A 57,671-nucleotide genomic window follows, 5' to 3' on the forward strand; every position below is an offset into this window, starting at 1 on the left:
TGTCAACATGATCATTAAAGACAACGAGAGGGTGCTTGTATGACGAAAAAAAGCATCCAAACGTTTGCAGCAGGTATAATTCTTGCAACTGGGGTTCTTGCGATTGTCTTTTTCCTCACTGGGAAAGACGAGGCAGCAGCTGATACAACAACAAAAGAAACCCTCGCACAGAAAGTAACAGACACTGACGTGAAAAACTATTTAGACTCCAAAAAAGAAGTCACTGTCAGCCGTGAAACGTACCAGCAGCTTCTTGACTATAAGGAAAAAGCGCTGAAGGCAAATGAAGACGGCGATTCTAATAGTGATCAACAAAAAGAGGACAAGCCTAAAGGCAAATCGATCAAATTCGTGATTAAAAACGGTATGAGTACAAGTGATGTTTCAGACATGCTTGAAAAAGACGGCATCATCAACTCGTCTAAAGACTTTAATGATTACGTAATTGACGCTGGCTACCATAAAGAAATTCGTGCAGGCAAATTCAATTTAAAAACAGGAATGACGTTCAAACAGATTGTCAAAGCCTTAACAAAATAACAAGAAAAACCCCCTGGCGGCACTGACCTCCAGGGGGTTTTTCTTATCCAAATCGACCAGATATATAATCATTCGTTCTTTGATCGTTTGGCTCAGAAAACATCACATTTGTATCATTGACTTCAACAAGCTCTCCCATTAAGAAGAATGCCGTTCGGTCTGATACCCGAGCCGCTTGCTGCATGTTATGCGTCACAATGGCAATTGTATATTTCTCTTTCAATTTCATAATCAATTCTTCAATCTTTAATGTGGAGACAGGATCAAGCGCTGATGTTGGCTCATCCATTAATAAGATGTCTGGGCTTGTGGCAATGGCTCTTGCGATACAAAGACGCTGCTGCTGACCGCCAGAAAGACCTAGAGCGGGGGCACTTAATCGATCTTTCACTTCATCCCATAGGGCAACATCTCGAAGCGCTTTTTCCGCGATTTCTTTCAATTGCTGCTTGCTCTTTACTCCATGAATTCTTGGTCCGTATACGACATTATCAAAGATTGACTGAGGAAATGGATTCCCTTTTTGAAACACCATGCCGACATTTTTACGCAGCTCGACTAAATCGACACGACCTTTTAAAATGTTGTCATCTTTATACATCATATCCCCGGTGATTTTCACACCTGGCACTGTTTTGACCATAAGATTTAACGTTTTAATAAACGTTGACTTTCCGCAGCCGGACGGGCCGATAATCGCTGTGACTTCATGCTCTCTAATCGCTAAGTCAATATGCTTCAATGCATGATGCTGTCCATACCAAAGATTCATATCATTCACACGAAACACTTCTTTTTTTGCTGTTTCAGTTGCTACTGCATTCATCAACTCCACCCGCCTTATCCAAATCGACCATTGATATAGTCTTCTGTTTTTTGCTGCGCAGGACGTGTAAAGATACGTTCTGTGGCATCATATTCTACTAGATCTCCGTTTAAGAAAAAGGCCGTACGATCTGATACACGGAGCGCTTGCTGCATGTTGTGTGTCACAATGACGATTGAATAATCATTTTTCAATTCGCCTAATAGCTCTTCAATTTTCGCATTTGAGATAGGGTCTAAGGCAGAAGCCGGTTCATCTAATAGCAAGACACTAGGTTTCATCGCAAGTGTACGTGCAATACAAAGACGCTGCTGCTGACCACCTGACAATGACAAAGCGGATCGGTGCAAACGATCTTTGACCTCATCCCATAACGCCGCCTTTGTTAAGCTTTCTTCAACCGCATCATCAAGCACAGATTTTCTTTTCTCCCCGGCATACTTTAACGCATGGGTAATGTTATTGTAGATCGATTTAGGAAATGGATTTGGTTTTTGGAAGACCATGCCGATTTCTCTTCTTAAATTCACCACATTAATACGGTCATCCAAAATATTTAATCCTTCGTACATGATCGCCCCTTCACTTCTCGCACCTGGAATTAAGTCGTTCATGCGGTTAATACTGCGTAAAAAGGTTGACTTCCCGCAGCCGGATGGACCGATTAATGCAGTAATTGCATTCTTCTCAATCTCGAATGAAATGTGATTGACTGCTCTTTTTTCACCATAATAAATGCTTAAATCCTGCACCTGTAAAATCTGTTCCGCTTGAAGTGGAGCCTTTTTCGCTGCAATCTCTTTTTTTTCTGCTAGCATTTGAACCATATCCCCTTCACACCTCTCTCACATTATTTTGACGTAAGCTTTTTATGAATAAATGAACCCAGCCATCTAGCTGCTAAGTTGAATAATAAGACTGAAAGCACAAGTACAGCTGATGCACCATTTGCGATGGCTTCTGCATCTGGAATGATTCCTTGTGTATTGACGTTCCATATATGAACGGCTAATGTTTCTGCCGGTCTAAACACATTCAGCGGTGACGTATCAGAAAAAGGACTCCAGTTTGTGAAATCTAGGCGCGGTGTGGAGAGACCTGCTGTAAAAAGAAGGGCAGCCGCCTCACCAAAGACTCTTCCTGATGCTAAAATCGCACCGGTAATTATAGAAGGAAGCGCACCTGGAATAAGGACCGTTTTGACTGTATGCCACTTCGTTACACCAAGCGCAAGTGATGCTTCCTTTTGATCCTTCGGTACAGAGCGCAGCGCATCTTCTGTCACCCTGACCATCACCGGCAGGTTAAACACAGTGAGCGCAAGAGCTCCTCCAATGATCGTATAGCCCCAGCCTGTTAAATTCACAAACATGAGTAAACCAAACATACCAATGACGATAGACGGAAGTGAAGACAGCACTTCAATACATGTACGTATAAAATCTGTGACTTTGTTTTGAGGCGCGTACTCTGCCATATACACTCCGCCGCCGACGCCAAGCGGGACTGTAATCAGCATCGTAATAAACAAAATATAAAACGAGTTAAACAGCTGATCCCTGATGCCGCCGCCAGAGCCAATCGCACTTGAGCGGGTTGTCAAAAAGTCGAAATTTAATTCTTTTGCACCGTTAAAAATGATATAAGAAAACAAACCAACGAGAATCGCCGTAATAATGGCAGCACATAATCCAAATATAAATGTGGCAAAACGATCAGTCATTTTGCTATTCATTAAATCTTCCTCCTAGACGACAAGTATCTGATAATGAGTATGAACATAAATGATACAACTAGAAGGACAAGTCCCATTGACCAAAGTGTATTGTTCTCAACACTTCCATACGTTGTGTGACCCATGTTTAACGTAATAATGGTTGTTAATGTACCAGCTGTATCCATAATGCTCTCTGGTAAATTACGCGTGTTTCCAATGACCATCTGTACAGCAAGAGCTTCTCCAAATGCTCTAGCCATGCCAAGAACGACCGCTGTCATTAATGTTGGCAGAGCTGCCGGGACAAGCACACGTCTAATCGTTTGCCATCTTGTTGCGCCTAGTGCATACGATCCCTCACGTAAACTTTTTGGTAGTGAACCCATTGCATCAGTCGCAATGGATGTAACGGTTGGCAGGATCATAATAGACAGGACAATCGTTCCTGCTAGCACACTATGCCCTGAGCCGCTTGACTTGAAATGTCCGATAAACGGCACCAATACTGTAAGACCTATGAATCCGTAAACAACGGATGGAATCCCCACAAGCAATTCAATGACTGGCTGGAGGATTTTACGTCCCCAAGCAGGTGCAATTTCTGTCATAAAGATTGCGCCTGCGATGCCTAGCGGCGCTGCAATGAGTGCCGATAGGAGCGTGACGGCGATTGATCCGAAGATAAAAGGAAATGCACCGTACTGCGGGTTTTCTGCTGTTGGGTTCCAATTGATACTGGTTAAGAACTCAATTGGGCTTACACCATTTACGATGAAAGATTGTAAACCCTTAATGCCAAGGAAGATGGTGATGGCGATCGAGACAGCAATCATTAAGAATGCGCAAAATCTCACCAAAATACTTCCTCTTACTTCATCCATTTGCCTATTTTTCTTCGAGCTGATCAGTCGATCGCTCGCTTCTGTATGTTCTATCTGCTTCATCTTTTTCTACACTCCTATGAATGTCATAAAAGGAAAAGTGAAAAGCTCCACTTTTCCTTCATCAGCAATTCAAGACCTCTTACTTATCTGTTTGTTTGCCTGTTGCGTCTCTTTCTACTTTCATATTAGAAACTGAGATGTAGCCTTGGTCTTTGACGATTTCTTTTTGCACTTCATCACTCATGAGGTAATCTAAGAATTGTTTTGCTAGACCATCTGGCTCACCTTTTGTATAAGAATGCTCGTAAGCCCAAATTGTATATTTACCGCTTTCTACATTGCTTTCTTCCGGTTTCACACCATCAATGCTAAGCGGTGTAATTTTGTCATCTGTTAAATAAGAGAATGCTAGGTATCCGATCGCACCTGGTGTTTCTGCAATCAGTTTTTTCACTGTGTTTGAAGAATCTTCTGTGATTCCTTCTGCAGGTGTTGCACCATCAAGTGCATACTTCACAAATGTTGCACGAGTTCCTGAAGAGTCAGGTCTGTTCACAAGAGTGATTTTTTGATCTTTCCCGCCAAGCTCTTTCCAGTTTTTGATTTTACCAGTGAAGATTTTTTTCAATTCGTCCTTTGTGATGTCTTTGACACCCACTTCAGGGTTTACAGCTGCAGCCATTCCAACAACTGCTACTTTGTGGTCTGTTAAAGCTTTTGCGTCGATTCCGTCTTTCTCTTCTGCGAATACATCTGAGTTACCAATTTGTACAGATCCTTCTGACACTTGAGAAAGTCCTGTTCCTGAACCGCCGGCTTGTACTTGAATATCGGCTTTTGGATGTTTATCCATGAATTTTTCTGCTGCCGCAAGAACTAAAGGCTGCATCGCAGATGATCCTGAGATGGTAATGGAACCTGATGCCTCTTCTTTGTTTGAAGCATTTCCTTTACTGTCTTTTGAATCTCCGCTTGAGCTGCTGTTTCCGCATGCTGTAACGAATGCTAACAATGCGATCGTAAGGAAAGTAAGCAGCCATAATTTGTTCTTTTTCATTTCAAGAATACCCCCTGAATAATTTGTCCTACGAGTAATACATTAAAGGTTCTTTATTAATTTCGTTTAAATGGAATGTTAAGGTTTTGTAAATGTCGAAGTTTTGTAGAGATCTTGCGATGTTTTTTATGTATTTTGTCAATTTATCTCGGAGTTTTTGAAGAAAACGTAAAAAAACGCCCACAAAAAGTGAGCGTTTTTACCTAGAGAAAGTCTAGTCATTTGTTTCTGCTTCATTTTCAATTTTATTTTTGTTCTTCGCTTGTGTATCATTGCTTTCCTGTTTTGATTTTAGCTCAAAGTATTTGTCTAATACTTGTTCACCGATATCATTTGTAATTGGATAGCGCTGATTGTAGTCTTGATACACCCATGGTACAACAACAGAAATGGCCACTTCTGGGTTATCAGCAGGTGCATACGCAACAAGAGTGGTGTTATACGTCGGTGTACCGCGCTTGCTTTTAATTGGCCCGTCATAGAATGATTGAGCGGTCCCTGTTTTGCCAGCTGGGTTATATTTTTTGTTGCCAAAGTTCGAGTAGGCTGTCCCTCTTGGGTTCTGCATGACAAGCTTGAACCCTTGCTGAACACGCTTGATTTGATCACTTGTCATGTCTAGTTTATTCAATACGTCTGGTTTGACGGATTCTGTTACAGCACCAATGCCGCGCTGCGGATCTGGCTCTCTCACTTCTTTCACAAGCTGCGGACGTAAACGATAGCCGCCATTGGCAACCGTTGAAACGTATTGCGCCATTTGCAGCGGTGTAAACGTATCATACTGTCCAATTGCATAGTCAAGCAGGAGCCCAGATTGTGTAGACGTTCCCCGGTAGCCTGTCGCTTCGTTTGGCAGGTCAATCCCTGTTTTGACCCCAAGACCAAATTTACTGAAATTATAACGGAATGTATCAAAAGCTTTCGGATCGATTGGGAGCGGCTGGTTCTTACGATACTCCCCTTTTCCAACGGCAATCGCTGTTTTAAACATATACACGTTAGATGAACGCTCAAGTGCCGTTAAATCATTAATGAGTCCCATATTTTGATAGGATTTCTTAGGCGGTGACTGCGCGATGTACAGCGGTTCATCGTACTGGGTACTTCCAATATGAATCACGCCTGTTTTATAGCCAGTCAGTACAGTGGCACCTTTTACGGCTGAGCCCATCGCATAGGATGATGTCATTGTTCCCAGTGCGTAGTCATCAAATTTGTATTTTCCGTTTTTGTTTGAAATCTGTTTCCCCGCAACAGAGAGAACTTCTCCATTTCTAGGGTCCATCATGACAACAAACGCACGATCAAGAAGCTCTGTCCCGCCTCTTTGTTTCGCACTTTTCAAGTTCTTTTCAATGATTTTTTCAACCGCTTTTTGCAGCTGAATATCAATAGTGAGCACAAGGTCTTTCCCGCTCTTTCCTTCTGTTAGCACTTTAGAACTTGTCACATTACCCTCTTTATCCGTTGTGCTCTGTTCTTTTTCCTTTTGTCCTTGCAGGACATCTTCATATTGATACTCTAGATAGCTTTTTCCTACACGGTCATTTCGGCTGTAGCCGAGCGATAAATAATGTTCAAGAAGTGACTGTGGAAGTCCTTCATCACTTGAGGACACGCTGCCGAGCATACTGCGAAGCAGTCCTTTATACGGATAGCTGCGTGACCAGTCTGTTGTGACATCCACACCTGGCAGCTCGTCCAAATGCTCAGAGACGTAAGCAATTTCGCTTGGCTTCACATCATCATTTTTAATGAATTGAGGCGTAAGTGCATAACCTGCATCCATTTGTCTTTTAATCGCAAGCACTTGTAAGTCTTTTTTCGTCAGTTGATTTAATTCCTTGTCCGTGATGCGCTTCAGCTGAAGCTCATATAATTTATCATCAGCGACCTTATCGTCACCCTTTAATTCCGATTCCTTTTGAACAAGCTTTTTCGCTTCGTTCGGGTGGGTTAAAATCCAGAAATCTTTTTTGTCCCGATCTGTGATTTTTTTCGTACTCACATGAATCATATCCGCTAATTTTGTAGCCACTTTGAGCCGCTCTTCTTGTGAAGTCGTCGAGGTTCTCGTATATGTAATGGCATTTAGCGCTTTATTGCTGACAATCGTATTATAGTTTCGATCGTAAATTTTTCCGCGCGGAGCAGATGAGCTGACATTCACATCCTCTTGTTTTTCTGCCTGCTTTTTATAATCTTCTCCATTGACAATTTGTACAAATCCGAGTCTTACAACAACACCAGTAAAAATAATAAACGCAGCTAAAAATAGTAAATTCAGCCGGAGTGGAAGTGTTTTGCGCCCTTCCTTCGCGTCTTTTTTGTTTTTCTTGTTTCTCATCACATCACCTTTTCTATCAAGAAAGAAATGGCACCCCTTTTTGTGTATAAAAGGTGCCATCATCATTTTAGCGGTTTTTCTATTATTTATCTAGAAATTTGATGTTCCATTGGTAAGAAATTTTACCTTTCTCCCTTAATAAGGTTCGTCTGAGAAACTGGCTTTTGACCGTCTGCCTCTTTCATATCAGCAGTTTTTTCTTTCAAATGAATATCTTTTACAAAGAAATAAATGAGGGTATGCCCCGCTCCAAGCACAACAAGAGATGCAGGTATCCCGAGCTCATCACCAAGTAAAGTGACAGACAGAAGGAACAACACAATAGAACAAATACGGCCTGCATTTAAAAACAGCTCTCTGACCACAATATATTCAATTCGGGCCTTCCTTGCATACCTTGCATGGCCGATGACATCGTATGTTAAGGATACATATGGAACAAGCAGAAGCGGATATCCTATCGCGATGGCTACCGCATACATGAGAAGCGATACATAGGACAAGTGAAAGACGATTAAGAACAAGGCGCCGTATAAAATCAGCCCGCCAAGCATGATGGCTTTCTTACGCCACTTTTTCTTAATCAAACGTGTAGCGAAAAAATAAGCGAAAAAGGCAACACCTGAGTTCACTAAACCAAATGTCCCGAGAGCAAGCTCACTGTTTGTTGCGATAAACACAAAGACACTAATTAAGAAGACAAAGACCCCTTCACGAAGCCCTTGAAAAAAGTGAGCTGTTGTAATCTTACGCCAATTCTCGTCGGCATGGCGTTCTTTCCATATTTGCTTGATGATAAATTTCCCTTTGGACTGCCTTCTCTTGAGGAAAAAGCTCATTACAACCGCAAGTGAGAACAAAAAAAGCGATAACGTGAAAATCACCGTATAGCCTGTATCATCCGTTAATTGAGATATGACAATCCCTGCAATAAGAGGACCGATCATGCCAGCTGTAGATGACAGCACACCGAGAAACCCATTAAAGAAATCTCTTGTTTCAGGCTCGGTGATCTCAAAGGTAAGTACGTTAAAAGCAAGCCAGTAAAAACCATAACCGATTCCAAGGACACTCCCTAATAAAACAAGCCGCGCGGCCGCTTGTTCTCCTGCTATTAAGACAATTAAGTAAAAAGCGGCTAAGAAGATAACGCCGAAACGAAGAACAAACGCCCGGTCTATTTTTTTAGCGAGCCGGCCTGCGAATAAAAATGTAATGGGCTGAAGCACAACAATAGCCAGATTGTAAATCGCAAGATCCGTAAATTTCCCAGACTGTTTCCATAAATACACGTTTACAAACGTATTTGAAAGCGCAATGGCAAGTGCATATAATCCGCCAATCGTGAGGAGGAGCATTAAATCTCTTGTAACATCCATGTCCCCGAACATTTTCTTTAATCTGCTCATATATTTCATTCTCCTTTTCTACACAATAGTCTGTCTCATCAAAAGGCAGATATGTAAAAAAAGGAGGGAAAATATAAAAAGACCTGCTTCTCTAAAGAGCAGGTCTTTTCAAGTCAAATGATTTATTTAGCTTCGCTGTAAAGGCGAGCTACTTCATCCCAGTTCACAACATTCCAGAAAGCTGAAATGTAATCAGGACGACGGTTTTGGTAGTTTAGGTAGTAAGCATGCTCCCAAACGTCTAGTCCTAGAATTGGTGTTTTTCCTTCAGTTAAAGGAGAATCTTGGTTTGGCGTGCTTGTGATTTCAAGTTTGCCATTGTTCACAACAAGCCATGCCCAACCAGAACCAAAGCGTCCTGCAGCTGCTGCAGCGAAATCAGATTTGAATTTTTCAAATCCGCCTAATTCTTTTTCGATTGCATCTGCAAGTTCACCAGTTGGTGCACCGCCACCGTTTGGTGAAAGAAGCGTCCAGAATAATGAGTGGTTAGCATGTCCTCCGCCATTGTTACGTACAGCTGTACGAACGTTTTCAGGTACAGAGTTTAGGTTAGCCACTAGCTCTTCGATTGATTGATCTTCAAGAGCTGATACACCTTCGATTGCTTTGTTTAAGTTTGTTACGTATGTGTTGTGGTGTTTTGTGTGGTGAATCGTCATTGTTTCCTTGTCGATATGTGGTTCTAATGCATCGTAAGCATATGGTAATTCTGGAAGTTTAAAAGCCATGGTTAAATTCCTCCTTAGAAATGTATGTACTGAAATGCTTCCTTAATTCATAAGCAAGCAATTCACCCTACTCAAAGAGTATCAAAAGAATTGGCTTGTTTCAATGTTATTGCTCATGATCTGAAACATTTCAGTGTTTATTTTGTATTTAGCCCTTTAGAAAAAGTTTTAAACGCCCTTTTTCTATTTATCGAAGGACATAAAATAAAAAGATGCCCAGCATGAGCGCTTGGATCAATCCTTTGGCAAATACACCTGATATAAATCCGATTAATGAGCCTAATCCTACTTTCACACTTGTCTTCACATCTTTTTGATGAACAAGGAGCTCTGCAATAACACTTCCGATAAATGGACCAATGATAATTCCTGCAATCGGAATGACAAAAGGACCAACTAATAACCCGATGGTGCTTCCCCAAATAGCTGCACGGCTGCCGCCAAAACGCTTGACCCCAATAAGATTCGAGACATAATCTGCCGCAAATAATACTGCGGTAAATACGGCTTGAATGACCCAAAACGTCAGTGTCAGTGGCTCGAAGCTGAAAAAGAAACCATATAGAATAAATCCGAGAACCATAAAAACCACGCTAGGGATAATTGGATAAACAAGTCCAACAAATGCAATGATAAATGCACAAATAATGAGAATCCAATACAACACATCCAAGTCACAGCCGCCTCCTTTTTATTTGCTGTATACATTATGCCTCATTCCCTCTATCTTAACCAGCAATGAAGGCCATACTTGTACTTGTTAGATAGACATTGATACAATATGAGAAATAGAAAAGAATGTAGGAAGTGAATTGATTGAACGTATTTAAACTTTTGTTAAAAGGCATTTATTCACCAAAAGATATTGCTAAAGCACGGTTTACAGGGATTGGCAAAGCGATTTTATTCATTTTTATCCTTTCGATTATCGCAGCAGTTCCTCAGGGTTACCACATGAGTCAAGAGATCTCGAATGCGATGTCAGGATTTCAGCATGTGATCAAAAAAGATTTACCTGATTTCTCAATCGAAAAAGGAAAGCTTCAAGCGGATCAAAGTGAACCGATAGAAAAAGAAGAAAACGGCATTACGATCATTTTTGATCCAGCTGAAAAAATAAAAGCAAGTGAGATTGAATCAAAGCAAACAGCCATCGCATTATTAAAAGAAAAAGCAGTGATTGCCGTTGATGGGCAAATGACAGATATCCCGTATCAGCTGCTTGGTGGGACGCTGACAAAAGACGAACTTGCCCGCGTTACAAATCAGAATCAAGCGATTATTATCCCAGTTATCTGCGTGCTGCTATATCTATCAACTGCGGCTCTCATGTTCATTAGCGCAACTTTCCTTGCGATGCTCGGTACATTTATTAAACGCATGCAGCAAAAAGAGCTGTCCTTCCAAATGCTATGGAAGCTCTCTGCTTACTCACTCACATTAACAACCGTCTTTTTCGCCATCATGAGTGCATTAAACACACCTGTTGCGAATTCATTTTTATTAAATTGGGTCATTAACTTTATCTTCTTATACCTTGTCGTAAAGGAAATACCCGCTAAACATAAACCACTTGCCAAAAATTAATTTAGTATACGAAAGCTCCCCCAACTTGGAGGAGCTTTTTATGTATGTGCATGCCCTATGATTCATCCGGATGAATGATCGCAAACAAATAATGATCTTCCCATACGTCATTAATCTTTACTTTTTTACGATTAAGTCCCTCATTTTCAAAACCTGACTTTTCAAGCACACGAATGGAACCTATATTACTCGGCTTTACTCCAGCTTCAATACGATGCAGGTGCAGCTCTTCAAAGGCATAATCGATGATTAACCGAATGGCTTCTGTCATATACCCTTTCCCGCCATGCTTTTCATCAAGTACATACCCTAGCCAAGCTCCTTCTATCGGACCTCTTTCAACAGAACTTAATGAGATTGTCCCAATTAAGGCATCTGTTTCATTTAAGAAAATACCGTGCATGTAGGCTTCATCCTGTGCGCATTTTTTCACACTGCGCTGAATTCGTTCAATTTGACGAGGTAACGTGAAAAAATCATCTTTGACCAAAGGTGTAAATTGCTGAAAATAGGAGCGATTCTCAAGCTCAAGTGTAAGTAGTGATTGTGCATCTTCTTCTGCTAGCGCTCTCACATAGATTTGCTGACTGATTTTCTTCATAAACTCTCCCCCCTGCTTTTATTTTATCATAATCGTGACAGAAGCTTGAAAAAGCACCGCCGAGTGTAAATTCAATGCAAGACTCACTAGAACGAACTAGAACCTCCCTTTCCAGCTTTTTTCCTCATGTTGGTTCTATCATTTCGGGACATGCATAGACTGAAGTAAACTCTTAAAAGCGGTGAGTGAAATGCGGCGTATTATTTTTTTGCTAATCAGTTTGTTTGTCCTCTTTATTATCTTTTTTGATTTAAAAAATGGCACCATCCCCGTTGAAGAAGGTCCAGCTGTTCCTGCAAATGCCTTTCAAACACCTGAGAAAAAAGCATATAAGAAGGTCACGGTGAAACAAGGTGAAACCGTCGTCTCTATCGTCCATACAAGTAAGCCTCTTGATGAAGTCATTGAAGATTTTGAAGAGCTGAATCAAGGCGTCAAAGCAAACGAAATTCGGGCAGGCAGCACATATAAGTTTCCGGTCTATAAGAGATAAAACGTTAATTCCTTGTCATTCATACAAAGAGACTGTTACAATATGAACTGTAAAACAAGACGTACATGGCAAATGATTGCTTGTACACTAAGGAGCGATTGACAAGTGAGTGAAGTCACACATCGTACTAAAACGCGTCCCGTCAAAGTGGGACCTTTAACTATAGGTGGAAATAATGAGGTTGTCATTCAAAGTATGGCAACAACCAAAACACATGATGTCGAAGCGACAGTAGCTGAAATTAAGCGTCTTGAAGAAGCAGGCTGTCAAATCGTGCGTGTCGCATGCCCAGACGAGCGTGCAGCAAATGCGATTGCAGACATAAAAAAACAGATCAACATCCCGCTAGTTGTCGATATTCATTTTGACTACAAGCTTGCACTGAAAGCGATTGAAGCAGGTGCAGACAAAATTCGAATCAACCCAGGAAACATCGGAAGACGAGAAAAAGTCGAAGCGGTTGTGAAAGCAGCAAAAGAAAAAGGCATTCCAATCCGTATTGGGGTAAACGCTGGTTCATTAGAGAAAAAAATTCTTGATAAATATGGCTATCCAACAGCAGATGGTATGGTCGAAAGTGCACTGCACCACATTAAAATTCTAGAAGATCTAGATTTTCATGATATCATCGTCAGCATGAAAGCATCTGATGTCAACCTAGCGATTGAGGCGTACGAAAAAGCTGCAAAAGCATTTGACTACCCTCTTCACCTTGGGATTACGGAATCAGGTACATTATTTGCAGGTACGGTCAAAAGTGCAGCTGGCCTCGGCGCTATCTTGAATATGGGAATTGGGAACACACTCCGCATCTCATTAAGTGCTGATCCAGTTGAGGAAGTAAAAGTAGCACGTGAACTGTTGAAATCATTTGGTCTTGCAGCAAATGCAGCAACACTGATCTCTTGCCCAACTTGTGGCCGAATCGAAATTGACCTCATTAGCATTGCAAATGAAGTTGAGGAATATATCTCCACGATTAAAGCACCGATTAAAGTAGCTGTTCTTGGCTGTGCTGTAAATGGTCCAGGTGAAGCGCGTGAAGCTGATATCGGAATTGCCGGCGCTAGAGGCGAAGGCCTATTGTTCCGTAAAGGTGAAATTGTTCGTAAAGTGCCCGAAGAAACAATGGTCGAAGAACTGAAAAAAGAAATCGATAAAATTGCTGAAGAGCATTATGCAAAAATGGAAGCTGAAAAAGCAAAAGCCAATGCATAACAAAAAACGCCTGACGTCACTGTCAGGCGTTTTTCTGTTCTTGTTAAAAGAACGGGGTGATAAAAATGCCAAGGATGACGGAAACAATTCCGATCCCGATTGACCATGCGCCAAGCGCATGTGCTCCTTTTCTTCTTGCAATATAACCAACGACGATTGCCGCTACTCCTAATAGCACCGGCAAGACAAATAACGAGATAATCGCAATCGCGAGTGCTGTATAGCCTATCCCCTTACTGCCTGAATCGTCACCTACTTGGTCGCGTTCTCGTCTGTCTACTCGATCTCTTGAAGCCTGATATGGCTCTGCAATTTCAGCAGCTGTTTCCTCTAGATAGCCATCATCATTACTAAAGTGTGTATCGATTTCACGATCATCTCTTCTGAAATCTTCGTCTCTTTCCATGATCAATTCCCCCTTTTGGTTAATAGAAAGGAGCTTTTTTAGTATGAGCAAAAATGTCTGTTTCATGTTTGCTAAAACTTGCTGGAATTGTGAATTGATTATGTTACACTTTAAGAGTATAAAAATGAGGAGTGTGGGCATGTTACGTTTAGGAATTGATATAGATGGCACAGTGACGGCACAGGACACCTTTGTTCCCTATTTAAATGAGTCGTTCCAATGTGCCATGACACTAGATGATATGACAGAATATGATTTGACGAAGCTTTTAAATATTTCTCAAGAAGAGTTTTGGGGCTGGATGAATCAGCACGAGCCTCTTATATATAAACAGGCACAGCCTGCTAAGGATGCAAAAGAGATTCTTGATCAATTGAAACATCAACATAGGCTGATCTATATTACAGCAAGAAGGCAGCATCATGCGGACATCACCTACGAGTGGTTTCACAAACATCACGTGCACTATGATGACATTGAGCTGGTTGGCGGTCATCATAAGCTCGAAGCTGTTCAAAAGCACAAGATTGATGTGTTTTTCGAGGATCATCATGGGAATGCCACCATGATTGCAAAAGAGGCTGACATCCCGGTTATTCTTTTTAACTCCCCATATAATCAAATGCCTATTGATGACAGGATTATACGCGTCAACAACTGGCAGGAAGCGTCTCACTGGATTAAACAATACGAGCAGCGTTTGGAAACTGCTTATTAATACAGAAAAGCCGATACTCTAATGTATCGGCTTTTTTGATGGAACAAACTGCCCTTCTTTCATGAGAAAATGGTACAGTGCTCCCTTCATGCCTGCCTGATTCAAGTAGTAGCACGTTTCCAGCTTCACCTGAATGTTCTTCCACGCATGCAGTGTATGTAAATGTTTCTCAATGTTTGATAGCAAATCTGGTCTGGCACTAACGCCCCCGCCAATGAGAATTTTCTCTGGATTAAGGACAGTTGCTACATTGTAAATGCCAATGGCGATTCGCTTGTACCACTGATCCACCAGCTTTTCAATGGACGGATCATGCTTTGCTTTTTCAAATATGTCTTGACCGTCTATTTGCGTACTTTGCGGAATTCCTTGCTTTTCTTTATAGCTGCGAATTAAACCAGCTGTTGAAGCACTGCTGTTGAGTGTTGTGAATTGTCCATTTTCTGTCTCTGTCAGCATCATGCCAAATTCACCGCCGCGAAAGGAAGCCCCGCGCACAAGCTGACCGCCAGCGAAAATACCACCCCCAACACCTGTGCCAAGCGTCATACAAATAAAGCTGTCACACTCTTTTGCATGACCACTATATTTTTCTGCAAGAGCTGCACAGTTCGCATCATTTTCCACTTCCACACGAAGCGATGTTTTCTCTTCTAAAAGTGTTTTTACATTTTGACCATTTAAGGCGATGATGGCTCCTGCAAATTCTGTATAACCTGTTTCACTGTCCACAAAGCCCGGAAGACTAATCGCGATTCCGCTGACATCCGACGTTCTCTGATATTGCTTGACCACATCCGCCATCGCTTCTAAAAACGGTTCAAGCTGCCGGCAGTTCGTTTCATAGTCACCGCTCGTGACAAGTTCCCCATCCTGATCCATTAAACCATGTTTTGTTCTCGTCCCGCCTACATCAAACACGACATAATACGCCATTTTTGACCCTCCCTTTACCCCAAAAGACACAAATTACTTCAGTACCTTGTTCTCATTTTAATGAAACAGCCGCCCTTTGTAAAACGTTTTCAAAAAGATAAAAGAAACAGCCAGCTTTGCGGCTGGCTGTTTTATGAATGAACTTCCTTCGGTTCGCAGGAAGGACATGTTCCGTATATTTCGAATTTATGTCCGCTAATGTGATAATCCTCTAGATCGGCGTCTAACTTGTCCATAGGGCAGGCATCGATCTCCTTTGTTTTACCACATGTCAGACAAATAAAATGATGGTGGTGATGAGAAAATGAGCATTTAAAACGAAAAAGCTTCTCCCCTGACAATTCCGTTGTTTCTAATATACCTAAGTCTTCATATAGCGACAGGTTACGATAAATCGTATCAAAGCTAAGACCTGGGTAGTCTTCACTTAGTGCCGTCAGCACATTTTTAGCAGTCAAATATTTATCAGAATCAGAAAACAGTTGAAGCATGTCTTCACGTTTGCTTGTATACTTGTAGCCTTTTTCCTTTAATAAATCAAGCGCTTCTTGTACGTTCATGATGATTCCCCCTTTTGAATTTTCCAATAAAAATACATCCGATTAAAATCAAAATGGACAGCATCACAATGGTTCCGCCTGGTGCTAAATCTAGATAATAGCTTAAGATCAATCCCGCCAATACAGACAATTCACCGAACAAGATTGAAAGGAAAATCGCCTGTTTGAATCCTTTGGCAATGCGGATACTTGCCGCAACAGGAAGTGTCATGAGCGCAGAGACAAGCAGTGTACCTACGATACGCATCGACGCCGCAATGACAAGTGCGACAACTAAGATAAAAATAAAATGAATCCATTTCGCTGAAATACCAGAAGCCTTTGCATGCTCTTCATCAAAAGAAAGTAAAAATAATTCTTTATATAAAAGCACGACAACTAACACAACAACGAGTGAGATCCCAACAACAATCCAAAGATCTAATCTCGACACCGCACTGACACTTCCGAACAAATAACTAAACAAATCTGTATTAAAGCCATTCGCTAGTGAAATGAAGATGACGGAAATCCCAATACCGCCTGATAAAATAATAGGTATCGCCAGCTCCTGATAATGCTTATACACAGAACGCAGGCGTTCAATAAATAACGAACCGGCAACAGAAAACGCCATCCCTAAGTACAGCGGGCTCACCCCTGTCAGGAGGCCAAACTTTTTATCAAGGAATAAACTAGCTGCAATACCGGCAAGTGATACGTGACTGAGGGCATCTGCAATCAGCGAGAGCCTTCTCACGACGATAAATACACCAAGCAAGGGCGCAATAAAACCGATCAGCATTCCTGCGATAAACGCATTTTGTAAAAATTCATAATGAAAAAATGGAAATAGCATTATTCATGTCCCCCATGATGGTGATGATCGTGATGAATCACTTGAATGTCATGTCCGTAAAATTGGGATAACGCTTGATCATCCATTGAATCAAACGTTTCTGCATCTCCGTGGAAATGAAGTGTCTGATTTAAGCAAGCCACATGGGTGACTTTATCAGAAACAGTGCCCACGTCGTGTGTGACAAGAATTAAAGACATTCTTTTTTCTTTGTTCAATGTTTCTAACAGCTGATAAAAGCTTTCTACTGTCCGCTGGTCTACACCAACCGTTGGTTCATCTAAAATGAGCAGCTTCGGCTGACTGACGAGCGCACGTGCAATAAAAGCACGCTGCTGCTGACCGCCTGAAAGTTCCCCAATGTTTTGATGCTTCAAATCTTGTATCCCAACTGAGCGAATGGCATCCTCAACTTGCCATTTGTCCTGCTTGCTCATTCGTTTAAATAATCCTATTTTCGCCGTCAATCCACTTGCGACGACTTCGTAAACAGAAGCAGGGAAACCTGTATTAAAACTATTCGCCTTTTGAGAAACAAATCCAATTTGATCCCAGTCTCTAAATTTAGAAGCAGGCGTGCCAAATAGTTTTAATTCGCCTTGCTGTGGTTTAATGAGCCCAAGCAGGCATTTTAATAAAGTTGTTTTACCAGATCCATTCGGTCCAACAAGTGCTAGAAAGTTCCCTTCCTCTACTGTTAAATGAATGTGATCTATGACATTTCGCTGTCCATACGAGTACGAAATGTCCTTCATTTCAATAATTGGCTTTGCCATGAATCTTTCCACCTTTAATCAATATAAAAAGAATGATTACGATTTATACAACAAAAAGAAAATGGCTTTTGCCATTTTCTCTGTCCATACATACATTTCATTATATAAAAGAAAGATTAAAAAGTAAAATAAAAGCTAATGAATGGCTGTTTTGAACTTACCGCCTTTTGTTTCATGCGTATCCATAATTGTAATAAATGCTTGACTATCAATTTCAAATACAATGGATTTTAGCTTTGTAATTTCAAGTCTTGTGACAACGGCGTAGATGACATCTTTTTCTTCATCTGTATAACCGCCTTTCCCTCTCAGCTTTGTCGTTCCCCTGCCAAGTCGATGAAGAATCGCATCTGAAATTTCATCATAATAATCTGATACGATAATGACAGCTTTTGTTTCATCAAGCCCTTGAATGACAGCATCAATTGTTTTCATTGCCAAATAATATGTCATGACAGAATACATAGCCTGCTCTGGTCCGAAGACAAAACCTGCCCAAATAAAAATGAACACATTGACGATCATGACAAACTCACCGACGGAAAAAGGAATTTTTTTCGTTAGCAGAATGCCTAAGATCTCTGTTCCATCCATTGAGCCTCCATTACGGATGACAAGTCCAACACCAAAACCAAGTAATAGCCCGCCAAATACAGTAGCTAAGATCGGCTGATTGGTAAATGCCTCTACATGATGGAGTGAAGATTCTATGACGGCTAAGCTGACAATCCCAATCACAGTGGAAATAAGAAACGTTTTCCCAATATGTTTGTATCCTGATATCATAAATGGAATATTTAAAATGACAACAATCGTCGCAAAATTGATGAATGGGTTATCTGTAAAGAGATAATCCAAAATAAGCGAAATGCCGATGATGCCTCCATCGATAATATTGTTTGGCACTAAAAATAATTCAATGCTGACTGCTGCGCATGTAGCACCTACTAGAATTAGGAAAATTCTAAATATAAAATGAGGCACTGATTCCTTTCTATGCTGTTTACTATTTGCCATACGTTCTCCCTTCTACACATGTTAAATTTTCAATGAACATTTTATTCACTTTACTATTTTATCATTTCACAGGGTAAAATAAAATTTTTTGCACATTTTCCGTTTTCGCCCATACATTGTTACAGAGGGGAGGAATGGAATTGATTTTAATTCAAAAAATTGTCCTGCAGCGGCTCAATCAGATCACAGCAAATGATCTGTTAAGGTATGCGAAACAGTATGGTGTCAGTTTAACGTCAAACCAAGCTGCTGAGGTGGCCAAACTCATGAATGGGAAAAACGTCAATATTTTTAATGATGCAGAGCGTAGCCGGCTTCTTAAGCAAGTAGAAGCGATTACATCTAAACAGACAGCTCAGACTGTCAATGATCTGTTTAATCAGTTTACAAGTTAAGAAAAAAAGGGCCGCATTTAGCGGCACCTCATGATGTTGTATGCTTTTTACTGATCTTTAATTTTATCTAGTAAGCCTCCGTCAAATTGCTTTTCTTTTAGCATCGCAATTTCGAATTTGTAAGGTGGTTTTTTGTTCTTTTTATCTTCACCTACATAAGGCGTTTCTAAGATTTTTGGCACATCTTGAAGCTGCGGATGATGCACAATGTTGTTCAGTGCATCGAAGCCAATTTCACCAAAGCCGATATTTTCATGTCGGTCTTTTCTTGCGCCTTGTACGTTTTTACTGTCATTAATATGAAGAACCTTGATTCGGTCAATACCAATGATTCGATCAAATTCTTCTAACACCCCATCAAAGTCAGTCACAATCGGATAGCCAGCATCGTGTGTGTGACACGTATCAAAGCAGACAGAAAGTGCTTCGTTATGTGTCACTCCGTCGATAATTTGGGCAAGCTCTTCAAAGCTTCTTCCGCACTCTGAACCTTTGCCAGCCATTGTTTCTAGTGCAATTTGAACCTTTTGCCCTTTTACGATGACTTCGTTTAAACCTTCAATGATTTTTTGGATTCCTGCTTCTGGTCCTGCTCCGACATGTGCACCTGGGTGGAGAACAATCTGCCTCGCACCTAGCGCTTCTGTACGTTCAATCTCAGAGCGAAGGAAGTCCACACCAAGCTCAAAGGTCGATGGATTGACGGTATTCCCAATATTAATAATATACGGTGCATGTACGACGATATCTGTCATACCATGCTCTTTCATATGCGCTTGTCCAGCTTCAATATTGAGATCTTCAATTTTTTTACGGCGCGTATTTTGAGGTGCACCTGTATAAATCATAAACGTATTTGAACCATAAGAGGCAGCCTCTTGACTCGCTGCAAGAAGCATATGTTTTCCGCTCATGGATACATGTGAACCAATCTTCAACAATGTTTCCCCCTACTTTCCATTACGCTTTGACTTTCTACGTTCCTGTCTTTTGATTTTGTCCATCTCACGTGTCATTTTCTTTTTATAACCAGGTTTGACGGCTTTCGGTTTTCTCACAAGACGCTTTGCTTTTTCTTCAATTTCATTAGGTGCTTTTTTACGTCTTTGACGCTTCAAGCGGTCATCTGCATCTCGCCATTCGCCATGAACAATGGTTTTGTTTTCAAACACAACGCCCATTTTCTCGATCTGAATAAGTGCATCCTCATCAGCAAGCTCATAAATCGTCATCGCAATTCCAGATGAACCAGCTCGAGCTGTTCTCCCAACACGGTGAACATAAAAATCAAGATCAGATGGCAGTTCATAGTTGATCACATGGCTGATGCCTTTGATGTCGATTCCGCGGGCTGCAAGATCTGATGCCACTATATAAGTGAACTCTAAATCATCAATTTGCTTCATCACTTTTTTACGTTCGCGCGGTGTTAATCCGCCGTGCAGCACCCCAACCTTCATTCCTTTTTCTTGTAGGAATGATGCGATTTCATCAACGGTTGTTTTTGTATTGGCAAAAATGATGCCTAAATAAGGCTGTACATTCGTCACCATTTCATGAAGCAATTTCAGCTTGTCACGCTGTTTAGATGGAACTAAAATATGCTGAATGTTTTCAGCTGTAATTCGTTTTGGTTCAACATGGGCATATTTGGGATTGTCCATATATTTTTTCAGGAACGGCTTTAGTTTTTCTGGAATCGTTGCTGAGAACACAAGCATTTGCAGCTGTTCTGGCATTTGTGAGCCAATACGGTCCACATCTTCTAAAAATCCCATATCCAGCATTAAATCCGCTTCATCAATGACAAGAGATGTCGCTTTGTAAACGTTCAGCGCCTGCTCATGAATGAGGTCAGCAATACGTCCAGGTGTACCGACAACCAAATGCGGCTGGTTTTTTAGCTTTTGAATGGATTTTTGCTTGTCCGTTCCGCCAATGTAAAGCTTCGCTTTAATCTCTTCTTCTGGAGAAGCATTTTTTAAAATCGTTTGGGCTTCTTTGAAAATTTGATTAGCTAATTCTCTTGTAGGTGCAGTAATCACGACTTGTACGTGCTCTTTGCTTGGATCAATTGAATGAATAAGCGGCAATAAGTACGCGTGGGTTTTTCCTGTTCCTGTTTGTGATTGACCAATCACGCTTTCTCCTTTTAACACAGCAGGGATGATTCTTTTTTGAATATCAGTTGGCTCATAAAAGCCCAGTTCATGAATAGCATCTATAATAAAAGACTTTAATTCATATGTCGTAAATTTTGTTTCGTTCATGTTTTCACTCCTTAAGGCAATGCCTTTTTGCTCATCTCCTCATTATAGCTGATTTTCAGCAAAAAAACCATGTCCGCTTTTCTTAAAGGAAACCAATTGATGCTTCGTTGCATAACCTATGAAGAGAAAGAGAATGCAGTAAGGGAGGTACAAGTATGTTAGGGCAAAGGCCTATGGGCGATTTTCAGCCGCACCGTCCCTCACGCCGGCATCTTGGAAATGGCGGACAGCCCGGAATTTTTCAAAGGAGGCAGCAGGCTCCTATCGAACAGCCTTTTCAAGGGCAAGGCAATCAATTTCAGCAAATGATGCCTCGCTCCCCGTCTGTACAGGGAGGCGGTGTACGCGGAATAGGCGGAATTCCAGGAGGCGAAAGCCGTGCACTAGGCGGCGGAGCAGGAATGAAAGGCATGCTCGCTAAATTTCTTCCTGGCGCAGGGGGAGCAGGAGTCTCTGGAGGTGGTGCGGGTTTACAAGGAATCCAGAGCTTCGCAAATCCTGCAACCCTCTCAAGCATGTTGGGAAATGTTCAAAAGGTGCTCGGTATGGCGCAGCAATTTACGCCAATGATTCAGCAATACGGTCCTTTAGTCAGAAATCTGCCTGCGATGATTAAGCTATATAGCCAGCTTGGCAGTGCGGATGATGATGAAACTAGTACAGATGAAGAACCTAAAGAAATCGGCGAGGAAACAGAAGTGCAAAAAGAGGTTGCATCAGGAGATGATGAAATAGAAGAAACCGAAGAACCAGAAGACATCCTCGTCAAAAAAACAGCTCCTCACACATCACCTGCTCCTGAAGTGAAACCGAAAAAAAGACCTGGCAGCTCTGTTCCAAAACTATATGTCTAGTGATCTTTTAATGGCGAAATGTCCCCTGCGTATAACAATCTTTGATATATACGCTTACTTTGGCTATAATGGAAGCTAGAGAATGATAAAAAGCCGTTTTTTCACGGCTTTTTATATTGTTCTTCTCTAGCAGCACTTCCCTACAGGAGGACGAATAAATGAATGTAATTAAAATTTCGCCGCGTGGCTATTGCTATGGCGTTGTAGATGCAATGGTCATTGCTAAAAATGCCGCACTTGATAAAAACTTGCCACGCCCAATTTATATATTAGGTATGATTGTGCACAACAAACACGTGACAGATGCCTTCGAAGAAGATGGGATCTACACACTGGACGGCCCAAACCGCTTGGACATTTTAAAGCAGGTTGAAAGCGGAACAGTCATTTTCACTGCTCACGGCGTTTCACCTGAGGTTCGTCAAATTGCAGAAGAAAAAGGCCTTGTCGCCATTGATGCAACCTGTCCCGATGTAACGAAAACACATGAACTCATTTCAGAGAAAACAGCCGATGGATATGACATTATTTATATCGGAAAAAAAGGTCATCCTGAGCCAGAGGGAGCTGTCGGAGTAGCCCCTGACAAGGTGCATCTTGTCGAATCAGAAGCGGACATTGAGGCGCTCGATTTAACATCAGATAAATTGCTTATCACCAATCAGACAACGATGTCTCAGTGGGATGTCCACGATCTGATGGAGCTCATAAAAGAGAAATATCCTCACGTCGAGTACCACCAAGAAATTTGTCTTGCGACACAAGTACGTCAGGAAGCTGTATCTCAGCAAGCTGGCCAAGCCGACCTTACCATTGTTGTCGGAGATCCAAAAAGTAATAACTCCAACCGTCTGGCACAAGTGTCAATGGAGATTGCCGGAACGCAGGCTTATCGTATTGGTGACCTAAGTGAACTCAAGCTGGAGTGGCTGCAAGGCGTCAAAACCGTTGCCATTACTGCTGGCGCTTCTACACCGACACCTATTACAAAGGAAGTGATCCGTTTCTTAGAAAACTACGAGCCGGATGATGAATCAACTTGGAAGATTGAACGGTCGGTTCCTCTTTCGAAAATACTACCGCGCGTGAAAACAAAGAAATAAAAAAACGTCAGAGCATAGAAGCTCTGACGTTTTTTATTTACATAAATTGAAATGGATTTGTGTTCGATTCAGAAACAAAGAGCTGTACATCATACTTTTTATCTGAACATAGCGATTGAAGCTTCGCCTTTACGCCCTCTTTCATAATCTTTTCTGCATAATGCCCTGGGTCCACTACATTCAGCCCGAGCATCATGGCATCATGGGCAACATGGAAATAAAGATCCCCTGTCACATACACATCAGCACCCATTCTTTTCGCTTGATGAATGTATTTATTTCCGTCTCCGCCAAGCACAGCTACTTTTTTCACAACAGCGTCCTGATCACCTACAAAGCGAGCACCATTTACATCGAGCTTTGTCTTCACAAATCGTGTAAAGTCTCCAAGGGTCATTGGCTCTCTTAGCTCCCCTATACGGCCAAGACCTTTTTGAATAGGAGGAAGATCTGTCGTGTGTACACTATAGGCGACTTCTTCATAAGGATGTGCCTTGATCATTTCACGAATGACTTGTTTTTCAATACTTGCTGGGAAAATGGTTTCAATCCGCACTTCTTTCACAAATTCCAATTGACCGGTCTCACCAATAAACGGATCCGCATCTTCTGATGGCAAAAAACTGCCTGTCCCTTCATTTGAAAACACACAATGGCTATAGTTGCCAATATGACCGGCACCCGCATTTCCTAAAGCTGTACGGATGGCTTCTTCAAATTCCTGCGGGACATAGAGGGCAAGCTGTTTGATTGGATTTTCATATGTCGGCACTAACACACTTGTTTCTTCAAGCTCTAGAGCCTCAGCAAGCAAATCATTAACTCCTCCGTCAGCCACATCTAAATTCGTATGTGCCACATATACTGCAATATCGTGTTTGATGCATTTCTCAATGATCCGTCCAGCCGGCTGATCTGTCGCTACATGTTTTAATGGACGAAAAATCGGCGGATGGTGAGCAATAATGAGATCCACTTTTCGCTCGATCGCCTCATCTACTACATTCTCTAATACATCCAAAGTGATCATAACATTGGTTACTTTTTTATTTAATGTCCCGATCTGAAGACCAATTTTGTCACCTTCCATGGCATATGCCTTTGGTGAAAATTGTTCAAATAATTGGATGATTTCATGTCCGTTTACTGTTTTAGCCAACAGTCAAAACCTCCTTTAGAATCTTTATTTTCACATGCAGCTCTTCAAGGCGATCGTTGTTCTCTTCTGTTTGCGCTGCCTGCTGGATTTGACTTTCTATCTTCTCCATATGCTGAAGCTCTTGCATCCACTTGCGCCGGAAGACGTCATTTTGCTCTTTTGCAAGAAACGGCCCAACTAGCATGCCTGTTTCAATTGACATCCCTTCATAGGCTTTATCTTTGTCACCTTTTTCGGCGATGATGATTTCGTATATTTTGCCATCCTCTTCTAAAATAACTTCATCTATCAATTCATACCCCTCTTGATAGAGCCATAAACGAATGTGATGAGCATGGATATTTGGCTGAAGAATGAGCCTTTCAAGGCCTGTAAGCTTATGCTTGCCGTCATTTAAAATGCTTGCGATGAGTGCTCCGCCCATACCTGCAATCGTTACAGCATTCACTTCGCCCTTTTCAATGACTTCAAGGCCATTTCCTTTTCTGACCGAGATCTGGTCATCTAATTCAAGTCTATGTACTTGCTGCTTCGCTGATTGAAGCGGACCTTCTGTAATTTCACCAGCAATCGCTTTTACTGCTTTTTGATGCAGGATCGCATAACACGGCAAATAGGCATGATCTGAGCCGATATCAGCAAAGACAGCCTCATGTGGTAAAAAGTCTGCGACTCTTTTTAATCGTTTTGATAAATTCATTTCATTCATACGTATCACTACTTTTCTTTAATGTTCATTCTTGTCTATCTTATATAAATTAAAAGTCGTTTTCAAATGAAAAAAGCTCTTCTGATCAAAAAGAGCTTTTTGCGTAACATTATTTAATTTTGGATACCCATTCTGACATTTCATCAAGCTTTTCATTCGGAATCAGCCCGCCTGGCATCCCATTGCCGCCTTCTTGAATTTTCTTCTTGATGTCTGCTACTTCAAGCTTGTCGCCAACACCTTTTAATGCAGGACCAGCACCGCCTTCATAGTTTTCCCCATGACAGCTAATACAGTTCTGTTTATACAATTCTTCCGGCGTCGCATTTGCTGTTTCTTCTTGCTTTTGCTCCTCGCCTCCAGAGGCGATTTTGTCTTCATCTTTCAACCCCTTCATTGATAAGAAAAAAGTGAGTCCAATACCTAAAATGGCAATCAATAAGAATGGTATAAGTGGATTCCGTTTCATTTCTTTCATCCTCCCCTTTGTGAAAACCCCTTTAAGACTATACAAACAATTCTAATTCTACTTTAATTTTACAAAAAGTAAACGAATTATGATACAAAACTTTGGTCAAGTTCACAGATTAGACAAAAATGATGCAAAGATGAGAAATGAAGCCTTCAGCACATTTTGATGTATTTTTTATACATCTTTTCTCTAAGAACGTTGCAAATTCATTATTTATTCAGTAAAATATAATCAGATTGAAAAAAGCGTTTTCATTTTTGATGAAGAAAGAACGGATCTCTTTCAAGATCCGTCCAGTTTCTACTCTAAGAAGTCTTTTAATCGTTTACTTCTGCTTGGGTGTCTTAATTTACGCAGAGCTTTCGCTTCAATTTGGCGGATACGCTCTCTTGTGACGCCGAACACCTTTCCAACCTCTTCTAACGTACGTGTTCTTCCGTCATCTAGTCCGAAACGTAGTCTTAGTACATTTTCTTCACGGTCCGTTAGTGTGTCTAATACATCTTCAAGCTGCTCTTTTAACAATTCGTATGCAGCATGGTCAGATGGAGATGTCGCCTCTTGGTCTTCAATAAAATCACCAAGGTGCGAGTCATCTTCTTCACCAATAGGTGTTTCTAAAGATACAGGCTCTTGCGCAATTTTAAGAATTTCTCTAACCTTTTCTGGCGTTAAATCCATGTCTTCAGCAATTTCCTCTGGCGTTGGTTCTCTGCCTAGGTCTTGCAGAAGCTGTCTTTGAACACGGATCAATTTATTAATGGTTTCCACCATATGAACCGGGATCCTGATTGTTCTTGCCTGATCGGCAATCGCACGCGTGATCGCCTGTCTAATCCACCAAGTCGCATATGTTGAGAATTTGTATCCTTTTCGGTAATCAAACTTCTCAACTGCCTTCATAAGACCCATGTTTCCTTCTTGAATCAAGTCTAGGAACAGCATACCACGACCGACGTAGCGTTTCGCGATGCTGACAACGAGACGAAGGTTTGCTTCCGCTAATCTTCTTTTTGATTCCTCATCGCCTTCTTCGATCTTTTGAGCATACGTAATTTCTTCTTTAGCAGATAACAAATTGACGCGTCCGATTTCTTTTAAGTACATACGAACAGGATCATTAATTTTGACACCTGGTGGTACGCTTAAATCATTCAGGTCAAATTCTTCTTCCGCTTTAGCCAGCTGCTGAACATTTGGGTCTTCTGTCTCTTCGTTTTCACTAATGAGCTCTACACCCTGTTCGCCTAAGTATTCATAGTATTCATCCATTTGGTCTGATTCAATTTCAAAGCTAGACATACGCTCTGCAATTTCTTCGTATGTTAAAACGCCCCGTTTTTTACCCGTTTCAGTGAGCTTATCTCTCACCTGTTCAAAGGTTAGTTCAGTTTCGGTTTCGTGGGCTTGTTTATCAGCCATTATGGATCCCTCCTTCCAAAGCTTGCAACGAATTCTAAAGTAACTTGCGATTTGCTTCCGCCCTGCTTTTCTCTCTTTATCAAACAGATGAGCAAATAGGAATAAAATAAATAATGATGAAGGCAAGATGCTTGCGGTCTTATGCTCCTCCCGTAAAGGATTCATTGCCAGCCGTAAGTCTTGTCATAAATATTAGACGTATTACTTCAGCGAACGGTTCAACTGAATAATTTCTTTTGCAAGTGTTGCCGCTTTGAAGAAATCTTTTTGCCTCTCCGCTTCTGCACGTTCTAGTTCTTTTTCCTTTATCATTGACAAATTCCGATGATTCAACACTTTCTTTACATAATCACTTAATTCAGCTTCACTTAGTTCGTCTCCAACTTGAATCATGAATATATCCGTCAGAAGCTGATTGATGACATCATCTTCTATACGGTTCATCAGGTGCTGCGGCGTTGGTTCTTTGCCTTCTTCATACAAAGCATAAATGTACGTGGCCAGCGCCCTGTGAGAATCTATATTAAATTCAATCCCTACTCTGTCCAGTACTTTGCGGATCACGTCATCGCTTTTTACCATATGAGCAAGCAGCATTCGCTCTGCATTTTCATACGCTGGCCGCAGACGCTTTCTCCGTACCTGTGTTGACAGATGTGCACGCCGTTTTTCAAGCCCGCTTTCTTCCTGCGTGCTTTTGGCTTCTTGACGCTGCTGTTTTTCAAACAGGTCCAGTTGTTCCTTTAATGAATCAAGTGAGATCGAGAACTCTCCTGCAAGCTGTTTCATGTAAATCTCTTGTTCCAAGGAACCGTTTAACCGGCTAATTTCTCGGAGTACCTGCTTCATATAAGTAAGCCGGTCACCTTCATCAGATAAATTCTTTCCCCTACGGAAAAAGTTCATCTTAAAAGTCATTAATGTCACACTTGCATCTATGATGTCATTCCTAAATTTCTCGCCGCCATATTTACGAATGTAATCATCTGGATCAAGTCCATCTGGTATCATGGCAACGCGAACTTTACATCCTCTTTTTCCAAGCAAATCTGATGCTTTCATGGTGGCTTCATAACCGGCCGTATCAGAGTCATAGCAAAGAATGATCTCTTCTACGTTCCGTCTGAGAAGTTTTACGTGCTCTTCTGTTAGAGACGTACCCATTGTTGCAACACTTTCGCCGACACCTGATGTGACAGCTGAGATGACGTCAGCAAATCCTTCGAAAAGAACCGCTCGTTCGCGTTTTCGAATATGCATACGCGCGTCATGAAAGTGATAAAGCAGCTTACTTTTATGAAAAAGTGGCGTTTCAGGACTATTCATATACTTAGGCTGCTGATCACCAAGCGATCTTCCGGAAAAAGCGACGACTGTCCCATGATGATCATGAATGGGAAACATCACACGATCCCTAAAGCGGTCAAAAAAGCCTGTTCCGTTTTCACGTTGAATCAAAAGACCGGCCTTCTCCATCATCGCAGGATCAAACCCTCGTTTTTCTAAAAACTTGGTCACGAAATCCCAAGAGTCAAGAGCATATCCGATCTCAAACTTGGCAATTGTTTCATCTGTAAAGCCTCTCGCCCGTAAATAATCGAGTGCGTTTTGACCTTCCTTTGTATTTACCAGCAAATGGTGGTAAAATTTCTTAAGAAGCTCATGCGCTTCAATCATTTTATGATCTGCAGTGTCCTCTTGCTGTGAGGAGCTGATCTGAGCATTTGCTACATGATCAGGCAAATCAATATGGTACTTATCAGCAACATGTGAAACGGCTTCAATAAATGAGTAGCCTTCCATTTGTCTGAGGAACGAAAATACATTACCTCCTGCACCACAGCCAAAACAATGAAAGATTTGCTTATCTGCTGAAACAGAGAATGAAGGAGTATTTTCACCATGGAATGGACAAAGACCGAAGTAATTTCGACCTTGCTTTCTAAGCTGTACGTATTCTCCAATCACTTCGACAATGTCTGCGTTTTTTTGGATTTGCTCCAAAAGTTCATCTGGTATACGTTTGCTCATCCTAATAACACTCCGTCGTACATTATTCGCCTTTTAATTCAAAAATCCTTCATGATTCGACAGGATTTTTTGTAGTTGCACAATAAATCGCTTTTTATCCTCTTCTAAAAGCTTTTTGGGACCTTTTCCGTATACACCTTTTCTTCGCTGTTTACTGGAAACATGCCTGCGTTCCAAATCAAAATCAATTGTTTCGTTCGTGTACATCCGTCCTCTTTCAGACAGGACAATGACCTGTCTTGGAAGCAGTAAGGAGGCAAGACCAATGTCTTGGGTGACGACAATATCATGCGCGGCAGCTGAGTTCGCAATGACTAAATCCGCTGCTTCCTTATGTGTATCTACAAACCGCCAATCTTCAAGTGGAGATCTTTTGGTTTGAAAATGCTCATATGAAGCAATGAACGTCACAGGTACTTGAAATTGAGATGCGACAGAAAGGATTTCGTCTTTTACAGGACAAGCATCTGCATCGACATAAATCGTCCTCTCTTGTTTATGTTCATTCAGGTGACTAATTCTCCATCCCTCCACCTTATTCCTGCTTTAGAGAAGCAAAAAGACCATACTTTTCCCCCATATAGCTAACAACAGTACAACTCATTTTGTCGAAAAGTTATGTTCAGAATCACTTGACTTCTGCCAATATTAGTTTATTCGTTCTTGACTTAACTTAAACCTAAAATCAATCATTTTATCACAATTTTTTATTATAATACAAATGCAGCAAATATGCCATTGTTTTTGTTTACCCGTTTCCCACCATAGGAAAAACCCAGGAGGAGCATCCTGAGTTTATTCGGAACCTCTTTTGGTCAGCATTTGATGAATAACATTTGCCGTTTCTTCAACTGCTTTATTCGATACATCAACAACTTGACAGTTAATGCGGTCCACCACTTTTTCAAAATACTCTAGCTCTTCTTTAATCCGTTCAATGTTCGCATAAATGGCGCGATCATTTAAACCTAGAGATTTCAAACGCTCTTTACGAATATGATTTAGTTTGTCTGGACTGATTTTCAGACCGATGCATTTCTTTGGATCAACTGAAAATAACTCCTCTGGCGGATCTACTTCAGGAACAATTGGAACGTTCGCTACCTTCAGCCGTTTATGCGCCAAGTATTGAGATAGTGGTGTCTTAGATGTACGTGATACACCGATGAGCACAATATCAGCCTTTAGAATGCCTCTTGGGTCTCTGCCGTCATCATACTTCACTGCGAACTCAATGGCTTCAACCTTCTTAAAATAGTCCTCATCTAATTGACGTACACGCCCCGGCTCATGTTTCGCTTCATTTCCATAAGCAGTCTCCATTTTGTCGATCAGTGGTCCGATGATGTCATAATAAACAACTCCGTTTGCTTCTGCCTCTTCAATTAAGAATTGGCGCATTTCTGGCACAACAAGAGTAAAGCAGACGATTCCGTTATCTGCTTTCGCCAGTGAAATGACTTCTTTAATCGTACCGACATCCTCTACATATGGGATTCTTCTAATATTTGAATGGTCTGATGAGCCGCCATCAAATTGGCTAAGTGCCGCTTTGACTACGAGCTCTGCCGTTTCTCCTACTGAATCTGATACCACAAAAATTACGCGATTACTCATAACATCCCCTCGCAGTCTTCTGAAATTAGATTATTTCGTTCTCCGATAAGCTAACAAGTATTTTCGTCATGTTTGTTTTTGTAATTCTGCCGACCACTTCAAAGCCTTTATCCGTATCTTTTATAACAGGAAGTGCGTCTATCTGCTTTTCAATCAAGTGCTTCGCCACATCCATAATGAAATCTTCCTTGCGGCAAACGGTGATGTTCGGCATTCTTGTCATAATGATATGGACAGGAATCGATGGAAGCTCCTGTTTTCCAATACTCGCGCGAAGAAGATCCTTCCTTGACAACACGCCTGTTAAAATAGAGTGATCGTCCACAACGAATAATGTGCCCACATCCTCTAAAAACATCGTACAAATCGCATCATAAACTGAAACATTCTCATGTATCACCACTGGAATGGATTGAAAATCTTTCACTTGAAGTTTTTTCAGCTTATCTGCTAAAAGCTGCGTGCCTGTTTTTCCTGTGAAAAAGTAGCCGACCCTTGGTCTTGCTTCTAAAAAGCCTGACATCGTTAATATGGCTAAGTCCGGTCTGAGGGTCGCCCTCGTTAAGTTCAGCCGATCGGCGATATGCTCTCCAGTGATCGGACCATTCTCTTTGACAATCTGTAAAATCTGCTCTTGCCGTTTATTTAACTCGATTGTACTCACCACCTTTAAATAGAGAGAGCGAATCTTTACTTTATGTATATCATTTTCATAACTCATCATATTATAGCGCATCTTTGTCCGAATGAAACAAAAATCCACTCAAAAACCGTGAATTAAATGAGTAAAAAACGATTGCCCTTCAAAAAAAGGCAACCGTTCTTAGGTATTTATTTTACAATTAAATTGTTCATATTCGCAAATGATTGAATGACTTTAGCTAGTTTCACCATTTGTGCCAAACGATTTCGCTTCAGCTTTTCATCATCTGCATGAACCATTGTGTGATCGAAATAATGAACAATCGGTGTTTTTAACGTATCAAGTGCCTCAAGCGCTGCACTGTATTGCCCTGCTGCTACATGTTCATTGACAGCTGTCTCTACTTGCTGATACGCCTCATAGAGCTTTTGCTCGTGCTCATTTTCAAACAGCTCAGGCTGAATCTCTGCGTCTTCTCCTTTTTTACTGATTGAAATGACGCGTCCTAATGCTTCTGCTGTTTCTTTGAAGCTTTCTTGTTTCACACTCTCTTCAAGAACAGCTGCTTTTTTCACAACTGCATAAGGTTCAATATTTTCAACATCCAGTACTGCATCGACAACATCATGACGGATATGCTCTGCTTGGAGGACATATTTTAAACGGTATGTTAAAAATTCAATGAGAGCAGTTTCATGTGCGGCTTCTACTTGAGCAAGTGCCAAAAGCTCTTTGAATGAAATGTTCCAATGACGATCAAGCAGAATTTGAACGATACCGCTCGCTTGTCTTCTTAGTCCATAAGGATCTTGAGAGCCCGTTGGAATGACATCAATTGAGAAGAAGGAACAAATAGAATCCAGCTTATCGGCTACTGCCACAATCGCACCAATTAAAGTGGAAGGCGCCTCATCACCGGCAAAGCGCGGCATATAGTGCTCGTTGATGCTTTTAGCCACTTCTTCATGTTCACCAAGTGCTTTTGCATATTTCTCGCCCATGATTCCTTGTAATTCTGGGAATTCATAGACCATTTGAGTCACAAGGTCAAACTTCGAAATACTGGCGGCTCTTGCCACACGCTCTGTCGTTTCGTCATCTGCACCGACATGTGCCGCTAGACGCGTCGCAATGTCTGTCACTCTCTTTAGCTTGTCGCCAATTGTGCCAAGTTTCTCATGGAATACAACCTTATCAAGCTTCTTAATATTGTCTTCAATGACTAGTTTTTCGTCTTCTTTATAGAAGAAGGCAGCATCTGATAAACGCGCACGAAGGACTTTTTCGTTCCCTCTTGCGACATTTTCAAGCGCCTCACTGTTTCCGTTTCTCACCGTAATAAAGTGAGGCAATAATTCTCCTTGCTCATTTTTCACAGGGAAATAGCGCTGATGCTCTTTCATTGTGGTTACCAAAACTTCCTCCGGCAATGCAAGGAATTCTTCTTCAAAGGAACCAGATAGTACCGTTGGGTATTCTACAAGATTGTTGACCTCTTCTAGAAGCTCAGGATCAACAGGAATCACCCAGCCTTTTTCAGAAGATAGAGCATTTAGCTGCTCGGTAATAGATTGTTTTCTTTTATCTGAATCTGCAATGACAAATTGATCGCGCAACGTTTGCTCATAAGAAGCAGGAGAGTCGATGGTAGTTGCCTTACCAAGGAAACGGTGTCCTCTTGTCTCACGGCCGCTTTTCACCCCAGCAATGTCAACAGGTACAATCTCCTCTCCAAATAAACAAACAATCCATTTAATCGGACGGATGTAGCGTAAATCTTTACTTCCCCATCTCATGTTCTTTGGAAAACTTAATGAAGCAGCGATCTCACCTAATGCTGGCAGAAGGTCTTTAACTTGCTTTCCTTCTTGAAACTTCTGGACATGGACATAATCCACTCCTTTGATCTCTTTAAAATAGAGATCATCTGTTGAAGCACCTTGTCCGCGGGCAAAACCTTCCGCTGCTTTTGTCCAATTGCCTTCCGAATCTTGCGCGATTTTTTTAGCCGGACCTTTTGCTTCTTCTTTGATGTCTTCTTGTTTTTCTGCGACACCTTTCACAAGTACAGCAAGACGTCTTGGTGAGTTAAATAGAGCAGCATCTTCAAATGAAATGTTTTGCGCTTCAAACCACGCTTTTACTTTTTCGCCTAGCTGCTTTGTGCTTTCTGGCATGAAGCGAGCCGGCATCTCTTCTAAGCCGATTTCGAGTAATACATCTTGTTTATTCATGAGAAGCCGCCTCCTCTTTTAGCATAGGGAATCCCAATTTTTCTCGTTCTTCATAATAGGTTTTGGCAACTTTTCTTGCTAACTGGCGCACTCTTCCGATATATCCAGTTCGCTCAGTAACAGAAATTGCGCCCTTTGCATCAAGCAAGTTAAACGTATGAGAGCATTTCAGTACGTAATCGTATGCTGGGTGAACAAGCCCTTTGTCCATTTGGCTATGCGCTTCCTTCTCATAAGTCGTAAATAGCTCAAACAGCATGTCAGTATTAGATGTTTCAAATGTATAAACAGAGTGCTCATATTCAGCCATTAAGAATAAATCTCTGACCGTAAATCCGTTAGTCCATTCAAGATCGAAGACATTTTCTTTGTCCTGAATGTAGGAAGCAAGACGTTCAATACCGTATGTGATTTCAACGGAAACAGGCTTACATTCTAAGCCGCCGACTTGCTGGAAATACGTGAATTGGGTGATTTCCATTCCATCAAGCCATACTTCCCAGCCAAGTCCTGCACAGCCAAGAGATGGGTTTTCCCAATTGTCTTCGACAAAACGAATATCATGTTTCAGCGGGTCAATACCAAGCGCTTTCAATGATTCAAGATACAGTTCTTGAATATTGTCAGGTGACGGCTTAATGATTACTTGGAATTGATGATGCTGATACAATCTATTTGGGTTTTCTCCATATCTGCCATCAGCCGGGCGTCTTGAAGGCTCTACATACGCTACCTTCCATGGCTCTGGACCAATGCTTCTGAGGAACGTGTATGGACTCATCGTTCCGGCACCTTTTTCTGTGTCATACGCCTGCATTAATACGCAGCCTTCATTTGACCAATGCTTTTGCAGCGTCAAAATCATGTCTTGAATATTCAATGATCGCACCTCCATCTTTTCTACACCATCCGCTATGTATGGCGGGTGGGTCTAGAACCTCGCAAAAGAACACAAAAACTCCCGTCTCTATGCTCGCAAGGCTCCTTGCAAACATAGGGACGAGAGTTTTTCCCGCGGTTCCACCCTATTTGCTGGTATCGTAGCAACCAGCCGCTTTGTTTTACGTTGCTCAAGAATGCCTTTCGTTACGCCTCCATCCTTAGCTCACACCGCCCTAAGGTCGCTTTTATGGGTTCTGCGCAAGTACTTCTTTCTGTCAATGCAACATATTTTATCTTAGATGATCTTACAAAAAGTCATGGAAGATGTCAACTTTTGTTTTCCCCGCCCATGAGCTTTTTCATGGATTCCATCTGATTCATGAATTTTTTTGATTTCAAATAAAGGCCTGAATACTCTTCATAGTAGTGATCTAGCACTTGACGAATTTCTTGTTTCGTCTGCGGTTTCACATCCACCTGACCGAGCCTTGATAAATCAAAATAATGAAATAAACGGAGCAGCCTTGCAGCTGCTGGGGATAAGGGCAGTTTATACGGATCTTTAGAAAAGCAATTTTGGCAAATAAAGCCGTTGTCTCTAATCGAGAAATGAAACTGCCCTTCTTTTTGACCACAGTGGACACATTGATCCAGTTCGGGCTTCATTCCCATCACTGATAACATTTTGACCTCTACGATAAATAAGATAATATCAGCATCTGTGCCTTCATTCAGATGACGCAGAGATTGAAGCAGGAGCTCAAACAAATAAGGGTTTGGCTTTTTTTCTTCTGTACCTTTATCGAGTAACTCTGTCATATATGAGGCATATGCGGTCAAGAATAAATCCTCCCGAATGGTTCGCATACTTTCAATCATTTCGCCTTGCTGGAGCGTTCCAAGTCCTGTTGATGATTGGATCAGGAAGGTTCCGTATAAAAACGGCTGGCTTATGGCTGACAGGCGGCTGTTTGATTTTTTCGCGCCTCTTGCCATCACACCAATTTTCCCATGTTCTCTAGTGAGCAGCGTGACAATTTTGTTTGTTTCGCCATAATCTGTTGTTCTAAGGACGATTCCTTCACTTTTAATGAGCATTTGTCTACACTCCGAGCATTGGAGGGGGTCAAGAATTATAAGATTGGAAAATCAAATCGTGCTATCTCTTCTTCAAGTACATCGGGTCTTTCCAGGTTCTCCTTTTCTAACTCTTTGAAAAGCAGATACGTGTCAACGCTTCCTGTTTGTGAAAATACGTTCCATGTAAAATTCAACATAAAAACCCCACCTTTCTTTATTAGAAGCAGCAACGCTACATCCAACATATTAATTTTATCTTGACCAGACTACCTCCATTTCATGATAAACAATTTTTACTAATCGAACCGCACCATTGTCAGGTTTTATGACAACAGCAGCGATTTTTTAATATTCGTCGTCTCTAAATCCGAAGTCACGAAGGTGAGTGGATTTATTACGCCAGTCCTTCTGAACCTTTACCCAAAGCTCCAGATACACTTTTGAACCGAGAAGAGCTTCAATATCTCTGCGCGCTTTTTGTCCCACTTCTTTTAATAAGCTGCCTCGTTTACCAATGACAATCCCTTTTTGTGAATCACGTTCTACGACAATGGTCGCCGCCACATGGATCTTGCCATTTTCATCTGGCTTAATGGATTCGATCGCAACTGCAATGCTGTGCGGGATCTCTTCTCTCGTTAAATGCAGCACTTTTTCACGAATTAATTCAGAAATAATAAACCGCTCTGGATGATCTGTTACTTGATCTGCTGGATAAAATTGCGGGCCCTCAGGAAGATAACCTTCAATCTGCTGAAGAAGCGTGTCAATGTTGTTTCCTTCAAGAGCTGAAATTGGCACAATTTCCTTAAATGGATAACGTGTGCGGTATTCATCAATTAAAAGGAACAGCTCATCTGGATGAATTTGGTCGATTTTATTGACGACTAGGAATACTGGTGTAGATGTTTGCTTGAGTCGTTCAATGATGAATTCATCACCCTTGCCATAGCCTTCCTTTGCATTGATCATAAACAAGATCAGGTCGACTTCCTTCAGTGTATTTTGAGCCACTTTCATCATAAAATCACCAAGCTTATGCTTAGGTTTATGAATCCCTGGTGTATCGATAAAGATCGTTTGTGACGTGTTTGTTGTTAAGACACCTTGCACTTTGTTTCGCGTTGTTTGGGGCTTATCACTCATGATGGCGATCTTTTGTCCAATCACACGATTAAGAAAGGTTGATTTTCCTACATTTGGTCTACCAATAATTGATACAAATCCTGATTTGAAGCTTTCGTTAGTCATTTAAATCCTCCGGTGAAAATGCGCCTGGCAATAGTTCGTTTACTGTTGTTTCGTATATTTGTCCTTTTAAGTTCGTTAGAATCACTGGCATGTCAGGTGCGCATAGCTCTGAAATAACCTGTCTGCATGCGCCGCACGGCGAAACAGGCCGGTCTGTATCAGCTACTACCGCTAGCATTTGAAACGATGTGATGCCTTCTGAATAGGCTTTAAAAAGTGCTGTTCTTTCCGCACAATTACACATACCATATGCTGCATTTTCAATGTTGCAGCCGCCATACACTTTTCCATCATTCGACAACAATGCTGCACCGACTTTGAATTTCGAATAGGGTACATATGCAAAATCTCTTGCTTTAACTGCTTCTGAAATCAACTCTTGTTTGTTCATTCCTAGTTCCCACTTTCAGAAGAAATGGTACCACTGTCACATTTATATTTTACATAATTCACGTGACATTTTCACGCCCATTTCTAAAAATGTTAATAAATAGTAATATTGTTCTATTGCATGATCTTCGGTAAGAAGATGATCAACCCAATCATAACCGAAATCGCGGCGTAAACGCAAACAGCGCCTGCTGCGGCGTCTTTCGCTTTCTCAGCAAGCGGGTGCCTCTCTTCTGTCATAAGGTCCACTGTATGTTCAATGGCTGTATTGACAAGTTCAAGCGCAAACATCCCCCCGCACAAAAGCAATACGATCATCCATTCGAATGGTTCAATGTGAAACCAAAAGCCGCAGATCACCACGATGATGGCTGCGACTGTGTGAAATCGAAAATTCCGTTCATTCAAGAAAGTTCGCCATATTCCTCTAAATGCATAATAAAAACTCCGAAAAAAACGGGCAAGCGGCCTTCTCTTCTTACGAAGATCTTGAAAGGCCATAATCATCCAAGATCTTTGTCTGTTTGGCGAACATTTCTTTTTCATCTTCCTCTGTCATATGATCAAACCCGAGTAAATGAAGGAACCCATGAATGGTGAGAAATCCAAGTTCTCTCATAAAAGAATGTCCGTATTCCTCTGCCTGCTCTTTTGTACGGTCCACACTAATGATGATGTCACCGAGTACAGGCGGAATATCATCAGCACCAATGATTTCAATTTCCCCTTCTCCTTCTTCCTCAAGTGCAAAGGAGATCACATCTGTCGGTGCGTCTTTTCCGCGGTATTCTTTATTAATTTGATGAATCTCTTCATTTGAGACGATCGTCACTGATACCTCCGCTTGATCTTTGACCTCAAGGGCATCAGCAGCGAATTGAAGAAGCTTTTCCACTTCTTCAAGCTGCTCTTTTGTTACTTGTCCTGTTTCATCTATTAAATCGATTAACAATGTCATTTACTTCACCTTCTGCTTCGGGGCATCTGGATATTCAATCCGAGAATGGAAAATCCCCTTTAATGTTGTACAAATCGTTTGACTAATAATATTTAACTCTTTAAATGTCAGATCACATTCGCTGAATTGCCCATCCTGCATTTTATCGGAAATAATGCCTTTGACGAGCTTTTCGATCCGCTCTGGATTTGGATTATGCATCGATCGTACCGCTGCTTCCACGCTGTCCGCTACAGAAATAATCGCTGCTTCTTTTGATTGCGGTTTTGGTCCAGGATAACGGAATTCTTCTTCTGTCACCTGATCATCACGCTCTTTTGCCTTATAGTAAAAGAACTTTAACAGTGACTTGCCGTGATGCTGTTCAGCAATATCGACAAGCTCTTCGGGAAACTTCTTTTCTCTCAGCATATCAGCTCCATCTGTCGTATGGGCAATAATGATATTTTTACTTAGCTGAGGGGAAAGTTTGTCATGCGGATTATCAATATTCATTTGGTTTTCAATAAAGTATTGCGGCCTTTTCGTTTTGCCAATGTCATGATAATAAGCGCCAACCCTTGCTAAAAGACCGTTTGCTCCGACTGCTTCACATGCAGCATCCGCTAAATTTGCCACCATGACACTATGATGATATGTACCTGGTGTCTCTGTTAAAATCTTTTTAAGCAGCGGATGATTTGGGTTTGATAGTTCAATCAGCTTCATTGTTGAAAGAATACCGAACATACTCTCAAACACAGGCATTAACCCAATGACCAAAATAGATGATGCAAACCCTGACACAATCGCCATCATAAGGTTTACACCAATTTCAAGCCCTGATGGTGAGGAGTTTTGAATCAGCGTAATGGATAGAACCACAAGGACATTCACCAAAGCGACCCAAAGCCCTGCCTGCAATATTTTTGAACGTGCATTATGCTTTCTCAAAAATAAAATGCCCGCCATCCCGCTCACAAGGTAATAAGCGCAGATCACATAGTTAAAGACGCCGGTTACTCCTTGATTAAACATCATACTGCCGCAAAGAGCAAATACAAGGCCAGAGAAGATCGCCAGCCGCTCATTGATAAGGAGCTTGATCAGCATCGTGCCAAGTGCCACTGGCACCACATAACCTATTGTCGTATACTTTGTTTCCTGGAAGAGACTGAATACTTCCATGATAACTAAAATAATGGTAAAAATGAGCGAATAGAGCAGCAACGACTTATTCTTATGAACAAGCGATTTTTTCCTCGATTCAAGCGAATGAATAATCGCTGCTAAGAACAGACCTATCAATATCATAAGACCGCTTACAGGCTTAATCAAATTGGAGCTGTTTAAGAGCCCTGTCAGTTCTAATTTACGATACACTTCTCGGTCAATAAGTTCTCCTTCTTCGACTAAGATTTGCCCTTGCTTAATCTGAACCGGCTGAATATTATCTGCGGCTTCTTGTCTTTTCTTCTCTGTCGCCACTGGATCAAATACATAGTTTGGAATGATCGCAAATTCACCGATTTCTTTCGCTGCATTTAAGTATTTGGATGGAATTGAGTTATTTTCAAGCTCTGTTTTCACTTGTTTTTTCTCTTCTTGTAATTTCGCTGCTGTGATTTCTTTACTCATCAGTGAATTCACCACTGTGATGATGGAATCTTTAGTAAAAGAGAGATTTTCGTCACTTGCCTGAAGCAGTGCTTTAATAGATTGGTCTGATACAGCCTCCTGCATATCTGATGTGAGTTTTTCTTTGACACGCTTGACCATTTCTTTATCTGATGGTGGATTTTCTTTTTCATCAGCTGCTTTCTTCTCTTCTTTAATGGCTTCAAAAAGGGAGGAGATGAGGTCAACACGATTGTCAGAATACGCTTTTTTGAGTGTATATTGATCCTCTACTTGATCTGTTGCTTCTTGCTTCTTTTCTTCTGTCGCTTCTTGATCATCAACGGTTGATGGAGAATAGATGGTCTGTTCGCTCACTGAAAACAAATCTAAGTCGAGCGATTCAGGCTTTACATGGAAGAAGAGCACCACGAATAGAATGGCTGCTAAACCAGCGTATAGCAATACATTTAAATAACGTGAGCGCTCCATTTTCTGAGGTTCTTTTTTAGACAGCAGTCTTTTGCGCTTACTGTCTTTCTGATTCTTTCTCAAGGAAAGTACCTCCTTTTTTACTTTAAACCACGATCGAAACAAAATGACCCGATGTAGACGATCGGGTCACTAAGGTCATTTTTGCTTTTCGTATGCTCCGATGATCTTTGCCACAAGGGGGTGTCTGACCACATCTGTCTGGTCTAGCTCAATAAATGAGATGCCCTTGATCTCTGCAAGCATGTCCTTTGCAGCTGCAAGGCCAGACTGCATGCCCTTCGGCAGGTCAATCTGTGTAATATCTCCTGTAATGACCATTTTAGAGCCAAACCCAAGTCTCGTCAAAAACATTTTCATTTGGGCGGGCGTTGTATTCTGCGCTTCATCTAAAATAACAAATGCATCATCGAGTGTCCGTCCTCTCATATAGGCAAGAGGCGCTATTTCAATCACACCGCGCTCAATTAAACGTTCCGTATGATCACTGCCAAGCACATCATGCAAGGCATCATATAGTGGTCTTAAATAAGGATCTACTTTTTCCTTTAGATCACCTGGTAAAAAACCAAGACTTTCTCCTGCTTCAACAGCTGGTCTTGTCAAGATAATTCGTTTCACATGTCCATTTTTCAGTGCATGTACAGCGTTGACGACTGCCAAATACGTTTTCCCTGTTCCAGCTGGTCCAATTCCAAAGACCAAGTCATCTTTTTTCATCGCCGCAGCATATTCCCGCTGGCCAATGGTTTTTACCCTGATTGACTTTCCTTTAGCATTTTTCGTAATTTCATCTTCATACATATTTTCAAAATAATTGAGCTTGTCTTTTTGCGCCATTTTGATGGCATATACGACATCCCGTTCAGAAATCTCAATTCCTTTTCGGATGAGATGTAAGAGAGATGTCATCAGACGGCTCGCTGTTTCTCTTGATGCTTCCTGACCAGAAACATACACTTTTTCTCCGCGCGTAATAATGGAGACATTCAGCTCGTTTTCCATCAGTTTCAGATAAGCATCTTGATTACCAAATAAAGCAATCGCTTCGTTTGGGCTATCTAATTTTTGTTGAATTTCAAGTAAATGTTCTGTCATTCTCTAGTCTCCCTGAACAATAGGTGTTGGTTGAACAATATCTTCTATTACTTGGTAAAGGATGATTAACTTAACTTTACCATTCCCTGTTGTCTCGTGCAAAACTTTTTCACTTTTCACCTCTCCTGTTTGACCTAGCTTCTCTTCTAATTCTTTTTTACCCATTTTAATCCCTGCTTGAACCGCTTCTTTATTTGTGTATGTCCGGTTAATTTTTTCACTTTCGCGTGTCGTTTCTTTTTCATAGGAAAATGGGAGCTGGAACTGTAAAAAATGGAGTGGGTGAACTTCTGTTTCTATTTTTGGCTGCTTAAAATCATCCTTTTTAAAGGAAAAGCCCCAAAATGGCATTGAACCTCCAAATGCGGAAAGCTTGTGCTTTGTCTTCATTTTACCCGTAAAGACATCAAAAGATGTTCGAAGAGGGACAGAAACTTCAGAACGGTACCACGTTTCTCCATAAATTTTCGCTTTAGCACCGACCGTTTTTTGCTTGTCTTCACTGCCGATGAGGCCTGAGACGAGCATTTGTCCTTTCTTCACATGTTCATCAACTGCGGCAAGCGGCTCCCCTTTTTCCACATACATTCTTGTGATGACCGCCTTCTTCTTAGCCACAATATGCTGAGGACTCGTATATTTCTCTTTCTCAGGCTCATTTTTTTCCACAACTTTCATTTGAAATGTTGTACCGTTTAGTTCAACGCCAACCCATGTAATGCTTTGAATATTGGCGGTCAGTGATTTTTGAATTTTTTCAGGTGTTCCCATTAGAAACTGAAAACGGCCTTTTTGCACCCCAATCTCGTCTAAATGCTTTCTCATCTGATGTTCAGTTTCTGGATTGGCTCCTTTAATATCTATTTTCCACACCATGTTTGAAAGCGCCAATATCGTCACTAGAAAAAACACAATCCCAAAGGTAAACCCAATATTCTTTCTTGACCATAGGAGAAGGAATGGAAATCCCTTCCTTTGATGAAATAAACATGTTACCTCATGATGTCTTTGTACTTTTCTGAAGGCATGTACATCTGATAAGCGAATAAATAAGCGCACGCTGTCTTGACGGCGGCTCACTTGAAACATTGTGATCCCCTGTCTCGTGCACTCATTGATGAGCCGCTCAATGCCGCTTCCCTTGATCTCCACTTCCACTCTGCCAATAAAATAGGCAAACCATTTATTCTTCACACTTCTCCCCTCCGTCAGTTAAGAATCAATATAACGGACCTCATCGATTTTCCCTTCTAATAAGATCTCTTCTGGCAAAATCGTTTTAATCACAAAATCTTTCCCTGAAATAATGCATTGTCCTTGTTTGAGCATCAGCCTTACCTCTTGATCACTGAAAAGCAAAAGCCCTTTATGGTTCTCTATGTAAATGTGGAGTCTGCCAACCATCGTAATACGGGGAAGATCCATCATGACGTCTGGAGGGATTTCAAGTGTTCTTGTCAGCCATGCTTTAAGTCGATTTTTTCTTTTTCCCATTCAATAAGAACCCCTTCCCACCTCATGTGTATGAGATCAAACTGAAAGATGGTGAGACTGATGAGAAAGCCTCTATGTCATCTTATTCCTCAGCGGTTCAGATCATGCTAATGAATCCCGCAAAACAGCCATTTCATCATTTTTCACTGCGAGAGGTCTCCCTCAAGTCAAATAAAAAAAGCCCCTTTTTATATAAAGGGACTTTCTTGTTTATCTGTTATATGGCCGTTTCATCGTTCTGTGCGGCTTTTTCGCGCGCGGCTCTCCAAATACTTCTCCAAGAAGCATGCCTTGAACAACAGTATTTTGATTAAGCTTGCCAATGACGTGCGGCTTCATTTCCGCAGCAGAAGCTTTCGGCTTGGTCAGCTGCCTTTCAAGAGATTGGAACTCTTTATTCAGCTCACTTTTTCTTTCTTCCATTTCAGCTAGTGTAGCGGTATAACGATCCTGTAAGGACTGTGATCCTTGCTTCTTCATCCCGCCATGATCATGTACATCGCCGAAATCGTCCAACTGGTCTGTTTTGACCGGGTTTGGGCTCGTTTGTTCTGCTTTCTTTTGAGACATAGGCTTATTCTGAGGAGCCGGCTTATGTTGCCGGTTGTTTTGTTCCTTCTCCTCTTGTTTGCCGATTTTTCCAAATACAGCAGAGATAATACCAATGATAATCGCAATTAGTAACGGATTTTCAAATAGAATGTCCATTGGGCTCCCTCCTTACAGCGTGAGAGGATGCTTATTTGTTTTCATTATCAGATGGACCTTTTGTCATTTTACCAAATGAATCTCTCATGTCCGTATCAGCATCGATATTCTTAATGTTCATGTAGTCCATGACTCCAATATTACCTTCACGTAATGCTTCAGCCATGGCAAGTGGTACTTCAGCCTCTGCTTCTACGACTTTCGCGCGCATTTCTTCAACTCTTGCACGCATTTCTTGCTCCTGGGCAACAGCCATTGCGCGGCGTTCTTCTGCTTTTGCCTGTGCAATGTTTTTATCTGCTTCTGCTTGGTCTGTTTGCAGAATTGCCCCGATGTTCTTACCGATATCCACATCTGCGATATCAATCGAGAGAATTTCAAACGCAGTACCTGAATCTAATCCTTTACCAAGAACCGTTTGAGAAATCATATCTGGGTTTTCTAGAACCTTTTTATGATTATTTGATGAACCAATTGTAGAGACAATCCCTTCACCTACACGAGCAATGATTGTTTCTTCACCTGCACCACCGACAAGTCGTTCGATGTTTGCACGAACTGTAATACGTGCTTTTGCTTTTACTTCAATTCCGTCCATTGCCACACCAGAGATAAATGGTGTTTCAATGACTTTAGGGTTTACACTCATTTGTACAGCTTCAAGTACGTCACGGCCTGCTAGGTCGATCGCTGCACAGCGTGCAAAGTTCAATTCGATATTCGCACGTTGAGCCGCGATCAATGCATTTACAACACGGTCAACGTTACCACCTGCAAGGTAGTGACTTTCTAATTGGTTAATCGTCACATCAAGACCTGCTTTATGTGCTTTGATGAGCGGATTGACCACTCGGTTTGGAATAACGCGGCGAAGTCTCATTCCTACAAGTGTAAAAATGCTCACTCTTACGCCAGCCGCTAGGGCAGAAATCCACAGCATCACCGGTACAAAGGTGAAGAAGATCGATAGAACGATCAGACCTGCTGCGATAATCACAAATAATAGTAAAGTAGATGGATCCATTTTATTCCTCCTATAAAATCAGTTATCTATACTTTCCTCACGACAATGCGTGAGCCTTCCGCTTTCACAATTTTTACTTTTTCATCCTTATCGATGAATGCACCTTCTGACACAACATCAATGCGTTCATCTCCAAATACAATTGTACCTGACGGACGAAGTGCGGTTGCTGTCACCGCGATTTGCCCAACAAGATCTTCTCTTGTTTCATTTGAGACATAACCGCTTTCCTTATTGGTTGAATCGGTTAAAATGAACTTTTTGAAAAATTTCATACGTTTCCCCAACACCTTTGTCAATATAATAACTGCTATGATTGAAACAGCAGTGGCAATCAAGATGGAAATCGCCATTTCTGTAAAGCTTCCAGCTGCTAAAAATAAGCTGACAACCACACAGATCAGTCCAATGACACCTACGATTCCCCCCGGCAAAAACAATTCCAGAATGATAAGCAATAACCCTGCTAAAAACAGGAACAACGTCTCATAACCTGCAAAACCTGCCACAAGATGACCATAAAAGAATAGAAGAAGCGCTGTCACTCCCATGGTACCTGGAACCCCAAAGCCGGGTGAATAGAGCTCAACGATTAACCCTAAGCTTGCGATGGATAAAAGGATTGGAATGACAATTGGGTGCGTGAAAAAGCGCGCAACCTTTTCGGCAAAGCTCACTTCATCGTATTGAATAGAAGCGTCTGCTAAATTCAGCTTCTGAAGCAAGTCATCCATATTTTTCGCTTCCCCTTCTGCATAACCGAATTGAAGGGCACGGTCTGTATTGAAGGTAAGCAATTCTCCTTTTGGTGCACCAGCTTCTTTTGCGTCTATATTTACATCTGCCATTGCAAGTGCATACTTTGGATCACGCCCCTGCTTTTCGGCAGCGTCACTCATTTCAGCAAGCCATAGCGATTCAGATTTTTGATCGGCAGCATTGCCTTCTCCGTCAATGATCGCAGCAGCCCCCATCTTTCCATTTGGGGTCATATAGATTTGGTCGGCATTTAGCGCAAGGAAAGCCCCTGCTGAAAGCGCTCTATGATTCACAAACGCTGTCACAGGGATATCAGACGCACGAATGGTATCTGCGATCTCAAGCGCCGCATCGACTGCGCCACCTGGTGTATTGATGTCTAGAATGATATGTTTCGCTCGTTCGGACTTTGCCTGCTCAAATGATCGCTCAATAAATTGAGAAAGTCCTTTTTCTACTGTATCTTCAATTGGGATAACATGAACTTTCTGATCTGCTGATTTCGCGGTCAATTGAACCCCTAATAATAAGCATATTATAAAACAGCTGAAGAGAGCAATAGAAATTTTTATTTTTTTCATCTATTTGGTGATCCCTCCTCTCTATCTTCCATTTTACCGTTCCTTTACATACGTTACAAATGTATCATAGGTTTCATTTTTATATGACAGATTGATGAGGGTATAAAAAAAGTACCCTTCTAACAATAGAAGGATACTTTTTTATTGAGACAGCTGCTCGCTGACAAATCTGTTAATGACAGCTCCATCAGCTTTACCTTTTACTTTTGGCATAATAGCGCTCATGACTTTACCCATATCAGCCTTCGATGAAGCGCCTGTTTCAGCGATCGTCTCTTTCACGATTGTTAGCAGTTCTTCTTCAGAAAACTGTTCAGGTAAATAAACGTCTAAGATGTCAATCTCTTTTTGAACTTTATCTACTAAATCTAAGCGATTAGCTTTCGAAAATTCATGGAGGGAGTCTTTACGTTGCTTCATCTCGCGGGAAAGGACGGTTAGTTCCTCATCGCCGGTCAAACTGTCTTTCTTAAGCTTAATTGCTTCATTTTGGAGTGAAGCCTTTACCATCCGAATGACAACAAGCTTGTCTTTCTCACGGTTTTTCATAAAAAGCTTCATATCAGAATTTAATTGCTCAAGAAGACTCATAAAATCCACCCTCTTTAGAATTTACGTTTTCTAGCAGCTTCAGACTTTTTCTTGCGCTTTACGCTAGGCTTTTCATAAAATTCACGCTTTCTTGCTTCTTGCAATGTTCCAGTTTTGGATACACTGCGTTTAAAGCGACGAAGAGCATCTTCAAGCGATTCGTTTTTTCTAACGACCGTTTTTGACATTCTCTTTCCCTCCCTCCGAATACACCAATCGACTGCATTAAAAAAAGATATACATGCGAAACATGTACCTAGATATTATAATATAAGCCTAGTGTGAGGTCAACTAAGTGATTTGGAAATATATTTTCGTCATGAGCAGGTAGACAAGTCCATATATTCATTGGTAAGAGGAGGACTTTTCTATGATGGCGATCATTTATTTTTGTGCACTTATTTTCATTTTTTTATGGTCAATGGGTTTGCTGAGAAAAGGATTAATGGCGCTTGCGTCGTCTCGTATTGAGAAATCACTTCTTCTCTTTACAGATCACCCAGTAAAAGCATTCTTAGTCAGCATTATATTTACAGGGATTCTCCAAAGCAGTTCGGCGTTTATGGTCATCGTGATCGGCTTTGTCAGTACAGGCATTCTCTCTTTTAAAAAATCCATTCCAATGATTCTTGGTACCAATATTGGCTCCACGTTTACAACAGAATTTATCGCCATTAAAATGGATGTTTTCATGTGGGTCTTGATCCTAGCTGGCCTCATATGTATGATGTTAGGCAGAAAATCTTTACGGCATGCAGGAAAAAGTATATTTGGACTCGGGATGATCTTTTTTTGTATTCAAGGCTTTTCTAAAATTGCAGGTATGATGACAAGTCAGCCTGAGACATTGCGCTTTCTCGAAATGATGCAGCATTCTGACTGGACGGCGCTGCTTTCGGGTACTATTTTCACAGCAATTGTTCATTCGAGCTCCGTCTGTATCGGCATTTTAATGGGCTTTATGAATGAAGGAACGGTTGGGCTTCAGGAAGGCATCAGCTTTGTGTTAGGATCCAATATCGGGACATGTATTACAGCCGTTATGGCTGCCATATCTGGCGGCTATGCAGCACGTCAAACAGCTTATGCCCACGTTTTGTTTAATGTGCTTGGAGTACTTTTATGTCTCCCATTTCTCGCCATGATGACAGAATTTGTCGCCCTTCTTGCAAACGCTCCAGCTCAGCAAATTGCGCACTTCAGCCTGCTGTTTAATGTGGCAAGCTCTTTGCTTTTCTTCCCATTCATCCGTCCATTTCACACATTGATTTTATGTCTTTTACCGAATCACTCAAAATAAAAACACCGGCTTGCCCTTTTGGCAGCCGGTGTTTTATTGATTATGAGGTCATTCTCACTTTGTCTGTTTGTACTTCATCGCTTATACGAACGAATTGTCCTTCGTTATAAGGATAACCCGCTTTCGTGATTTTCACCTTGACCAAACGGCCGATCATGTCCTCTGTTCCTTCAAAAACAACCTTCATATAGTTATCTGTATAGCCCACATAAAGATTGTGCTTTCCTTCTTGTTCTTTGAAGGATTCTTCCGGAATAATCTCTAGGACATCTCCTTCATAAGCAGATGCGTATTCTTTCGCAAGCTGGTCAGAAAGAGCGATCAAGCGGTGGACACGTTCGTTTTTCACATTTTCATCCACTTGATCATCCATTCTTGCAGCTGGCGTCCCCGTACGTTTACTGTAAGGGAATACGTGCAGTTCAGAGAATTGATGGTCTTTGACAAAATTGTATGTTTCCAAAAACTCTTCTTCTGTTTCTCCAGGGAATCCTACAATCACATCAGAGGTGACAGCAAGACCTGGCAATGCTTTTTTCAGCTTTGTTAAACGCTCTGCAAAGAATTCCATCGTATATTTACGGCGCATTCTTTTCAGTACTGTATTAGAACCAGATTGAAGCGGTATATGAAGATGTCTGACAATCTTATCTGACTGATCAAGCACTTCTATCACTTCATCTGTAATTTGACTTGCTTCGATAGATGAAATACGAATTCGTTTTAAGCCATTGACACGTGCATCTAATTCTTTCAGAAGCTTTGCAAAGTTATAATCTTTTAAGTCTTCTCCGTATCCGCCTGTGTGAATACCTGTTAATACAATTTCTTTATAGCCTGCATCCACAAGCTGCTGCGCTTGGTTGATGACCTCTTCTGGATCACGAGAACGAAGAAGTCCGCGAGCCCAAGGAATAATGCAGAATGTACAGAAATTGTTACAGCCTTCTTGGATTTTTAATGACGCACGTGTTCTGTCTGTAAAAGCAGGAACATCGAGTTCTTCAAACACACGTGCCTTCATGATATTGCCAACCCCATTAATCGGCTGTCTTTCTCTGCGATATTCTTCAATGTAACCAAGCAATTTATGTCTGTCTTGTGTTCCCACGACAATATCAACACCTGGAATCGCCATGATTTCTGCTGGAGATGTTTGCGCATAACAGCCTGTTACACAAATGACACCATCCGGGTTATGACGAATGGCTCTTCTAATGACTTGGCGGCTTTTTTTATCGCCTGTATTCGTGACCGTACATGTATTAATGACATATACGTCTGCTTTTGATTCGTACTCTTTTCTTTCATAGCCTGCTTCTTTAAACAGCTGCCAGATCGCTTCTGTTTCATAGTGATTGACCTTACAGCCAAGTGTATGGAACGCTACTGTTCCCATCATGATTCACCTCTTAATAACTCTGTTTGATAAGATATAGCAGAAAGCGCGTAAAGAGGAGCTGTTTCCGTTCTTAAAATGCGTGGTCCGAGCCCGCAAATGACTGCACCAAGCGTTTCAAGCGCTTCAATCTCCTTTTCTGCCAAACCGCCTTCAGGGCCAAAAACCACTAGCAAGGTTTGTCCGCCTTTCATCTGTTGGAGTACAGTTTGAAAGCGGCTTTGCTCTCCTTCTTTCGATGATTCTTCGTATGCAACGACACATTTATCGAATTCACCAGCTAATTGAGTCAGCTCTTTAAACGTTGATACTGGATAAACATGAGGAATGATATTCCGGTAGGACTGCTCAGCTGCTTCTTTCGCAATTTTCTCCCAGCGTTCTCGTTTTTTATGTGACTTCTTTTGGTCAAGTTTTGTAATAGAACGAGCCGCTTGAAACGGGATAAATGAACTTGCGCCAAGCTCTGTGCCTTTTTGGATAATCAGCTCAAGCTTATCTCCTTTTGGGAGTCCGCTCGCAATTGTTACCCTTACCGGAAGCTCTCTGTCCTTATTTGTCCAGCCTTCAAGGTGACAAATGACTTCTTCCTTTGTTATTGTATCAATTTTACTGAGCGCTTCAAAGCCGTCTGTCGTTAAGCAAAGGATTTCCTGCCCTGCTTTCATGCGCATGACGTTGGAAAGATGATGTACATCTTCACCTTCGATGACGATAGATCCCTTTGCGATCACTTCTTCTTTCGTGAGGTCGATAAAATATCGTTGCATACGTGTCCTGACACCTACTCGCTTTATTTTTTCGCTATAATGCTGACCCAATCTTCCATTGACAGCACTTCAACTATGTCAAAACCTGCTTCTTCTAATGCTGTTTTGACTTGTAATTTCTTTTGTCCAATGATGCCCGATGTAATGAAATAGCCATCTTTCTTCAATAAATCATAAGCTTGATCTGTAAAGCGCAAAATCACTTCTGCGAGAATGTTGGCGACGATCACATCACGTTCACCTGAAATCCCATCAAGTAAGTTATTTTGCTTGACCGTCACTTGTTCGCTTACACCATTTAGCTCGATGTTTTGCTTCGCACTTTCAACCGCAACGGTGTCGAGATCAAAGGCTTGAATGTCCTTTGCACCAACCATCGCTGCTGCCACACTTAAAATCCCAGAGCCTGTTCCAACATCAATCACCGTATCGTTTTCCTTCACATAGCGCTCAAGCGCCTGAATACACAGAACGGTTGTTGGATGTGTCCCTGTTCCAAATGCCATTCCTGGGTCCATTTCAATAATCAGTTCATCAGAATGAACCGGAGTATATTCTTCCCATGTTGGAACGATGGTGAATTTTTCAGAGATTTTCACAGGGTGATAGTATTTCTTCCATGCGGTGGCCCATTCTTCTTCATTTACTTCACAGATAGACAGCGTATTTCTTCCTAGGTCAATATCGTATAGAAGAAGATTGTTGATGGCTTCTTTGATCTCATCTACCGTTTCCATTAAAAAGCTGTTCATTGGAAGATAAGCTTTGACGATGACCCCTTCTTCAGGATAGTCATTCGGATCGAGCTGGTAGATCTCACCGTATACATTTTCACGTTCCTTGACTAAATCAAGCGGGTCCTCAATCACGACACCACTCGCACCTGCTTCATGCAAAATATTGGTGATTGGTTCCACCGCTTCATTTGTTGTATGGACGCTAATTTCTGACCACTTCAATACTACCAACTCCTTATCCGTCTTACTCGCCTTTAAATGCGCGTTTTACCTTATCGAAGAAGCTCATTTCTTGTTCGTCCGGTTTATTTCCGCTCACTTCAGCAAATTTTCTAATGATATCTTTTTGATTGTCCGTTAAATTTGTTGGTGTGACGACTCGTACAACGATATGCTGATCGCCTTGACCATAGCCGCGTACATTTTTCACACCTTTTCCTTTGAGTCTAAATTTCGTGCCAGTTTGCGTGCCAGCAGGGACTTTCAATTTTACTTTACCGTGTAATGTCGGCACTTCAATTTCGTCACCTAATGCAGCCTGTGCAAAGGTTAGCGGCATTTCGCAGTAAATGTCATCTCCGTCACGCTCGAAGAATTCATGCGAGCGCACATGGAACACAACAAATAAATCGCCTGGAGGTCCTCCATTTACACCTGGCTCCCCTTGACCAGACACTCTGAGCTGCTGACCATCGTCAACACCAGCTGGGATCGTCACATTGATTTTCTTACGCTTACGCACTTTACCAGAGCCGCCGCATGTAGAACATTTGTGATCGATTTGTTTTCCTGTTCCGCTACAGTAGTTACATACTCTGCGGTTGACCACTTTACCAAACGGAGTTGACTGCTCAACATTTAATTGACCAGAGCCGCCGCAATGTGAACAAGTCTTCGCATCTGTTCCAGGCTTTGCCCCTGATCCATGACACGTTTCACATGATTCCTCACGAGGAATTTCAATCGTTGCTTCTTTCCCAAATGCTGCTTCTTCAAATGAAAGCGTCATTGTATATTGCAAGTCTGCTCCTTGACGCGGTGCATTTGGATCTCTTCTTCTGGCTCCGCCGCCAAAAATACTAGAGAAGATGTCATCAAAGCCGCCGAAGCCGCCAAAGTCTCCTCCTCCGCCAAAACCGCCGCCGCCAAAGCCTTGGTTTGGATCCGTATGACCGAATTGATCATACTGCGAACGTTTTTGATCGTCAGAAAGGGTTTCATAGGCTTCTTTTACTTCTTTGAATTTCTCATCTGAGCCAGCTTCTTTATTAATATCAGGGTGATACTTTTTTGAAAGCTTGCGGTATGCCTTTTTGATCTCGTCTTTTGAGGCGCTCTTACTCACGCCAAGCACTTCATAGTAATCACGCTTACTCATCTCTTCACACTCCCGATTTTCTCACATAAATACGATTGTATCATTTTGATTTGACCTTTTTCAATTGCTTTCATCGTTGGAAAGAAAAAAAGTCAAAGCCAAGAGATCCTGACTTTGACTTTCTGACGAGTACGTTTCAGCAGTCTTTTTCAAAAGTAAAGGTGATTATTTTTTCTCTTGATCGTCGTTTACTTCTTCGTATTCTGCATCCACTACATTGTCATCTGCTTTTTGAGCACCTTCAGCGCCGCCTTCTTGCTGAGCTTGTGCTTGTTTTGCAGCTTCTTCATAGAGCTTTGTCGTTAGTTCTTGAACGATTGTTTGCAGCTCATCTTTTTTCGCTTTGATGTCTTCAAGCTCGCCTTTTTCGATCGCAGCTTTTAGTGCATCTTTCGCGTCGTTTGCTTTTTTCACTTGCTCTTCATCGATTTTGCCTTCTAGATCTTTTAATGTTTTTTCAGTTGTAAACACTAATTGATCTGCTTCATTGCGCACTTCGATTTCTTCTTTTTTCTTCGCATCTGCTTCAGCATTTTCTTCTGCTTCTTTGACCATTTTTTCGATCTCATCATCAGAAAGACCTGAAGAAGATTTGATTGTGATGTTTTGCTCTTTGCCTGTACCCATATCTTTCGCACGTACGTTGACAATACCGTTTTTATCAATATCAAAAGATACTTCGATTTGTGGTACGCCGCGTGGTGCTGGCGGAATGTCAGTCAATTGGAAACGACCTAATGTTTTGTTGTCTGCTGCCATTGGGCGCTCACCTTGCAGAACATGGATGTCTACCGCTGTTTGGTTGTCAGCAGCCGTTGAGAATACTTGAGATTTACTTGTTGGAATTGTTGTATTACGTTCAATCAGCTTTGTGAATACGCCGCCCATTGTTTCAATTCCTAAAGAAAGTGGTGTTACGTCAAGAAGAACAACGTCTTTAACATCTCCTGTGATGACTCCACCTTGGATCGCCGCACCAAGAGCAACCACTTCATCAGGGTTTACACCTTTATGAGGCTCTTTGCCTGTTTCTTTTTTGATTGCTTCTTGTACTGCAGGAATACGAGTTGATCCACCAACAAGGATGACTTTATCAATCTCGCTAGCAGATAAACCAGCATCTTTCAAAGATTGACGTACAGGTGTCATTGTACGCTCTACAAGGTCTGCAGAAAGCTCTTCGAATTTAGCACGCGTTAGCGTTAATTCTAGGTGAAGAGGACCTGCATCTCCAGCTGTGATAAATGGCAGTGAGATTTGTGTAGAAGATACACCAGAAAGATCTTTTTTCGCTTTTTCAGCAGCATCTTTTAAACGCTGAAGCGCCATTTTATCTTTTGATAGGTCAATGCCATTTTCTTTTTTGAATTCAGCCACTAAGTGATCAATGATCACTTGGTCAAAATCGTCTCCACCTAGACGGTTGTCCCCAGCAGTTGAGCGTACTTCAAAGACGCCGTCTCCAAGCTCAAGGACTGATACGTCAAATGTACCGCCGCCAAGGTCATATACAAGAATCGTTTGATCTTCATCTGTTTTATCTAAACCATAAGCAAGTGCAGCTGCTGTTGGTTCGTTGATGATACGTTCTACTTCAAGACCAGCAATTTTACCAGCATCTTTTGTAGCTTGACGTTCTGCATCGTTGAAGTAAGCAGGAACTGTGATAACAGCTTTTGTTACTTCTTCGCCAAGGTAACCTTCAGCGTAAGATTTAAGATGTTGAAGAATGATTGCAGAGATTTCCTGCGGCGTGTAGTTCTTGCCTTCAACTTCTACTTTATAATCTGTACCCATATGTCTTTTAACAGACATGATTGTGTTCGGGTTTGTAATTGATTGGCGTTTCGCTACTTCACCAACTTGGCGCTCTCCATTTTTAAAAGCGACAACAGATGGTGTTGTACGTGCTCCTTCAGCGTTTGCAATGACTTTTGGCTCTCCGCCTTCAAGTACTGCAACACATGAGTTTGTTGTTCCTAAGTCAATCCCAATGATTTTACTCATAATCGATGACCTCCCATTATGTAGTTATTGATTTACTTTTACCATTGATGGACGAATAACTCGGTCTTTGAGTTTATAGCCCTTTTGCAATTCTTCTACTACGATATTTGAATCGAAGTTTTCATCTTCAACTTGCATGACGGCTTGATGAAGGTTCGGATCGAACTCTTTGCCGACAGCTTCAATTGGTTCAACGCCTTCATTTTTCAACGCTTCTACCAGCTGGCGGTAAACCATTTGCATTCCTTCTAACAAACTTTTCGCCTGCTCATTGTCTGGATCAATTCCAAGCGCTCTTTCAAAGTTGTCAAGAGCTGGGAGAAGATCGCTGACAACATGTTGAGAACGATATTTTTGCACGGTCTCCACTTCAGTTCGAGCACGGCGTTTATAGTTTTCAAAATCTGCTTGAACACGCAGAATCTTGTTTTCTTTTTCATCTAGAAGCTGCTGCAATTCATCGATTTTCTCTTGGAAGGCAGACTGTTCATCATGCGCTACTTCCTCAGTATCTGCTTGAACTGCTTCTTCTTGTGCTTCAACCTCTGCTTCTTGCTCAGGTGTCTGTTTTTCTTCTGACATTGTGTTCACCTCCCTCAAAAGATTCAAGAATACGAAGGGGCTGTGCCCCTGCCTTTTATCACCCTACTCATCATACAAATTGGAAAGTGCGTTTGACAAGTCTTTTGATACATGATGCAAAAGACTAACGACTCGCCCGTAATCCATGCGGGTTGGTCCGATGACGGCAATGGAGCCGAGTGATTTTTGATCAATCGAATAAGTCGCTGTGATCAAACTGCAGTTCTCCATTGCTTCCAAATTGTTTTCTGAACCGATTTTAATGGTGATACCTTGCTGATTTGGATGAAACAGCTGCATGACATCATTCTTTTGCTCAATCAGCATCATGAGTGAGCGAATGCGGTCGATGTCATGAAATTCAGGCTGATTCAACATATTAATCTTCCCGCCAAAGAAAAGTTTTGATTCATTTTGTGTCGATGTAAATGTGTTGCCTAGCGCATCTAAAATGTGATCATAATCTTTTAAATGTGTGCGCAGAAGCATGACCACTTCTTTATACATCCTGTCCTTCAACTGATCCATTGGTACGCCAGCTAAGCGGCTATTCAAAATATTCATCAGCTTCTCAATATCGGAGACATCGAGATGCTCAGAGAAGGTAATGGTTTTGTTTTCAACATGTCCGCTGTCTGTAATCATGATCGCTACTGCTTTGTTTGGCTGAACGGGGACAAGCTGAATTTGCTTTAATCGATTTTCACTCAGCTTTGGACCAAGCACGATCGATGTATAGTTTGTGAGATCTGATAAAATTTCCGCCGATTTTTGAACTGTTTTTTCCAGCTCAAAAATTTTCTCCTGAAAAGCCGACTGGATAAGCACAAGCTCTTTAGACGACAGTTTTCGCGGAGAGAGCAAATGATCTACATAATAACGATATCCTTTTTCTGAAGGAATTCTTCCTGATGAAGAATGGGTCTTTTCGATAAAACCAAGTTCCTCCAAATCAGCCATTTCGTTTCTAATCGTCGCAGAGCTGAATGTGATGTCCTCTTTTTTAGAAAGAGTCCTTGACCCAACTGGCTGCGCCGAACGAATAAAGTCATTAATGATGACTTGCAGAATCAAAAGCTGACGATTTGTTAACATCATCATCACCCCTGTTAGCACTCTCTTTCAACGAGTGCTAATTGTATAAACAAAATTACCAAACTCAAATTAAAATGTCAATTATAACTCACCGAGAAACGCTTGAAATACTTCATTTCCTAACAATTTTCCTTTTCTTGTTAAACGAATTCCAATGTCATCTTTTACAATGAGACCTTTTTCTGCTAATTCTTCAAGGACTGAGGGAAAAAGAGCTTCTGGTGAAGCACCATATTTGGCTTGGAAGTCGGCACTTTTCACCCCTTCGATTTTTCGAAGGCCTAAAAACAATTCTTCTTCTATCTGCTCTGCTTTTGTGACTTGATGAGTTTCTTTATACGGGAACCCAGTTTGCTCAATCAGTTCCAAGTAATGCTTCACTGGTCCTGCGTTCACATTTCGGATGCCATCTACATACCCGTGTGCCCCTGCACCGAAACCGAAGTAGTCTTCATTGCTCCAATAGGTCAGGTTATGCTGGCTTTCAAAACCAGGTTTGGCGTAATTACTGATTTCGTATTGATGTAATCCATGGCGCTCCATTTCATCCATCACAAGCTCATACATTTCAGCCTCCCGTTCTTGCGGCGGTAAATGCAGTTTTCCTTTTTGCATTAAGTTGTAAAACACCGTTTTCGGCTCCACAATCAGTGAGTAGACAGAATAATGCTCTGCTCCTAAAGAGAAAGCTGTCTCAAGTGAATTCATAACATGATGCTTTTCTTGATGCGGCAAGCCAAACATGAGGTCAAGGCTGATGTTGTCAAATCCAACATCTCTTGCTCGCTCGAAAGATGTGAGAACATCTTTCTTTTGATGAACTCGTCCGATTTTTTTGAGCAAATCATCTTCAAAGGTTTGGACGCCAAAGCTTAACCGATTGACACCGGCATCTTTTAACACATGCAGCTTCTCGAGTGATAATTCATCTGGGTTCGCTTCCACTGCAAATTCAACCAAGTTTTTTGACGGTTTTAACACACGGTGGATGCTGTTCATGAGCTGGTCTAGCTGGCTGACGGTCAATGATGTCGGAGTCCCCCCGCCAATAAAGATCGTCTTTAGTTCTTGCTCACCCTTTTGCTCGATCGTGTGCTGCATCTCTTTTTCAAGAGCCGCTAAGTATTCATCGACTGGCTGCGTTTTAATGAAAAATTTATTGAAATCACAATAGTGGCAAATGTGCTCACAAAATGGAATGTGAATGTATGCTGCTTTCATTTGATGACACCTTCTTTACAGGTAAAGAGCCGCAGTTTATCGCTGCGGCACCTTTGTTTGTTTTCGACTATAAACGCCAAGGCTGACATTGTAAAGCAGGTTGCCTTGAGGAGGATGTTATTTTTTCGGTGTGCTGTCGTCCATTTTCAGCACAGCCATAAATGCTTCTTGCGGGACTTCAACAGAGCCCACTTGTTTCATGCGCTTTTTCCCTTCTTTTTGCTTCTCAAGAAGCTTTCTTTTCCGGGAAATGTCTCCCCCATAACATTTAGCAAGTACGTTTTTACGCATCGCTTTAATGGTAGAGCGAGCCACGATTTTTTGTCCAATCGCTGCTTGAACTGGTACTTCAAAATGCTGGCGCGGAATGAGTTCTTTCAGCTTTTCTACGATGATCTTGCCTCGTTCATAGGCGTAATCGCGGTGAACAATAAAGGAAAGAGCATCGATTTTTTCGCCATTCAGCATGATGTCCATTTTCACTAGAGTAGATGGGCGATAGCCAATCAGCTCATAGTCAAAGGACGCATAGCCTTTTGTGTTGGACTTGAGCATATCAAAGAATTCATACACGATCTCCGCCAAAGGAATTTCGTACACAATGCTCACTCGGTTTGCATCAAGGTATTGCATATCAATGAAATGTCCGCGCTTCCCTTGGCAAAGCTCCATGACAGAACCTACATAATCATTCGGTACCATCAT

The 57,671-nt window shown here is 41.5% G+C and carries 62 protein-coding genes and 1 other annotated feature (2 of these 63 cut by a window edge); of the genes, 10 read left to right on the top strand and 52 right to left on the bottom strand.

Annotated elements, in window-relative coordinates:
• Positions 1-43, top strand: partial view of a hypothetical protein gene (locus SB660_RS08135; RefSeq protein ID WP_410582069.1) — the end only. It extends 305 nt beyond the left edge of the window; 43 of the gene's 348 nt are visible here — the last part of the coding sequence; its start codon lies beyond the left edge, outside the window; the stop codon is at positions 41-43.
• Positions 40-540: an endolytic transglycosylase MltG gene (locus tag SB660_RS08140; RefSeq protein ID WP_410582071.1), complete on the top strand. Its 501-nt coding sequence runs from the start codon at positions 40-42 to the stop codon at positions 538-540. Before SB660_RS08135 ends, SB660_RS08140 begins: the two co-directional genes overlap by 4 nt.
• A gap of 43 nt (positions 541-583) precedes the next feature.
• Here the strand turns inward: SB660_RS08140 and pstB (SB660_RS08145) are convergent, their stop codons facing one another.
• The 9 genes from pstB (SB660_RS08145) to SB660_RS08185 all read right to left on the bottom strand — a co-directional run bounded on the left by pstB (SB660_RS08145) (position 584) and on the right by SB660_RS08185 (position 10,187).
• Positions 584-1,366, bottom strand: coding sequence for a phosphate ABC transporter ATP-binding protein PstB (pstB, locus tag SB660_RS08145; protein WP_034661307.1), 783 nt, complete (start codon positions 1,364-1,366; stop codon positions 584-586).
• Positions 1,367-1,380: 14 nt separating this feature from the next.
• A complete protein-coding gene (gene pstB, locus SB660_RS08150) occupies positions 1,381-2,193 on the bottom strand; it encodes a phosphate ABC transporter ATP-binding protein PstB (RefSeq protein ID WP_034661308.1) in 813 nt (270 codons plus the stop codon).
• 23 nt (positions 2,194-2,216) lie between these two features.
• A complete protein-coding gene (gene pstA, locus SB660_RS08155; protein ID WP_003217489.1) occupies positions 2,217-3,101 on the bottom strand; it encodes a phosphate ABC transporter permease PstA in 885 nt (294 codons plus the stop codon).
• Positions 3,101-4,027 carry a phosphate ABC transporter permease subunit PstC gene (pstC, locus tag SB660_RS08160; protein ID WP_003217329.1) on the bottom strand — a complete coding sequence of 309 codons (927 nt, stop codon included), beginning with the start codon at positions 4,025-4,027 and terminating at the stop codon, positions 3,101-3,103. Before pstC ends, pstA begins: the two co-directional genes overlap by 1 nt.
• A gap of 79 nt (positions 4,028-4,106) precedes the next feature.
• Positions 4,107-5,024, bottom strand: coding sequence for a phosphate ABC transporter substrate-binding protein (locus SB660_RS08165; protein ID WP_058014668.1), 918 nt, complete (start codon positions 5,022-5,024; stop codon positions 4,107-4,109).
• A gap of 214 nt (positions 5,025-5,238) precedes the next feature.
• Positions 5,239-7,374 carry a peptidoglycan D,D-transpeptidase FtsI family protein gene (locus tag SB660_RS08170; RefSeq protein ID WP_058014953.1) on the bottom strand — a complete coding sequence of 712 codons (2,136 nt, stop codon included), beginning with the start codon at positions 7,372-7,374 and terminating at the stop codon, positions 5,239-5,241.
• Between the two features lie 122 nt (positions 7,375-7,496).
• On the bottom strand, positions 7,497-8,783 hold the full coding sequence (locus SB660_RS08175) for an MFS transporter (protein ID WP_058014667.1): 1,287 nt from the start codon (positions 8,781-8,783) through the stop codon (positions 7,497-7,499).
• A 122-nt stretch (positions 8,784-8,905) separates the two neighbouring features.
• Positions 8,906-9,514 carry a superoxide dismutase SodA gene (gene sodA, locus SB660_RS08180; protein WP_003217313.1) on the bottom strand — a complete coding sequence of 203 codons (609 nt, stop codon included), beginning with the start codon at positions 9,512-9,514 and terminating at the stop codon, positions 8,906-8,908.
• A gap of 187 nt (positions 9,515-9,701) precedes the next feature.
• Positions 9,702-10,187 (bottom strand): DUF456 domain-containing protein, encoded by a 486-nt coding sequence (locus tag SB660_RS08185; protein WP_410582077.1) that lies wholly within the window; start codon positions 10,185-10,187, stop codon positions 9,702-9,704.
• A gap of 143 nt (positions 10,188-10,330) precedes the next feature.
• Between SB660_RS08185 and SB660_RS08190 the strand changes: the two genes are divergently transcribed.
• Positions 10,331-11,101, top strand: coding sequence for a DUF1189 domain-containing protein (locus tag SB660_RS08190; protein ID WP_410582079.1), 771 nt, complete (start codon positions 10,331-10,333; stop codon positions 11,099-11,101).
• A 55-nt stretch (positions 11,102-11,156) separates the two neighbouring features.
• Here SB660_RS08190 and SB660_RS08195 read toward each other — a convergent pair whose 3' ends face one another.
• Positions 11,157-11,702 carry a GNAT family N-acetyltransferase gene (locus SB660_RS08195; protein ID WP_058014665.1) on the bottom strand — a complete coding sequence of 182 codons (546 nt, stop codon included), beginning with the start codon at positions 11,700-11,702 and terminating at the stop codon, positions 11,157-11,159.
• Between the two features lie 190 nt (positions 11,703-11,892).
• On the opposite strand from SB660_RS08195, the gene SB660_RS08200 reads away from it, so the two are divergent.
• Positions 11,893-12,195: a hypothetical protein gene (locus SB660_RS08200; RefSeq protein ID WP_034661318.1), complete on the top strand. Its 303-nt coding sequence runs from the start codon at positions 11,893-11,895 to the stop codon at positions 12,193-12,195.
• Between the two features lie 105 nt (positions 12,196-12,300).
• On the top strand, positions 12,301-13,413 hold the full coding sequence (gene ispG, locus SB660_RS08205; protein WP_003217392.1) for a flavodoxin-dependent (E)-4-hydroxy-3-methylbut-2-enyl-diphosphate synthase: 1,113 nt from the start codon (positions 12,301-12,303) through the stop codon (positions 13,411-13,413).
• 43 nt (positions 13,414-13,456) lie between these two features.
• On the opposite strand, the gene SB660_RS08210 is transcribed toward ispG, so the two are convergent.
• On the bottom strand, positions 13,457-13,819 hold the full coding sequence (locus SB660_RS08210) for a cell division protein CrgA (RefSeq protein ID WP_058014664.1): 363 nt from the start codon (positions 13,817-13,819) through the stop codon (positions 13,457-13,459).
• 139 nt (positions 13,820-13,958) lie between these two features.
• On the opposite strand from SB660_RS08210, the gene SB660_RS08215 reads away from it, so the two are divergent.
• The gene (locus SB660_RS08215) at positions 13,959-14,537 is read left to right on the top strand and encodes a 5' nucleotidase, NT5C type (RefSeq protein WP_058014663.1); all 579 of its coding nucleotides are present in this window, start codon (positions 13,959-13,961) and stop codon (positions 14,535-14,537) included.
• 18 nt (positions 14,538-14,555) lie between these two features.
• Here SB660_RS08215 and SB660_RS08220 read toward each other — a convergent pair whose 3' ends face one another.
• The 5 genes from SB660_RS08220 to SB660_RS08240 form a co-directional block, all read right to left on the bottom strand.
• Entirely contained in the window at positions 14,556-15,473 is a 918-nt protein-coding gene (locus tag SB660_RS08220) for an ROK family protein (protein ID WP_268466086.1), read from the bottom strand.
• 131 nt (positions 15,474-15,604) lie between these two features.
• A complete protein-coding gene (gene zur / locus SB660_RS08225; protein ID WP_003217433.1) occupies positions 15,605-16,033 on the bottom strand; it encodes a zinc uptake transcriptional repressor Zur in 429 nt (142 codons plus the stop codon).
• Positions 16,011-16,871: a metal ABC transporter permease gene (locus tag SB660_RS08230; RefSeq protein ID WP_003217436.1), complete on the bottom strand. Its 861-nt coding sequence runs from the start codon at positions 16,869-16,871 to the stop codon at positions 16,011-16,013. Before SB660_RS08230 ends, zur begins: the two co-directional genes overlap by 23 nt.
• Positions 16,871-17,647, bottom strand: a complete 777-nt coding sequence (locus SB660_RS08235) for a metal ABC transporter ATP-binding protein (RefSeq protein ID WP_058014661.1) — start codon at positions 17,645-17,647, stop codon at positions 16,871-16,873. The genes SB660_RS08230 and SB660_RS08235 overlap by 1 nt, the downstream gene beginning before the upstream one ends.
• 135 nt (positions 17,648-17,782) lie before the next feature.
• Positions 17,783-18,664 (bottom strand): YitT family protein, encoded by an 882-nt coding sequence (locus SB660_RS08240; RefSeq protein WP_058014660.1) that lies wholly within the window; start codon positions 18,662-18,664, stop codon positions 17,783-17,785.
• 140 nt (positions 18,665-18,804) lie between these two features.
• Here SB660_RS08240 and SB660_RS08245 point away from each other — a divergent pair, with 140 nt between their 5' ends.
• Complete coding sequence (locus SB660_RS08245) at positions 18,805-19,059, top strand: DUF2624 domain-containing protein (RefSeq protein ID WP_044139399.1); 255 nt, start codon at positions 18,805-18,807, stop codon at positions 19,057-19,059.
• Positions 19,060-19,106: 47 nt separating this feature from the next.
• Here SB660_RS08245 and SB660_RS08250 read toward each other — a convergent pair whose 3' ends face one another.
• Together SB660_RS08250 and SB660_RS08255 are read right to left on the bottom strand one after the other, a co-directional pair.
• A complete protein-coding gene (locus SB660_RS08250; protein ID WP_410582085.1) occupies positions 19,107-20,000 on the bottom strand; it encodes a deoxyribonuclease IV in 894 nt (297 codons plus the stop codon).
• 9 nt (positions 20,001-20,009) lie between these two features.
• Positions 20,010-21,329 carry a DEAD/DEAH box helicase gene (locus SB660_RS08255; protein ID WP_058014658.1) on the bottom strand — a complete coding sequence of 440 codons (1,320 nt, stop codon included), beginning with the start codon at positions 21,327-21,329 and terminating at the stop codon, positions 20,010-20,012.
• Between the two features lie 155 nt (positions 21,330-21,484).
• Here SB660_RS08255 and vrrA point away from each other — a divergent pair, with 155 nt between their 5' ends.
• On the top strand, positions 21,485-22,183 hold the full coding sequence (gene vrrA / locus SB660_RS08260) for a VrrA/YqfQ family protein (protein ID WP_058014657.1): 699 nt from the start codon (positions 21,485-21,487) through the stop codon (positions 22,181-22,183).
• Positions 22,184-22,341: 158 nt separating this feature from the next.
• Positions 22,342-23,286 (top strand): 4-hydroxy-3-methylbut-2-enyl diphosphate reductase, encoded by a 945-nt coding sequence (locus SB660_RS08265; RefSeq protein WP_058014656.1) that lies wholly within the window; start codon positions 22,342-22,344, stop codon positions 23,284-23,286.
• Between the two features lie 37 nt (positions 23,287-23,323).
• On the opposite strand, the gene SB660_RS08270 is transcribed toward SB660_RS08265, so the two are convergent.
• From SB660_RS08270 to rpsU, 25 genes are all read right to left on the bottom strand, one after another.
• Positions 23,324-24,445, bottom strand: a complete 1,122-nt coding sequence (locus SB660_RS08270) for a Nif3-like dinuclear metal center hexameric protein (RefSeq protein WP_410582088.1) — start codon at positions 24,443-24,445, stop codon at positions 23,324-23,326.
• Complete coding sequence (locus SB660_RS08275; RefSeq protein ID WP_180310506.1) at positions 24,438-25,154, bottom strand: tRNA (adenine(22)-N(1))-methyltransferase; 717 nt, start codon at positions 25,152-25,154, stop codon at positions 24,438-24,440. Before SB660_RS08275 ends, SB660_RS08270 begins: the two co-directional genes overlap by 8 nt.
• Before the next feature lie 109 nt (positions 25,155-25,263).
• A complete protein-coding gene (gene cccA, locus SB660_RS08280) occupies positions 25,264-25,623 on the bottom strand; it encodes a cytochrome c550 (protein ID WP_058014653.1) in 360 nt (119 codons plus the stop codon).
• Between the two features lie 303 nt (positions 25,624-25,926).
• Positions 25,927-27,048, bottom strand: coding sequence for an RNA polymerase sigma factor RpoD (rpoD, locus tag SB660_RS08285; protein ID WP_008342392.1), 1,122 nt, complete (start codon positions 27,046-27,048; stop codon positions 25,927-25,929).
• A 201-nt stretch (positions 27,049-27,249) separates the two neighbouring features.
• Positions 27,250-29,079, bottom strand: a complete 1,830-nt coding sequence (dnaG, locus tag SB660_RS08290; RefSeq protein ID WP_058014652.1) for a DNA primase — start codon at positions 29,077-29,079, stop codon at positions 27,250-27,252.
• 33 nt (positions 29,080-29,112) lie between these two features.
• Positions 29,113-29,613 carry a YaiI/YqxD family protein gene (locus SB660_RS08295; protein ID WP_410582091.1) on the bottom strand — a complete coding sequence of 167 codons (501 nt, stop codon included), beginning with the start codon at positions 29,611-29,613 and terminating at the stop codon, positions 29,113-29,115.
• 261 nt (positions 29,614-29,874) lie between these two features.
• Positions 29,875-30,696 (bottom strand): pyruvate, water dikinase regulatory protein, encoded by an 822-nt coding sequence (locus SB660_RS08300; protein WP_008342399.1) that lies wholly within the window; start codon positions 30,694-30,696, stop codon positions 29,875-29,877.
• Between the two features lie 25 nt (positions 30,697-30,721).
• The gene (gene ccpN / locus SB660_RS08305; RefSeq protein ID WP_024423017.1) at positions 30,722-31,360 is read right to left on the bottom strand and encodes a transcriptional regulator CcpN; all 639 of its coding nucleotides are present in this window, start codon (positions 31,358-31,360) and stop codon (positions 30,722-30,724) included.
• 167 nt (positions 31,361-31,527) lie between these two features.
• A complete protein-coding gene (gene glyS / locus SB660_RS08310) occupies positions 31,528-33,573 on the bottom strand; it encodes a glycine--tRNA ligase subunit beta (RefSeq protein WP_339163145.1) in 2,046 nt (681 codons plus the stop codon).
• On the bottom strand, positions 33,566-34,453 hold the full coding sequence (glyQ, locus tag SB660_RS08315; RefSeq protein ID WP_058014649.1) for a glycine--tRNA ligase subunit alpha: 888 nt from the start codon (positions 34,451-34,453) through the stop codon (positions 33,566-33,568). Before glyQ ends, glyS begins: the two co-directional genes overlap by 8 nt.
• Positions 34,454-34,565: 112 nt before the next feature.
• Positions 34,566-34,743 (bottom strand) — a binding site (T-box leader).
• 39 nt (positions 34,744-34,782) lie between these two features.
• Positions 34,783-35,553: a DNA repair protein RecO gene (recO, locus tag SB660_RS08320; RefSeq protein ID WP_410582094.1), complete on the bottom strand. Its 771-nt coding sequence runs from the start codon at positions 35,551-35,553 to the stop codon at positions 34,783-34,785.
• A 35-nt stretch (positions 35,554-35,588) separates the two neighbouring features.
• Positions 35,589-35,732 carry a YqzL family protein gene (locus SB660_RS08325; protein ID WP_003217288.1) on the bottom strand — a complete coding sequence of 48 codons (144 nt, stop codon included), beginning with the start codon at positions 35,730-35,732 and terminating at the stop codon, positions 35,589-35,591.
• Positions 35,733-35,880: 148 nt separating this feature from the next.
• Positions 35,881-36,786: a GTPase Era gene (gene era, locus SB660_RS08330; RefSeq protein ID WP_058014648.1), complete on the bottom strand. Its 906-nt coding sequence runs from the start codon at positions 36,784-36,786 to the stop codon at positions 35,881-35,883.
• Positions 36,779-37,177, bottom strand: a complete 399-nt coding sequence (locus SB660_RS08335; RefSeq protein WP_003217296.1) for a cytidine deaminase — start codon at positions 37,175-37,177, stop codon at positions 36,779-36,781. The genes era and SB660_RS08335 overlap by 8 nt, the downstream gene beginning before the upstream one ends.
• Before the next feature lie 113 nt (positions 37,178-37,290).
• Complete coding sequence (locus tag SB660_RS08340; protein WP_044139413.1) at positions 37,291-37,677, bottom strand: diacylglycerol kinase family protein; 387 nt, start codon at positions 37,675-37,677, stop codon at positions 37,291-37,293.
• Entirely contained in the window at positions 37,655-38,134 is a 480-nt protein-coding gene (gene ybeY, locus SB660_RS08345) for an rRNA maturation RNase YbeY (RefSeq protein ID WP_061408615.1), read from the bottom strand. Before ybeY ends, SB660_RS08340 begins: the two co-directional genes overlap by 23 nt.
• Positions 38,135-40,246, bottom strand: coding sequence for an HD family phosphohydrolase (locus tag SB660_RS08350; protein ID WP_371869448.1), 2,112 nt, complete (start codon positions 40,244-40,246; stop codon positions 38,135-38,137).
• Between the two features lie 114 nt (positions 40,247-40,360).
• Complete coding sequence (locus tag SB660_RS08355; protein ID WP_003217430.1) at positions 40,361-41,320, bottom strand: PhoH family protein; 960 nt, start codon at positions 41,318-41,320, stop codon at positions 40,361-40,363.
• A 3-nt stretch (positions 41,321-41,323) separates the two neighbouring features.
• A complete protein-coding gene (yqfD, locus tag SB660_RS08360; RefSeq protein ID WP_180310503.1) occupies positions 41,324-42,514 on the bottom strand; it encodes a sporulation protein YqfD in 1,191 nt (396 codons plus the stop codon).
• A gap of 18 nt (positions 42,515-42,532) precedes the next feature.
• Positions 42,533-42,814: a sporulation protein YqfC gene (gene yqfC, locus SB660_RS08365; protein ID WP_012010618.1), complete on the bottom strand. Its 282-nt coding sequence runs from the start codon at positions 42,812-42,814 to the stop codon at positions 42,533-42,535.
• A 210-nt stretch (positions 42,815-43,024) separates the two neighbouring features.
• A complete protein-coding gene (locus tag SB660_RS08370) occupies positions 43,025-43,522 on the bottom strand; it encodes a hypothetical protein (protein ID WP_180310502.1) in 498 nt (165 codons plus the stop codon).
• Between the two features lie 31 nt (positions 43,523-43,553).
• Positions 43,554-44,546, bottom strand: coding sequence for a flotillin-like protein FloA (gene floA, locus SB660_RS08375; protein ID WP_034661354.1), 993 nt, complete (start codon positions 44,544-44,546; stop codon positions 43,554-43,556).
• A 26-nt stretch (positions 44,547-44,572) separates the two neighbouring features.
• A complete protein-coding gene (locus tag SB660_RS08380; RefSeq protein WP_410582099.1) occupies positions 44,573-45,886 on the bottom strand; it encodes an NfeD family protein in 1,314 nt (437 codons plus the stop codon).
• Between the two features lie 141 nt (positions 45,887-46,027).
• The gene (locus SB660_RS08385; protein WP_410582101.1) at positions 46,028-46,477 is read right to left on the bottom strand and encodes a GatB/YqeY domain-containing protein; all 450 of its coding nucleotides are present in this window, start codon (positions 46,475-46,477) and stop codon (positions 46,028-46,030) included.
• A 14-nt stretch (positions 46,478-46,491) separates the two neighbouring features.
• A complete protein-coding gene (rpsU, locus tag SB660_RS08390; protein ID WP_003152957.1) occupies positions 46,492-46,665 on the bottom strand; it encodes a 30S ribosomal protein S21 in 174 nt (57 codons plus the stop codon).
• A 182-nt stretch (positions 46,666-46,847) separates the two neighbouring features.
• Between rpsU and SB660_RS08395 the strand changes: the two genes are divergently transcribed.
• A complete protein-coding gene (locus SB660_RS08395; protein WP_410582103.1) occupies positions 46,848-47,777 on the top strand; it encodes a Na/Pi symporter in 930 nt (309 codons plus the stop codon).
• 40 nt (positions 47,778-47,817) lie between these two features.
• Here the strand turns inward: SB660_RS08395 and mtaB are convergent, their stop codons facing one another.
• The 9 genes from mtaB to lepA all read right to left on the bottom strand — a co-directional run.
• Positions 47,818-49,176 (bottom strand): tRNA (N(6)-L-threonylcarbamoyladenosine(37)-C(2))-methylthiotransferase MtaB, encoded by a 1,359-nt coding sequence (mtaB, locus tag SB660_RS08400; RefSeq protein WP_169057207.1) that lies wholly within the window; start codon positions 49,174-49,176, stop codon positions 47,818-47,820.
• On the bottom strand, positions 49,176-49,946 hold the full coding sequence (locus SB660_RS08405) for a 16S rRNA (uracil(1498)-N(3))-methyltransferase (RefSeq protein ID WP_410582105.1): 771 nt from the start codon (positions 49,944-49,946) through the stop codon (positions 49,176-49,178). The genes mtaB and SB660_RS08405 overlap by 1 nt, the downstream gene beginning before the upstream one ends.
• Before the next feature lie 23 nt (positions 49,947-49,969).
• On the bottom strand, positions 49,970-50,905 hold the full coding sequence (gene prmA, locus SB660_RS08410) for a 50S ribosomal protein L11 methyltransferase (protein ID WP_003217481.1): 936 nt from the start codon (positions 50,903-50,905) through the stop codon (positions 49,970-49,972).
• A gap of 22 nt (positions 50,906-50,927) precedes the next feature.
• Entirely contained in the window at positions 50,928-52,061 is a 1,134-nt protein-coding gene (gene dnaJ / locus SB660_RS08415; protein WP_012010628.1) for a molecular chaperone DnaJ, read from the bottom strand.
• 165 nt (positions 52,062-52,226) lie between these two features.
• Entirely contained in the window at positions 52,227-54,068 is a 1,842-nt protein-coding gene (gene dnaK / locus SB660_RS08420; RefSeq protein ID WP_012010629.1) for a molecular chaperone DnaK, read from the bottom strand.
• A 24-nt stretch (positions 54,069-54,092) separates the two neighbouring features.
• The gene (gene grpE / locus SB660_RS08425) at positions 54,093-54,650 is read right to left on the bottom strand and encodes a nucleotide exchange factor GrpE (RefSeq protein ID WP_044139427.1); all 558 of its coding nucleotides are present in this window, start codon (positions 54,648-54,650) and stop codon (positions 54,093-54,095) included.
• A gap of 63 nt (positions 54,651-54,713) precedes the next feature.
• Positions 54,714-55,745, bottom strand: a complete 1,032-nt coding sequence (hrcA, locus tag SB660_RS08430; protein WP_003217350.1) for a heat-inducible transcriptional repressor HrcA — start codon at positions 55,743-55,745, stop codon at positions 54,714-54,716.
• 81 nt (positions 55,746-55,826) lie between these two features.
• A complete protein-coding gene (gene hemW, locus SB660_RS08435; protein WP_180310498.1) occupies positions 55,827-56,966 on the bottom strand; it encodes a radical SAM family heme chaperone HemW in 1,140 nt (379 codons plus the stop codon).
• A 117-nt stretch (positions 56,967-57,083) separates the two neighbouring features.
• Positions 57,084-57,671 carry the final stretch of a translation elongation factor 4 gene (gene lepA, locus SB660_RS08440; RefSeq protein ID WP_410582110.1) on the bottom strand. 1,251 nt of this gene lie beyond the right edge of the window, so the window shows 588 of its 1,839 coding nt (coding positions 1,252-1,839); its start codon lies off the right edge, out of view — the gene reads right to left on this strand; its stop codon occupies positions 57,084-57,086.

Source organism: Bacillus sp. SIMBA_005 (assembly GCF_046535585.1).
Classification (GTDB): domain Bacteria; phylum Bacillota; class Bacilli; order Bacillales; family Bacillaceae; genus Bacillus; species Bacillus pumilus.

What these genes read in the sequence shown, in the direction of transcription:
- SB660_RS08405 (WP_410582105.1), bottom strand. Translation starts at nt 49,946, where the DNA reads ATGCAACGATATTTTATCGACCTCACGAAAGAAGAAGTGATCGCAAAG.
- pstA (WP_003217489.1), bottom strand. Translation starts at nt 3,101, where the DNA reads ATGAATAGCAAAATGACTGATCGTTTTGCCACATTTATATTTGGATTA.
- hemW (WP_180310498.1), bottom strand. Translation starts at nt 56,966, where the DNA reads ATGAAAGCAGCATACATTCACATTCCATTTTGTGAGCACATTTGCCAC.
- SB660_RS08215 (WP_058014663.1), top strand. Translation starts at nt 13,959, where the DNA reads ATGTTACGTTTAGGAATTGATATAGATGGCACAGTGACGGCACAGGAC.
- floA (WP_034661354.1), bottom strand. Translation starts at nt 44,546, where the DNA reads ATGGATCCATCTACTTTACTATTATTTGTGATTATCGCAGCAGGTCTG.
- ybeY (WP_061408615.1), bottom strand. Translation starts at nt 38,134, where the DNA reads ATGACATTGTTAATCGATTTAATAGATGAAACAGGACAAGTAACAAAA.
- era (WP_058014648.1), bottom strand. Translation starts at nt 36,786, where the DNA reads ATGACTAACGAAAGCTTCAAATCAGGATTTGTATCAATTATTGGTAGA.
- SB660_RS08385 (WP_410582101.1), bottom strand. Translation starts at nt 46,477, where the DNA reads ATGAGTCTTCTTGAGCAATTAAATTCTGATATGAAGCTTTTTATGAAA.
- SB660_RS08265 (WP_058014656.1), top strand. Translation starts at nt 22,342, where the DNA reads ATGAATGTAATTAAAATTTCGCCGCGTGGCTATTGCTATGGCGTTGTA.
- SB660_RS08195 (WP_058014665.1), bottom strand. Translation starts at nt 11,702, where the DNA reads ATGAAGAAAATCAGTCAGCAAATCTATGTGAGAGCGCTAGCAGAAGAA.
- SB660_RS08220 (WP_268466086.1), bottom strand. Translation starts at nt 15,473, where the DNA reads ATGGCGTATTATGTCGTGTTTGATGTAGGCGGGACGAGAACAAAACAT.
- grpE (WP_044139427.1), bottom strand. Translation starts at nt 54,650, where the DNA reads ATGTCAGAAGAAAAACAGACACCTGAGCAAGAAGCAGAGGTTGAAGCA.
- SB660_RS08165 (WP_058014668.1), bottom strand. Translation starts at nt 5,024, where the DNA reads ATGAAAAAGAACAAATTATGGCTGCTTACTTTCCTTACGATCGCATTG.
- yqfC (WP_012010618.1), bottom strand. Translation starts at nt 42,814, where the DNA reads ATGGGAAAAAGAAAAAATCGACTTAAAGCATGGCTGACAAGAACACTT.
- SB660_RS08170 (WP_058014953.1), bottom strand. Translation starts at nt 7,374, where the DNA reads ATGAGAAACAAGAAAAACAAAAAAGACGCGAAGGAAGGGCGCAAAACA.
- SB660_RS08395 (WP_410582103.1), top strand. Translation starts at nt 46,848, where the DNA reads ATGATGGCGATCATTTATTTTTGTGCACTTATTTTCATTTTTTTATGG.
- pstB (WP_034661308.1), bottom strand. Translation starts at nt 2,193, where the DNA reads ATGGTTCAAATGCTAGCAGAAAAAAAAGAGATTGCAGCGAAAAAGGCT.
- SB660_RS08140 (WP_410582071.1), top strand. Translation starts at nt 40, where the DNA reads ATGACGAAAAAAAGCATCCAAACGTTTGCAGCAGGTATAATTCTTGCA.
- recO (WP_410582094.1), bottom strand. Translation starts at nt 35,553, where the DNA reads ATGCTCATTAAAAGTGAAGGAATCGTCCTTAGAACAACAGATTATGGC.
- zur (WP_003217433.1), bottom strand. Translation starts at nt 16,033, where the DNA reads ATGAACGTACAAGAAGCGCTTGATTTATTAAAGGAAAAAGGCTACAAG.
- mtaB (WP_169057207.1), bottom strand. Translation starts at nt 49,176, where the DNA reads ATGGGAACAGTAGCGTTCCATACACTTGGCTGTAAGGTCAATCACTAT.
- SB660_RS08230 (WP_003217436.1), bottom strand. Translation starts at nt 16,871, where the DNA reads ATGCTATTTCCATTTTTTCATTATGAATTTTTACAAAATGCGTTTATC.
- SB660_RS08325 (WP_003217288.1), bottom strand. Translation starts at nt 35,732, where the DNA reads ATGTTGAATTTTACATGGAACGTATTTTCACAAACAGGAAGCGTTGAC.
- SB660_RS08240 (WP_058014660.1), bottom strand. Translation starts at nt 18,664, where the DNA reads ATGGCAAATAGTAAACAGCATAGAAAGGAATCAGTGCCTCATTTTATA.
- SB660_RS08300 (WP_008342399.1), bottom strand. Translation starts at nt 30,696, where the DNA reads ATGAGTAATCGCGTAATTTTTGTGGTATCAGATTCAGTAGGAGAAACG.
- vrrA (WP_058014657.1), top strand. Translation starts at nt 21,485, where the DNA reads ATGTTAGGGCAAAGGCCTATGGGCGATTTTCAGCCGCACCGTCCCTCA.
- hrcA (WP_003217350.1), bottom strand. Translation starts at nt 55,745, where the DNA reads ATGTTAACAAATCGTCAGCTTTTGATTCTGCAAGTCATCATTAATGAC.
- SB660_RS08380 (WP_410582099.1), bottom strand. Translation starts at nt 45,886, where the DNA reads ATGAAAAAAATAAAAATTTCTATTGCTCTCTTCAGCTGTTTTATAATA.
- SB660_RS08255 (WP_058014658.1), bottom strand. Translation starts at nt 21,329, where the DNA reads ATGAACGAAACAAAATTTACGACATATGAATTAAAGTCTTTTATTATA.
- SB660_RS08340 (WP_044139413.1), bottom strand. Translation starts at nt 37,677, where the DNA reads ATGGCCTTTCAAGATCTTCGTAAGAAGAGAAGGCCGCTTGCCCGTTTT.
- SB660_RS08275 (WP_180310506.1), bottom strand. Translation starts at nt 25,154, where the DNA reads ATGAATGAAATGAATTTATCAAAACGATTAAAAAGAGTCGCAGACTTT.
- pstB (WP_034661307.1), bottom strand. Translation starts at nt 1,366, where the DNA reads ATGAATGCAGTAGCAACTGAAACAGCAAAAAAAGAAGTGTTTCGTGTG.
- SB660_RS08210 (WP_058014664.1), bottom strand. Translation starts at nt 13,819, where the DNA reads ATGGAAAGAGACGAAGATTTCAGAAGAGATGATCGTGAAATCGATACA.
- dnaJ (WP_012010628.1), bottom strand. Translation starts at nt 52,061, where the DNA reads ATGAGTAAGCGTGATTACTATGAAGTGCTTGGCGTGAGTAAGAGCGCC.
- cccA (WP_058014653.1), bottom strand. Translation starts at nt 25,623, where the DNA reads ATGAAACGGAATCCACTTATACCATTCTTATTGATTGCCATTTTAGGT.
- sodA (WP_003217313.1), bottom strand. Translation starts at nt 9,514, where the DNA reads ATGGCTTTTAAACTTCCAGAATTACCATATGCTTACGATGCATTAGAA.
- pstC (WP_003217329.1), bottom strand. Translation starts at nt 4,027, where the DNA reads ATGAAGCAGATAGAACATACAGAAGCGAGCGATCGACTGATCAGCTCG.
- dnaG (WP_058014652.1), bottom strand. Translation starts at nt 29,079, where the DNA reads ATGAGCAAACGTATACCAGATGAACTTTTGGAGCAAATCCAAAAAAAC.
- dnaK (WP_012010629.1), bottom strand. Translation starts at nt 54,068, where the DNA reads ATGAGTAAAATCATTGGGATTGACTTAGGAACAACAAACTCATGTGTT.
- SB660_RS08335 (WP_003217296.1), bottom strand. Translation starts at nt 37,177, where the DNA reads ATGAACAAACAAGAGTTGATTTCAGAAGCAGTTAAAGCAAGAGATTTT.
- rpoD (WP_008342392.1), bottom strand. Translation starts at nt 27,048, where the DNA reads ATGGCTGATAAACAAGCCCACGAAACCGAAACTGAACTAACCTTTGAA.
- glyS (WP_339163145.1), bottom strand. Translation starts at nt 33,573, where the DNA reads ATGAATAAACAAGATGTATTACTCGAAATCGGCTTAGAAGAGATGCCG.
- rpsU (WP_003152957.1), bottom strand. Translation starts at nt 46,665, where the DNA reads ATGTCAAAAACGGTCGTTAGAAAAAACGAATCGCTTGAAGATGCTCTT.
- SB660_RS08370 (WP_180310502.1), bottom strand. Translation starts at nt 43,522, where the DNA reads ATGGACATTCTATTTGAAAATCCGTTACTAATTGCGATTATCATTGGT.
- SB660_RS08235 (WP_058014661.1), bottom strand. Translation starts at nt 17,647, where the DNA reads ATGGCAAAGCCAATTATTGAAATGAAGGACATTTCGTACTCGTATGGA.
- SB660_RS08200 (WP_034661318.1), top strand. Translation starts at nt 11,893, where the DNA reads ATGCGGCGTATTATTTTTTTGCTAATCAGTTTGTTTGTCCTCTTTATT.
- SB660_RS08175 (WP_058014667.1), bottom strand. Translation starts at nt 8,783, where the DNA reads ATGAGCAGATTAAAGAAAATGTTCGGGGACATGGATGTTACAAGAGAT.
- SB660_RS08355 (WP_003217430.1), bottom strand. Translation starts at nt 41,320, where the DNA reads ATGACAGAACATTTACTTGAAATTCAACAAAAATTAGATAGCCCAAAC.